This window comes from Streptomyces sp. NPDC025833 (assembly GCF_055558055.1).
In genome coordinates this window covers 283,928-340,980 of sequence record NZ_JBVHNF010000010.1, presented here as the reverse complement: position 1 = coordinate 340,980, position 57,053 = coordinate 283,928, and the positions used below count along the sequence as shown (strand labels likewise).

At 74.6% G+C, this 57,053-nt stretch carries 48 protein-coding genes (2 of these 48 running past the window's edge); 20 read left to right on the top strand and 28 right to left on the bottom strand.

The features are described from left to right. Nucleotides 1-274: the beginning of a malto-oligosyltrehalose trehalohydrolase gene (gene treZ / locus ACZ4K2_RS20190; protein WP_467474683.1), read on the bottom strand. Its footprint begins 1,472 nt before the window's first position; the window shows 274 of its 1,746 coding nt (coding positions 1-274); the start codon lies at nt 272-274; its stop codon lies beyond the left edge, outside the window. A 177-nt stretch (nt 275-451) separates the two neighbouring features. Here treZ and ACZ4K2_RS20185 point away from each other — a divergent pair, with 177 nt between their 5' ends. Beyond that, nucleotides 452-1,003, top strand: a complete 552-nt coding sequence (locus ACZ4K2_RS20185) for an FHA domain-containing protein (RefSeq protein WP_467474685.1) — start codon at nt 452-454, stop codon at nt 1,001-1,003. 118 nt (nt 1,004-1,121) lie between these two features. After that, nucleotides 1,122-1,535: an SSI family serine proteinase inhibitor gene (locus ACZ4K2_RS20180; RefSeq protein ID WP_467474687.1), complete on the top strand. Its 414-nt coding sequence runs from the start codon at nt 1,122-1,124 to the stop codon at nt 1,533-1,535. A 62-nt stretch (nt 1,536-1,597) separates the two neighbouring features. Here the strand turns inward: ACZ4K2_RS20180 and ACZ4K2_RS20175 are convergent, their stop codons facing one another. Both ACZ4K2_RS20175 and treY read right to left on the bottom strand, forming a co-directional pair. Beyond that, a complete protein-coding gene (locus ACZ4K2_RS20175; protein ID WP_467474689.1) occupies nt 1,598-2,848 on the bottom strand; it encodes a M14 family zinc carboxypeptidase in 1,251 nt (416 codons plus the stop codon). Nucleotides 2,849-2,988: 140 nt separating this feature from the next. After that, on the bottom strand, nt 2,989-5,331 hold the full coding sequence (gene treY, locus ACZ4K2_RS20170; protein WP_467475199.1) for a malto-oligosyltrehalose synthase: 2,343 nt from the start codon (nt 5,329-5,331) through the stop codon (nt 2,989-2,991). Between the two features lie 107 nt (nt 5,332-5,438). Here treY and ACZ4K2_RS20165 point away from each other — a divergent pair, with 107 nt between their 5' ends. Continuing rightward, on the top strand, nt 5,439-6,737 hold the full coding sequence (locus ACZ4K2_RS20165) for an MFS transporter (RefSeq protein WP_467474691.1): 1,299 nt from the start codon (nt 5,439-5,441) through the stop codon (nt 6,735-6,737). Between the two features lie 55 nt (nt 6,738-6,792). Here the strand turns inward: ACZ4K2_RS20165 and glgX are convergent, their stop codons facing one another. Then, nucleotides 6,793-8,910 (bottom strand): glycogen debranching protein GlgX, encoded by a 2,118-nt coding sequence (gene glgX / locus ACZ4K2_RS20160; protein WP_467474693.1) that lies wholly within the window; start codon nt 8,908-8,910, stop codon nt 6,793-6,795. Nucleotides 8,911-9,124: 214 nt separating this feature from the next. Here glgX and ACZ4K2_RS20155 point away from each other — a divergent pair, with 214 nt between their 5' ends. The 4 genes from ACZ4K2_RS20155 (at nt 9,125) to ACZ4K2_RS20140 (ending at nt 13,528) form a co-directional block, all read left to right on the top strand. Continuing rightward, nucleotides 9,125-9,934, top strand: a complete 810-nt coding sequence (locus tag ACZ4K2_RS20155; protein WP_467474695.1) for a Tat pathway signal sequence domain protein — start codon at nt 9,125-9,127, stop codon at nt 9,932-9,934. 52 nt (nt 9,935-9,986) lie between these two features. Next, nucleotides 9,987-11,336 (top strand): copper amine oxidase, encoded by a 1,350-nt coding sequence (locus ACZ4K2_RS20150; protein WP_467474697.1) that lies wholly within the window; start codon nt 9,987-9,989, stop codon nt 11,334-11,336. Between the two features lie 116 nt (nt 11,337-11,452). Beyond that, a complete protein-coding gene (locus ACZ4K2_RS20145; RefSeq protein ID WP_467474699.1) occupies nt 11,453-12,700 on the top strand; it encodes an SAV2148 family HEPN domain-containing protein in 1,248 nt (415 codons plus the stop codon). A gap of 102 nt (nt 12,701-12,802) precedes the next feature. Beyond that, a complete protein-coding gene (locus tag ACZ4K2_RS20140) occupies nt 12,803-13,528 on the top strand; it encodes an exonuclease domain-containing protein (protein ID WP_467474701.1) in 726 nt (241 codons plus the stop codon). A gap of 83 nt (nt 13,529-13,611) precedes the next feature. On the opposite strand, the gene ACZ4K2_RS20135 is transcribed toward ACZ4K2_RS20140, so the two are convergent. Further along, entirely contained in the window at nt 13,612-14,475 is an 864-nt protein-coding gene (locus ACZ4K2_RS20135) for a phosphotransferase enzyme family protein (protein WP_467474703.1), read from the bottom strand. 190 nt (nt 14,476-14,665) lie between these two features. On the opposite strand from ACZ4K2_RS20135, the gene ACZ4K2_RS20130 reads away from it, so the two are divergent. The 4 genes from ACZ4K2_RS20130 (at nt 14,666) to mgt (ending at nt 18,982) form a co-directional block, all read left to right on the top strand. Further along, nucleotides 14,666-15,589, top strand: a complete 924-nt coding sequence (locus ACZ4K2_RS20130) for a carbohydrate ABC transporter permease (RefSeq protein WP_467475201.1) — start codon at nt 14,666-14,668, stop codon at nt 15,587-15,589. After that, nucleotides 15,586-16,419 (top strand): carbohydrate ABC transporter permease, encoded by an 834-nt coding sequence (locus ACZ4K2_RS20125; protein WP_467474705.1) that lies wholly within the window; start codon nt 15,586-15,588, stop codon nt 16,417-16,419. Before ACZ4K2_RS20130 ends, ACZ4K2_RS20125 begins: the two co-directional genes overlap by 4 nt. Continuing rightward, nucleotides 16,419-17,693: an ABC transporter substrate-binding protein gene (locus ACZ4K2_RS20120; protein ID WP_467474706.1), complete on the top strand. Its 1,275-nt coding sequence runs from the start codon at nt 16,419-16,421 to the stop codon at nt 17,691-17,693. The genes ACZ4K2_RS20125 and ACZ4K2_RS20120 overlap by 1 nt, the downstream gene beginning before the upstream one ends. Nucleotides 17,694-17,767: 74 nt before the next feature. Beyond that, a complete protein-coding gene (mgt, locus tag ACZ4K2_RS20115) occupies nt 17,768-18,982 on the top strand; it encodes a macrolide-inactivating glycosyltransferase (protein WP_467474708.1) in 1,215 nt (404 codons plus the stop codon). Nucleotides 18,983-19,093: 111 nt separating this feature from the next. On the opposite strand, the gene ACZ4K2_RS20110 is transcribed toward mgt, so the two are convergent. From ACZ4K2_RS20110 to ACZ4K2_RS20035, 16 genes are all read right to left on the bottom strand, one after another. Next, nucleotides 19,094-21,346, bottom strand: a complete 2,253-nt coding sequence (locus ACZ4K2_RS20110; protein ID WP_467474709.1) for an MMPL family transporter — start codon at nt 21,344-21,346, stop codon at nt 19,094-19,096. Nucleotides 21,347-22,875: 1,529 nt separating this feature from the next. Continuing rightward, the gene (locus tag ACZ4K2_RS20105; protein ID WP_467474711.1) at nt 22,876-23,613 is read right to left on the bottom strand and encodes a sirohydrochlorin chelatase; all 738 of its coding nucleotides are present in this window, start codon (nt 23,611-23,613) and stop codon (nt 22,876-22,878) included. 1 nt (nt 23,614) lies between these two features. Continuing rightward, a complete protein-coding gene (locus ACZ4K2_RS20100; protein ID WP_467474713.1) occupies nt 23,615-24,499 on the bottom strand; it encodes an ABC transporter permease in 885 nt (294 codons plus the stop codon). After that, complete coding sequence (locus ACZ4K2_RS20095) at nt 24,486-25,265, bottom strand: ABC transporter ATP-binding protein (RefSeq protein WP_467474715.1); 780 nt, start codon at nt 25,263-25,265, stop codon at nt 24,486-24,488. The genes ACZ4K2_RS20100 and ACZ4K2_RS20095 overlap by 14 nt, the downstream gene beginning before the upstream one ends. A gap of 35 nt (nt 25,266-25,300) precedes the next feature. Then, a complete protein-coding gene (locus ACZ4K2_RS20090) occupies nt 25,301-26,407 on the bottom strand; it encodes an aliphatic sulfonate ABC transporter substrate-binding protein (RefSeq protein ID WP_467474717.1) in 1,107 nt (368 codons plus the stop codon). A gap of 223 nt (nt 26,408-26,630) precedes the next feature. Continuing rightward, on the bottom strand, nt 26,631-27,965 hold the full coding sequence (locus ACZ4K2_RS20085) for a sulfate adenylyltransferase subunit 1 (RefSeq protein WP_467474718.1): 1,335 nt from the start codon (nt 27,963-27,965) through the stop codon (nt 26,631-26,633). 2 nt (nt 27,966-27,967) lie between these two features. Continuing rightward, nucleotides 27,968-28,903, bottom strand: a complete 936-nt coding sequence (cysD, locus tag ACZ4K2_RS20080; RefSeq protein WP_467474720.1) for a sulfate adenylyltransferase subunit CysD — start codon at nt 28,901-28,903, stop codon at nt 27,968-27,970. Further along, on the bottom strand, nt 28,900-29,436 hold the full coding sequence (gene cysC, locus ACZ4K2_RS20075; protein WP_467474722.1) for an adenylyl-sulfate kinase: 537 nt from the start codon (nt 29,434-29,436) through the stop codon (nt 28,900-28,902). Before cysC ends, cysD begins: the two co-directional genes overlap by 4 nt. A gap of 26 nt (nt 29,437-29,462) precedes the next feature. Then, a complete protein-coding gene (locus ACZ4K2_RS20070) occupies nt 29,463-30,173 on the bottom strand; it encodes a phosphoadenylyl-sulfate reductase (RefSeq protein WP_467474724.1) in 711 nt (236 codons plus the stop codon). Beyond that, entirely contained in the window at nt 30,170-30,352 is a 183-nt protein-coding gene (locus ACZ4K2_RS20065; protein ID WP_467474726.1) for a hypothetical protein, read from the bottom strand. Before ACZ4K2_RS20065 ends, ACZ4K2_RS20070 begins: the two co-directional genes overlap by 4 nt. Further along, nucleotides 30,349-32,046: a nitrite/sulfite reductase gene (locus tag ACZ4K2_RS20060; RefSeq protein ID WP_467474728.1), complete on the bottom strand. Its 1,698-nt coding sequence runs from the start codon at nt 32,044-32,046 to the stop codon at nt 30,349-30,351. The genes ACZ4K2_RS20065 and ACZ4K2_RS20060 overlap by 4 nt, the downstream gene beginning before the upstream one ends. 128 nt (nt 32,047-32,174) lie before the next feature. Then, a complete protein-coding gene (locus tag ACZ4K2_RS20055; RefSeq protein ID WP_345942706.1) occupies nt 32,175-32,258 on the bottom strand; it encodes a putative leader peptide in 84 nt (27 codons plus the stop codon). Between the two features lie 127 nt (nt 32,259-32,385). Next, nucleotides 32,386-32,958 (bottom strand): GNAT family N-acetyltransferase, encoded by a 573-nt coding sequence (locus ACZ4K2_RS20050; protein WP_467474729.1) that lies wholly within the window; start codon nt 32,956-32,958, stop codon nt 32,386-32,388. A gap of 68 nt (nt 32,959-33,026) precedes the next feature. Then, nucleotides 33,027-34,361 (bottom strand): hypothetical protein, encoded by a 1,335-nt coding sequence (locus ACZ4K2_RS20045; protein ID WP_467474731.1) that lies wholly within the window; start codon nt 34,359-34,361, stop codon nt 33,027-33,029. Between the two features lie 190 nt (nt 34,362-34,551). Beyond that, the gene (locus tag ACZ4K2_RS20040) at nt 34,552-35,856 is read right to left on the bottom strand and encodes a GAF domain-containing protein (protein WP_467474733.1); all 1,305 of its coding nucleotides are present in this window, start codon (nt 35,854-35,856) and stop codon (nt 34,552-34,554) included. Between the two features lie 389 nt (nt 35,857-36,245). Next, nucleotides 36,246-37,883, bottom strand: coding sequence for an acyl-CoA dehydrogenase family protein (locus tag ACZ4K2_RS20035; RefSeq protein WP_467474735.1), 1,638 nt, complete (start codon nt 37,881-37,883; stop codon nt 36,246-36,248). A 131-nt stretch (nt 37,884-38,014) separates the two neighbouring features. Here ACZ4K2_RS20035 and ACZ4K2_RS20030 point away from each other — a divergent pair, with 131 nt between their 5' ends. Together ACZ4K2_RS20030 and ACZ4K2_RS20025 are read left to right on the top strand one after the other, a co-directional pair. Then, on the top strand, nt 38,015-39,229 hold the full coding sequence (locus ACZ4K2_RS20030) for a YihY/virulence factor BrkB family protein (RefSeq protein WP_467474737.1): 1,215 nt from the start codon (nt 38,015-38,017) through the stop codon (nt 39,227-39,229). A 112-nt stretch (nt 39,230-39,341) separates the two neighbouring features. Continuing rightward, nucleotides 39,342-40,034, top strand: a complete 693-nt coding sequence (locus ACZ4K2_RS20025; RefSeq protein WP_467474738.1) for a helix-turn-helix transcriptional regulator — start codon at nt 39,342-39,344, stop codon at nt 40,032-40,034. On the opposite strand, the gene ACZ4K2_RS20020 is transcribed toward ACZ4K2_RS20025, so the two are convergent. Next, nucleotides 40,014-40,418, bottom strand: coding sequence for a VOC family protein (locus ACZ4K2_RS20020; RefSeq protein WP_467474740.1), 405 nt, complete (start codon nt 40,416-40,418; stop codon nt 40,014-40,016). The genes ACZ4K2_RS20025 and ACZ4K2_RS20020 overlap by 21 nt on opposite strands. Before the next feature lie 294 nt (nt 40,419-40,712). On the opposite strand from ACZ4K2_RS20020, the gene ACZ4K2_RS20015 reads away from it, so the two are divergent. The 3 genes from ACZ4K2_RS20015 to ACZ4K2_RS20005 all read left to right on the top strand — a co-directional run bounded on the left by ACZ4K2_RS20015 (nt 40,713) and on the right by ACZ4K2_RS20005 (nt 43,776). Continuing rightward, nucleotides 40,713-41,576 carry an isocitrate lyase/PEP mutase family protein gene (locus tag ACZ4K2_RS20015; RefSeq protein WP_467474742.1) on the top strand — a complete coding sequence of 288 codons (864 nt, stop codon included), beginning with the start codon at nt 40,713-40,715 and terminating at the stop codon, nt 41,574-41,576. Further along, nucleotides 41,573-41,851, top strand: a complete 279-nt coding sequence (locus ACZ4K2_RS20010; protein WP_467474744.1) for a hypothetical protein — start codon at nt 41,573-41,575, stop codon at nt 41,849-41,851. Before ACZ4K2_RS20015 ends, ACZ4K2_RS20010 begins: the two co-directional genes overlap by 4 nt. 383 nt (nt 41,852-42,234) lie before the next feature. Continuing rightward, nucleotides 42,235-43,776 carry a carboxylesterase/lipase family protein gene (locus ACZ4K2_RS20005; RefSeq protein WP_467475202.1) on the top strand — a complete coding sequence of 514 codons (1,542 nt, stop codon included), beginning with the start codon at nt 42,235-42,237 and terminating at the stop codon, nt 43,774-43,776. 27 nt (nt 43,777-43,803) lie between these two features. Here the strand turns inward: ACZ4K2_RS20005 and mmuM are convergent, their stop codons facing one another. The 4 genes from mmuM to ACZ4K2_RS19985 form a co-directional block, all read right to left on the bottom strand. After that, nucleotides 43,804-44,724, bottom strand: coding sequence for a homocysteine S-methyltransferase (gene mmuM / locus ACZ4K2_RS20000; RefSeq protein ID WP_467474746.1), 921 nt, complete (start codon nt 44,722-44,724; stop codon nt 43,804-43,806). A gap of 192 nt (nt 44,725-44,916) precedes the next feature. Continuing rightward, a complete protein-coding gene (locus ACZ4K2_RS19995; RefSeq protein WP_467474748.1) occupies nt 44,917-45,510 on the bottom strand; it encodes a TetR/AcrR family transcriptional regulator in 594 nt (197 codons plus the stop codon). A 32-nt stretch (nt 45,511-45,542) separates the two neighbouring features. Continuing rightward, nucleotides 45,543-48,464 (bottom strand): glycoside hydrolase family 2 TIM barrel-domain containing protein, encoded by a 2,922-nt coding sequence (locus ACZ4K2_RS19990; protein ID WP_467474750.1) that lies wholly within the window; start codon nt 48,462-48,464, stop codon nt 45,543-45,545. Nucleotides 48,465-48,734: 270 nt separating this feature from the next. Next, nucleotides 48,735-49,988: an FAD-binding protein gene (locus ACZ4K2_RS19985; protein ID WP_467474752.1), complete on the bottom strand. Its 1,254-nt coding sequence runs from the start codon at nt 49,986-49,988 to the stop codon at nt 48,735-48,737. 105 nt (nt 49,989-50,093) lie between these two features. Here ACZ4K2_RS19985 and ACZ4K2_RS19980 point away from each other — a divergent pair, with 105 nt between their 5' ends. The 3 genes from ACZ4K2_RS19980 (at nt 50,094) to ACZ4K2_RS19970 (ending at nt 54,408) form a co-directional block, all read left to right on the top strand. Continuing rightward, nucleotides 50,094-51,101 (top strand): hydroxyacid dehydrogenase, encoded by a 1,008-nt coding sequence (locus ACZ4K2_RS19980; protein ID WP_467474754.1) that lies wholly within the window; start codon nt 50,094-50,096, stop codon nt 51,099-51,101. Nucleotides 51,102-51,259: 158 nt separating this feature from the next. Beyond that, on the top strand, nt 51,260-52,612 hold the full coding sequence (locus tag ACZ4K2_RS19975) for a radical SAM protein (protein WP_467474756.1): 1,353 nt from the start codon (nt 51,260-51,262) through the stop codon (nt 52,610-52,612). A 164-nt stretch (nt 52,613-52,776) separates the two neighbouring features. Continuing rightward, complete coding sequence (locus tag ACZ4K2_RS19970; RefSeq protein ID WP_467474758.1) at nt 52,777-54,408, top strand: cellulose binding domain-containing protein; 1,632 nt, start codon at nt 52,777-52,779, stop codon at nt 54,406-54,408. Between the two features lie 7 nt (nt 54,409-54,415). On the opposite strand, the gene ACZ4K2_RS19965 is transcribed toward ACZ4K2_RS19970, so the two are convergent. Continuing rightward, nucleotides 54,416-55,732, bottom strand: coding sequence for a cytochrome P450 (locus ACZ4K2_RS19965; RefSeq protein ID WP_467474760.1), 1,317 nt, complete (start codon nt 55,730-55,732; stop codon nt 54,416-54,418). An 85-nt stretch (nt 55,733-55,817) separates the two neighbouring features. Next, nucleotides 55,818-55,901: a cittilin family RiPP precursor gene (locus ACZ4K2_RS19960; protein WP_467475204.1), complete on the bottom strand. Its 84-nt coding sequence runs from the start codon at nt 55,899-55,901 to the stop codon at nt 55,818-55,820. A 407-nt stretch (nt 55,902-56,308) separates the two neighbouring features. Between ACZ4K2_RS19960 and rsgA the strand changes: the two genes are divergently transcribed. Next, nucleotides 56,309-57,053 carry the 5' portion of a ribosome small subunit-dependent GTPase A gene (rsgA, locus tag ACZ4K2_RS19955; protein ID WP_467474762.1) on the top strand. It continues 368 nt past the right edge of the window, so only the first 745 of its 1,113 coding nucleotides appear in the window; it begins with the start codon at nt 56,309-56,311; its stop codon lies off the right edge, out of view.

Genomic DNA, 57,053 nt, shown 5'->3' with positions numbered 1-57,053 from the left:
GCAGTCCCCGCCCCGCCCACCGCGAACCCCACTCGTGGACCGCGTGGTCCACGACCGCGCTCAGCCCGTCCGGGCCGTCCGGCTGGCGGCGCGAGCGCGGGTCGGGCAGCACGGGACCGTCGTCCAGCGCGAACCCGTACCGCGTGCCGTCCCGCGCCTCCGCCTCGCCCGCCCACCACCCCTCGCGCGCGGGGTCGCGCGCCAACGCGCTCGTGCCGCCCCCGCAATGGAGCGTCACTCGGTCTGCCTGCGGTGCCCACACCTCGAACTGCACGGACGCGTCCCCTTCGTCTGCTCACCGTGATGTCCCGCACGACCATCGTGCCGTCCCGGATGATCGATCCGCCTCCGAATCGGCCCTTTGCCCGCGGGTGTCGCGGAAGTACCCGTACAACGCCACCGGTTACGTGTTTTCTGGACACCCGCGGTTCACTGCCCGACAATCACTCGCGTGACGTCGTCCTTCGAGTTCTCCACCTGTCCCGCGCGCCTGTCCGACGCGGAGCGCGACAAGGCGCTACAGGTGCTGCGCGACGGCGTCGCCCTGGGCCGGCTCTCGCACGACACGTTCGTGCGCCGGATGGAACTGGCGCTCGCCGCGCGCCGCTCCGACGAACTCGCCGTCCTCGTCGCCGACCTGCCCCGGGAGAACCGCTTCTCCCGCGCGGTGCTCGGCGGCGTCGGGGCCGTCTCCGGGTTCACCGTACGGCTGCGCAGCGCGTGGCAGGCCGAGCGGCTGCCCAAGCTGCTGCTGCCGCACCCGGCCCACACGCACCCGCTGCGCATAGGGCGCGACCCGGCGAACGGCCTGCGCCTGAACCACGAGACGGTCTCCCGCGTGCACGCCGAACTCAGCAGGCAGGGCGGCCTGTGGGTCCTGCGGGACCTCGGCTCCACCAACGGCACCACGGTCAACGGCCGCCGGGTGACCGGCGCGGTCGTGGTGCGCGAGGGCGACCAGGTCGCCTTCGGCCGGACCGTCTTCCGGCTCGCGGCGGGGTAGCGCCCCGGCGCGGAACGGGCCGCGCCGCGCTCGGACACGGGCCCGCACGCGCGCGCGTGCCCTCCCGATCGGGTGAGCCGCACTGCGGAGGACGGGCCCGCGTGCCGATGCAACCGGCATGACCCACATCACCAGAACGGCAGCGGCGGCCGCCGCCCTGCTGGCCGCCGCCGGTCTCCTCACCGCGGGACCGGCCCGGGCGGCCTCCCACGACACCCGGTCGGACGGCCGGCTCCTCCTGACGGTCACCCGGGGCGCATCCGGCTCCGGCGGCACCCGCGGCACGCTGCTGCTGTGCGACCCGCCCCGGGGACACGCGCACGCGGCCGAGGCCTGCGGCGAACTGGCCCGCGCGGACGGCGACATCGACCGCATCCCGGCCGCCGACGTCTTCTGCCCATTGATCTTCGCCCCGGTGACCGCCCGCGCGCGCGGGCGGTGGAACGGCCGGCCGGTCGACTTCCAGGAGACGTACACCAGCGTCTGCGTCCTGCGGGCGCGGACGGGACACGTCTTCGCCCTGGACGACTGACCGGCGACCGCGGGCGGGGGCGCGGGCGCCGGCACCGGCCCGCGCCACCCGGCCCGCCCCGGTCAGGCCGCCCGCTCCCGCGCCTGCCGCGCCGCCACCAGCACCGTCCGGGACTGGTGCTCCACCTGGTGCTCCAGCGGCACCCAGCGGGCCCGGAACCGTAGTGCGAAGGCGTCGCACCAGGCGACCACGAGCTGTTCCAGACGCGGCGCCGCCCGGTCGTCCGCCTCCCGCAGCACCCGCAGGAGCATCGCCGCGGCCCGCAGCGGCAGCCGCCGGCCGAAGGCGTCCACACTGCCGACGTACGCCATCGTGGTGCCCGCCGGATCGGTGTGGACCCAGTCCTCGGCCAGCCCCGGCACCAGCTCCAGCGCCCACCGCGCCGCCCGCAGCAGCGGCCCCTCCGCGCCGTCCAGCCGGGGCAGCGCCTCGGCGAGGATCCGCTCCACCTCCCACCCGTCCCGCAGCAGCCGGGTGGCCAGGCGCCGCATGGCCGCGGCGGGGGCGGGGTGCGGCGCCGGGTCGTCCACCAGGTCGCTGGCCCACATCGGCACCTCCACCACGGCGGTCAGGCCGCCGTACCGGTGCGCGTGGTACCAGGTGCTGTGCCGGGCGTCGTCCGGCATGCTCGGGTAGGCCGCCCCCGTCCCCGGACCGGGCATCACGTGCACCCCGGGGCCGGAGGCCGGCCAGCCGGCGGCGTCCGAGGCGCCCGTCTCCACCGGGATGCGCAGCCTGGCCGCGGACTTGGCGAACGGCTCGGCGAGCCCCGGTACGTCCCTGGTCAGCTGCACCCAGCTACCGCCCAGGTCGGTGCCGTGCAACGTCACCTGGAGGTACGGGCGGACCTCGTCTATCACCCCGGTCAGGGCCCGGGTCTCCGGCGGCAGCCGGTCCGGCGGCAGCACCGAGGGGGACCACTCCGGCTGCTCCGCACCGGTCGGCCGGTAGAAACCGAGGTGGTAGTCGAGCAGGCTGCGCGGCGCCGGGGTCACGTGCAGACTCGCGCCGTCCGGGTCGGCGCACAGCAGGAAGTGCCAGGAGGTGCCCGCCCGCAGCTCCCGGTCGGCGAGCACCCGCTCGGCGAGCGCCCGCAGCGTGGAACCGCCCGCGGGCTCGTTGGCGTGGGCGCCGGCGACCACCAGCACCGCACGCCGGGCGTGCCCCACCGACAGCAGGTGCAGGGGGCGTCCCGCGCGCGAGACGCCCACCTGGCGCAGCGCGCACAGCCCGGGTTCCCCGGCGGCCAGCGTCCGCGCGGCGGCGACCAGTTCGGGAACGCTGGGATAGCGCAGCTCCGGCACCGGACCCACCCCCGACCCGTCCGCCCGGTTTCGCCCTCCCAGTGCCGCACGGGCCGGGGGAACTGTCAAGCAGTCGGCGGGGGAGCCGCCGGGGGCGCCCAGGCGCCCGTGCCCGCCCGCGTCCGGCCCCCCGCGCCCCCGCCGGCGCCTCAGTCCCGCGCGACCCGTTCCAGCAGCGCCACCGGCAGTCCGCCGAGCAGGTCCGCCACGGGCGCGTGGCCGGTGTACTCGCGGTCCGGCGCCAGCACGTCCACCCACCGGCCGGGCGGCAGCGGCAGCCGTGTCTCCCGCCAGCCGCCCGCCTCCGCCAGCCGCAGCGACAGCCGGGTCACCGCCGTGACCACCTCGCCCGAGCGCGTGAACGCCAGGCAGTGCTCGGCGGCCGGGCCCTCGGCGGCCAGCGGCTCGTACGACGCGTCCGCGCCGAAGGCCTCCGGGCGCCGGGCCCGCAGCCGCAGCGCCGCCGCCGTCACGGCGCCCTTCTCGCCGGGCGCCTCGGGCGGCAGCGCCACCGGGTGCCGGTTGTCCGGGTCAACCAGCGCCCGGTACTCGCCCTCCGTGCCCTGGTACACGTCCGGCACCCCGGGCATCGTCAGGTGGACCAGCGCGGTACCGAGGACGTTGGCCCGGACGTGCGGCTCCAGCGCCTTGCGCAGCGCCGCCACGCGCTCGCCCGGCGGCCCGCACGGCCCGGCGGTGACGAAGGCCGCCACCGCCTCCTCGTACGGCGCCTCCTGCTCCGTCCAGCTCGTGTACATGCCCGCCTCGCGGACGTGCTTCAGCAGCGACCGCAGGACGCGCTCCTCCTCGGCCGGGCCGAGCCCGAACACCGTCTGCCAGGCCGCCCAGGCGAGCTGCCCGTCCGGTGCGCCGTCGCCGTCCGTGGTCACCTCGGCGAGCAGCCGGGTCCAGCGGTCCGGGCACTCGGTGAGCACGGCCAGCGCGGCCCGCACGTCCGCGCTGCGCTTGGTGTCGTGCGTGGTGACGACCGTCCCGGTGAGCGGCCAGTCGCGCTGCACGCGCGCGCAGTACGTGTGGAAGTCCTCCGGGAACACCCCGGGGCTGCCCGGGTCGCCCCCCACCTCGGTCGCCGACAGCAGCGGCACGTAGCGGTAGAACGCCGTGTCCTCCACCGACTTGGCGCGCAGCGCCGACGCGGTCTGCGCGAACCGGGCGCGGAACTCCACCCGGTCGGCGTGGTCCGGCGCCGTCACCTCGCCGGGCGGCTCGACCAGCAGCCGGCGCACGATCCCGACCGCCTCGGCCTCCTCGGGCACCACGAAGGCGAGCCGGGCCTCCTCGGCGGCCTCCTCGGTGATCACGGCGGCGGCGTCGCCGGACGCGTACGGCCGGTAGACCCGCATCCGCACCAGCAGCTCCTCCACGGCCGTGCGCAGCGCCCAGGGCGCCCGGTCGCGCAGCGAGAGGTCGGGCGAGGCGGCGCACAGCCGGGCCGCCACCCGGGTGAGCCGGTCGGTCTCGGTGGCCAGCTCGTGGGTGAGCACCTTGTACGCCGCCCGCCGGACCGTGGCCTCCCAGTTGCCGCCCCGGTCGGTCTGCGGCGCCGCGAACGCGCGGTACCGGCCGAGCAGTTCGTACGCCCCGGTGCGGTCCGTGAACAGGCCGTCGACGTGCCGCAGGGCGTCGTAGCCCGTGGTGCCCGCGACCGGCCAGGACGCCGGCAGGTGCTCGCCGTCGGCGAGGATCTTCTCCACGACCGTCCAGCGCCCGCCGGTCGCCTCGTCCAGCCGCGCGAGGTAGCCGTCGGGGTCGGCGAGCCCGTCGGGATGGTCGACGCGCAGCCCGTCGATCACCCCGTCCGCGAGCAGCCGCAGGATCGTGCCGTGGGTGGCGTGGAACACCTCGGGGTCCTCCACCCGCAGCCCGATCAGCTCGGAGATGGAGAAGAACCGACGGTAGTTCAGCTCGGTACGGGCCAGCCGCCACCACACCGGGCGGTACCACTGGGCGTCCAGCAGCGCCGGCAGCGGCAGGTGCCCGGTGCCGGCGCGCAGCGGGAAGGCGTGGCCGTGGTAGCGCAGCACGTCCCCGTCGGGCACGAGGTGCGCCGTCTCCGCGCCCACCGGTCCACCGAGCACCGGCAGCAGCACCCGGCCGTCCTGCGCCTCCCAGTCGATGTCGAACCAGCGCGCGTACGGCGACCGGGGCCCGTCGCGCAGCACCTCCCACAGCGCGGGGTTGTGCGCGGGCGCCATCGCCATGTGGTTCGGCACGATGTCCACCACCAGGCCCAGTCCGTGTTCCCGCGCGGTGCGCGCCAGCGCGCGCAGCCCCTCCTCACCTCCCAGCTCCGCGCGCACCCGCGAGTGGTCCACCACGTCGTAGCCGTGCGTGGACCCCGGGACGGCCTCCAGGACCGGGGACAGGTGCAGGTGCGAGACGCCGAGCGACGCCAGGTACGGTACGGCCGCTTCGGCGGCGGCGAACGGGAACGCCGGCTGGAGCTGCAGCCGGTAGGTGGCCGTGGGCACCCCGGGTCCGGATCGCGCAGAAGTCATGGGAACCTACGTACCCCGCTCGCCGTCTTTCGTGTCATCCTCGCCTGCCCGGATCACGCACCCGTGTCTAGGTTCGAACGATGGGGACGACGAGAGCGGCGCCGGAGCGGCCCGGGCGGGGCGGCACGGCGCGGACGTACCGCAGGGTGATCGGCCTGACCGGACCGCTGCTGCCGTGCGTGTCGTTCCTGGGGCGGCTGCCCACCGCGACCATCCAGTTCGGCAGCGTCCTGCTCGTCGCCCGCACCAGCGGTTCCCTCGGCACGGCCGGGGTGACCGGCGGCGCGCTCGCGCTCGGCCAGGTGGTCTGCGGGCCGCTGGTGGGGCGGCTCGCGGACCGGCACGGCCAGCGGACCGTGGTGCTCGCGTTCTCGCTCGTCAACGCCCTCGCCGTGGCCGCGCTGGTGGCGGGGGCGCTCGCCGGGCTGCCCGCGGCCGCCCTGGCGCTCCTGGGGGCCGCCGCGGGCGCCACCGTGCCGCTCGTCGGCCCGCTGGCGCGCACCCGGCTGGTCGCCCTGGCCCGCCGCGCGGGCGCCCCGGAGGCGACGGTCGGCGCCGCGCTCTCCTTCGAGAGCACCCTGGACGAACTGTCGTTCGTCATCGGCCCGGCGCTCGTCGGCCTGGCCGCGGTCCTCGCCCATCCGGCCTACGCGCTGGGCGGCGCGGCGGTGCTGGTGGCGTGCTGCGGCAGCGCCTTCGCCCTGCATCCGACCGCCCGCCTGGCCGCACCCGCGCGCGGGGGGCCCGGCCCCGGACGGGTGCGCGCCGCGCGGGCCCCGCTGCCCCGGTGCGTGCCCGCCCTGCTGACCGCGCTGGCGCTCCAGGGCGCGATGTTCGGCGCCTGCCAGGCGGGCATCACGGCGCTGACCGGCCGGCTCGGGCAGGAGGAGCAGGCCGGTCTCGTGTACGCCGCCATGGGGGTGATGAGCGCCGCGGCCGGGTTCGCCATGGCCGCCGTACCGGACCGGGTCGGCCCCCGCGCGCGCTGGCGGCTGGCGACCGGCGCCGCCCTCGTGCTCTCCCTGCCGCTGGCGGGCACCACCGGCCTGCCCGTCCTGTACGCCGTCGTCACCGTCCTGGGCACCGCCTACGCCCCGCACCTGATCACGGTGTTCGGCCTGCTGGAGCGCGCGGTCGCGCCGTCCCGGCTGGCCGAGACCATGGGCCTGGCCACCAGCGCCCTGGTCGGCGGCCAGGCGGTGGCCGTCGCCGTCTCGGGACGCCTGGCCGAGTCGCACGGCCCGGCGGCCGCCTTCACGGCGGCGAGCGGCGCGGCCGCCCTCGCCTTCTGCCTCGCGCTGACCACCCGCCCGACCGCACACCGGGACCGCTCCGGGACCGCCACCGGCCCGCGCGTGCCGGACCGGGGGACTTCCTAGTCCGGCCCCGCGCACGCCGCCCGGCGGCTCCCGCGGGGAGCCGCCGGGCGGCGGGTCACGCCGGGCGCTGGAGCACGGTCAGGCTGCGGTCGGGCAGGGTGAGCCGGTCGCCCGCGTCGGCCTTCGGGCCCGACCCCGGCGGCACCCCCTCCGGGCGGGCCGTGTCGACCACCACCTGCCACTGCCGGCCGTGGCCGACCGGCACCACGAAGTCCAGCGGTTCGGGCGAGGCGTTGAACATCAGCAGAAAGGAGTCGTCCGAGATGCGCTCCCCGCGCGGGCCGGGCTCGGAGATGGCGTTGCCGTTCAGGAACACCGTCAGGCCGGACACCTGCGCGGAGTCCCAGTCCTCCTGGGTCATCTCGCTGCCCTCCGGGGTGAACCAGGCGATGTCGGACAGCTCGTCGCGGGCGCCCTCCACCATGCGGCCGTGGAAGAAGCGGCGCCGCCGGAAGACGGGGTGGTCGCGGCGCAGCCCCACCATCGCCCGGGTGAACTCCAGCAGGCCGGTGCCGTCCCCCTCCTCGCCGGGCCACCGGATCCACGACAGCTCGTTGTCCTGGCAGTAGGCGTTGTTGTTGCCGCGCTGGGTGCGGGCGAACTCGTCGCCGTGGCTGATCATCGGCACGCCCTGGGACAGCATCAGCGTGGCGATGAAGTTGCGCATCTGGCGGGCGCGCAGCCGCAGCACCTCCGGGTCGTCGCTCTCGCCCTCCGCGCCGCAGTTCCACGACCGGTTGTGGCTCTCGCCGTCCCGGTTCTCCTCGCCGTTGGCCTCGTTGTGCTTGTCGTTGTACGCGACGAGGTCGTGCAGGGTGAAACCGTCGTGGCAGGTCACGAAGTTGATGGAGGCCAGCGGCCGGCGGCCGTCGTCCTGGTAGAGGTCGGAGGAGCCGGTCAGCCGGGAGCCGAACTCGGCCAGCGCGCGCGGCTCACCGCGCCACAGGTCCCGGACCGTGTCCCGGTACTTGCCGTTCCACTCCGTCCACAGCGGCGGGAAGTTCCCCACCTGGTAGCCGCCCTCGCCGACGTCCCACGGCTCGGCGATCAGCTTCACCTGGGAGACCACCGGGTCCTGCTGCACCAGGTCGAAGAACGACGACAGCCGGTCCACCTCGTGGAACTGCCGGGCCAGGGTGGCCGCGAGGTCGAAGCGGAAGCCGTCGACGTGCATCTCGGTGACCCAGTACCGCAGCGAGTCCATGATCAGCTGGAGCACGTGCGGGGACCGCATCAGCAGCGAGTTCCCGGTGCCCGTGGTGTCCATGTAGTAGTGGGGGTCGTCGGTGAGCCGGTAGTACGAGGGGTTGTCGATGCCCTTGAAGGACAGCGTCGGGCCCAGGTGGTTGCCCTCCGCCGTGTGGTTGTAGACGACGTCCAGGATGACCTCGATACCGGCCTCGTGCAGCGCCCGGACCGCCGACTTGAACTCCAGCACCTGCTGGCCGCGGTCGCCCCAGGAGGCGTACGCGTTGTGCGGGGCGAAGAAGCCGATGGTGTTGTAGCCCCAGTAGTTGGACAGGCCCAGGTCGGCCAGCCGGTGGTCGTTCACGAACTGGTGCACGGGCATCAGCTCCAGCGCCGTCACCCCGAGTTCGGTCAGGTGCTCGATGACCGCCGGGTGGGCGAGCCCCGCGTAGGTGCCGCGCAGCTCCTCGGGCAGCCCCGGGTGCCGCATGGTCAGGCCCTTGACGTGGGCCTCGTAGATCACCGTGCGGTGGTAGTCGGTCCGCGGCGGACGGTCGTCGCCCCAGTCGAAGTAGGGGTTGATCACCACCGAGGTCATGGTGTGCGGCGCCGAGTCCAGGTCGTTGCGCCGCTCGGGCGCCCCGAAGTGATAGCCGTACACCTCCTCGCCCCACCGGACCGACCCGCTGACCGCCTTCGCGTACGGGTCGAGCAGCAGCTTCGCCGAGTTGCAGCGCAGCCCGCGGCCGGGGTCGTACGGGCCGTGCACCCGGAACCCGTACCGCTGGCCCGGCATCACGCCGGGCAGGTACGCGTGCCGCACGAACGCGTCGCTCTCGCGCAGCTCCACCGCCGTCTCCGAGCCGTCGTCGTGCAGCAGACACAGCTCTACTCGGTCCGCGGCCTCCGTGAAGACCGCGAAGTTGGTTCCGGCGCCGTCGTAGGTGGCGCCGAGCGGATACGTCTCTCCAGGCCAGACCTGCATGCTTACGACTCTCCCAGGTGTGCCGTGCGACCGGGGCCGCGCCGGCCCCCGGGCCTTGTCCGAAAGTGACGCAACCTCCGGTGATTCACCTGCCTCTTACCCACCGACCAGCGCGCACGGCGGTTCTGGTACCCGCCCTGCGCCGAATCAGCGGGCGAGACGTACTCCCGGGGACCAGACGTACTCCCGGGGACCAGGGGAGCAGGGGGAAGATGTGCGCGAGACAGTCCACCGCCATCTGGGCAAGGTACTGACCGGCGCGGCCCTGGCGGCGGTGGGGAGCGCCGCCCTGGTCGCGGTCACGCTGCCGGGCACGGCGGGCGCGGGCGAGACCGGCGGCACCGGCGGCGGAGCACGAGCCGCGGGGCAGGCCGGACAGGAGGCGGACCCGCCGCCCGGCGTGGTGGAGCGGGCGCCCGCCGAGCCGCGGCGGGGCACCGGCCGCGACCCGCTCACCGGCGGCGAGCTGGCACGGATCGAGAGGATCGCCGTGGCCGGACGGCTGGCCGCCACCGCCCGGGACGTCGGCGGGGGCCGCGGACCGCAGCGGCTGAGCGTCGACCTCGCCGAGCCCGAGGCCGCCGAGGCCGACGACCCGGCCGCACCCCGCCGGGCCGACGTGACCCTCTACGACTACACGGACGACACGCTCGTCACCCGGACCGTCGACCTGGAGACCGGGAAGGTGGAGCGGACCGCCAGCCGGCGCGGCGTGCAGCCGCCGCCGAGCCGCGCGGAGAACACCGAGGCGGCCCGGATCCTGATCGCAGGCCCGCTCGGCGCGGGCCTGAAGGCGGACTACAAGGACGCCACCGGCCGGGAACTGACCTCGCCCGGCCAACTGGACCTGACCGGCGGGATCTACCGGGCCGCGCCGGGCGCGCAGCCCGCGGTGCTCGACGGCTGCGGCACCCACCGGTGCGTGCGCCTGTTCTCCAAGGTCCGCAACGGGCCGTGGATCGACACCAGGGACCTGGTGATCGACCTGAGCGCCCGCAGGACAGCCGCGCTCGACCGCGGCTGACCGCCGCCGCCCGCCACCACATCCGCACCCTTTGGCGAGGAGTCACCTCTTCATGCCCGAAAAGCACCGTTCCGGCGGCGCCCGGCCGCGCGCCGTCCGCCGTGCCGCCCGCAGGACCGCGGCCGTCGCCCTGTCCCTGGCCGCGCTGGCCGCCGGCGTCACCACCGCGGCCGGCCCGGCCGCGGCGGAGCCCGGTGCCGCGCCCGCCGCGGCCCCCGCGTGCGGCACCGCCTACCGGATCGAGCAGAAGCTGTCCACCGGCACCACCTGGCGGATGTGCTGGCGCTACGACAGCAAGGCCGGCCTGGTCCTGGAGGACGTCACCTACCAGCCCAAGGGCGAGGCCGAGCCGATCAAGGTCCTCAACAGCGCGAGGCTCGCCCAGATCCACGTCCCGTACGACGACGGCAAGCACGAGTACTACGACCTGACGGGCCAGAACTACGCCCAGGCACTGCAGGAACTGACCCCGGGAGAGTGCCCCGGCGGCACCGTCAAGTCCGTCCGGGTGCCCGACGGCGACCCGGCGCACCCGAACGTCAAGGGCCTGTGCACGACCACCCGTTCGCGCGGCCACGCCTACCGGATGCACGACTACTTCCGGACGGTGGAGAAGACCTACCAGGAACAGGGCAGGGACCTGCTGGTCTACACGGTCAACCAGGTCGGCTGGTACGAGTACGTCACCGAGTGGCGCTTCCAGGACGACGGCACCGTCCACATGAACGTCGGCGCCACCGGCAGCCTCTCCTTCGACGACTACAACGCGCAGGACGGGCGTGGCTGGCCCATCGGCAAGGGCGCCGGGGACTACGCCACCAGCCACAGCCACAACGTCTTCTGGCGGCTCGACTTCGGCCTCGACGGCTCGTCCAAGGGGCGCGTCGAGCAGTACGACTCCAAGGTCAGCGCCCCCTCCGGACGGCAGGAGGGCCCGACCGCCAGGACCACCCGCACCAGGATGCCCAAGGAGTTCGCCGGCGACTACCGCACCTACCGCTGGTGGCGGATGGTCAGCGCGGCCGGCAAGAACAAGGACGGGCACGCCCGTTCGTACGAGCTGGTCCCCGGGCCCACCACCAAGTACCCGGGCCGCGCCTTCACCCGGCACGACCTGTACGTGACCCAGTACGACAAGTGCGAGCTGTTCGCCAGCTACAACCCGGCGTGCGCCGCCGGCCACCCGGACTCCGTCGACAAGTGGGTCAACGGCCAGACCCTCACCCATCCCGTGGTCTGGGCGAACGTGGGCTTCCACCACATCGCCCGGGACGAGGACCAGCAGCCCATGCCCGTGCACTGGCAGGGCTTCACCATCGCCCCGCGGGACGTCACGGCTATGAATCCGCTCACTCCCAAGGACCTGGCATGGGAGAACGGGCACTGGGAATGGCGGAGTTGAGCTGACCGGACGGGAAACCGACCTGTCCATCCGGCTGCACCGCCGACCGCTCGCGGAGTACCCTTCCTTGATCGTTGAGACGGGAAAAGGCCCGGGGGGCGGAAGGCGGTGCACGGGTGGGCTCGGGAGGGCTGGAGCTGCCTCCTGGTGACGAGGGTCACGAGGGTCACGAGGGGAACTCCACGGACGTCCCGCCCGGCGCGGTGTCCCTGGCCCGGCCGATGGACGCGGGTTCCATCGGGCCGGAGCTGGAGTGGGACGCCGACGCCTGGCGCGAGGTGCGCACCCGCGCCCAGCGGGCCGGCCGGGCCTACATCTGGCTGAACCTCGTCGAACAGCGGCTGCGCGCGGTCGTGGCCGCCGTGCTCCGGCCGGTCTACGAACCCGTCCACGGCGACGAGTGGGTGGTCGCCGCGGCCGGCCCGGCCGGGCAGGAATGGGTGCAGCGCGCGGTCGCCGTCCGCGAGGTCAGCCGCCGCAAGGGCTACCTGCTCGACCCGGCCGACGACAACGTGCTCAGCTTCCTCACCCTGCCCCAGCTGCGCGAGCTGGTGGTGCAGCACTGGCCGTGCTTCGAGCCGTACTTCGACGAGCGCCGGGACCTCGAACTCGCCCTGGACGAGCTGGAGGTGACCCGCAACGTCGTCTCCCGCAACCGGGCGCTGAACGGGGCGGTGCTCAGCCAGGCCGAGCGGGCCTCCGCCCGGCTGCTGGAGATGCTCGGCGCGGGCGGCGACGTGCCCTCGGCGCGCCGGCTGCCCGTCGACGCGGTCGAGAACCTGGTCGGCGACCGGTACGCCGACGTCGTCGCGGTCCACTCCGACCGGGTGCGGCTGATGCGCCAGTTCCCGGCCGAGGACATCTTCGGCGGCGCGCGCCGGCTCGACGCCATCGGCATCGGCCTCAACCTGCTGGTGCAGAACTTCTCCGGGCGCCGCCTGGTGCGGCTCGCCGAGTCCGGCTGCCGGGTGCGGCTGCTCTTCCTCAACCCGGCCTCCAGTTCGGTCAAGCGGCGCGAGCGCGAACTCGGGATGAAGCGGGGCGAACTGGGCCGCTCGGTCGAGATGAACATCCTGCACATGCGCCGGGTGCGGTCCCGGCTGCGCGACCCGGGCGCCTTCGAGATCCAGGTGTACGACGAGACGCCCCGCTTCACCGCCTACCTGGTGGACGGCGACGGCGCCGACGGCATCGCCGTGGTGCAGTCCTACCTGCGCGGGGCGCGGGGCATGGAGTCGCCGGTGCTGGTGCTGCGCAACGGCAGCAAGCTGGTCAAGCAGGACGACGACGGTGAAGTCGGACTCTTCCCGACATACCGTGAGGAGTTCGAGCTGGCCTGGGCCGATTCGCGGCCCGTGTCCTGACCTGTCCGCAACGGAAAGCGGAACGCGGGAGTCGGCTTGTCAGTGCCGCGTGCGATGGTGGAGGCCACCGGGGGAAAGCACCACCAAGAAGGGGGGCCGCCCATGGCCTGGCACCGGGAACTGCTGATCGGCTTCGACCTGGAGACGACGGGAACCGATCCGCACGAGGCGCGCATCGTCACGGGCGCCGTGATCGAGGTCAGGGCCGGCGAGCCGCTGGGGCGCCGGGAGTGGCTGGCCGATCCGGGCGTGGAGATCCCGGCCGACGCGGTCGCGGTGCACGGCATCAGCACCGAGCGCGCGGCCGCCGAGGGCCGCCCGGCCGACCGGGTGGCCGACGCCATCGCGGACGTCCTGGTGTCCTACTGGACGGCGGGCGTCCCGGTCGTCGCCTACAACGCGGCCTTCGACCTCACCCTGCTCGCCGCCGAACTGCGCCGCCACGGACTGCCGTCGCTCACCGACCGCCTCGGCGGTGCCCAGCCGGCGCCGGTCGTCGACCCGTACACCGTCGACCGGTGGGCCGACCGCTACCGCCGGGGCAAGCGGAACCTGGAGGCGGTCTGCGCCGAGTACGGCATCGTCCTCGACGCGGCCCACGACGCCACCGCCGACGCCCTCGCCGCGGCGCGGCTCGCGTCCGCGATAGCCGAACGCCACCCGAAGATCGCGTCCCTGGGCCCGGCGGAGCTGCACCGGCGCCAGATCGGCTGGTACGCCGAATGGGCGGCGGACTTCCAGGCGTTCCTGCGGCGCAAGGGCGACGAGACGGCCGTGGTGGACGGCCGGTGGCCCCTGCGCGAGCCGGCCGAGAGCCGGCTCGCCTAGGGCCCTGCCCGGCCGCGCCCCGCAGGTGCGGCTACAGCCGCGGTCGGCCGCGCCCCGGGCGCGCCGGGAGGCGCCGCGCACGCTCAGAACGGGTACCACCGCACGGTTTCGTCGCCGTCCCGCAGCGACGCCACCCGCCGCCGGAACTCCGCCAGCGCCTTCGGGTTGCCCGGGGCGTGCTGGGCGACCCAGGCGCAGCTGGCCGTCTCGCGCGCCCCGCGCAGCACGGCACAGCCCTCCCACTCCCGCACGTCCCACCCGTACGCCTCGGTGAAGGCGTCGTACGCCCGCGCCGGCAACCCGTACCGGTCGCGGGAGAGGGCCAGGACCACCAGGTCGTGCTCGCGCAGGTCGGCGGAGAAGGTCTCCAGGTCGACCAGGACCGGCCCGTCCGGCCCGATGTGCACATTGCGGGGCAGCGCGTCGCCGTGGATCGGGCCCGGCGTCAGGCGCGGCGTCAGCGCCGCCGCCCGGGCGGAGAAACCGTCCCGGCGGTCGCGGAGGTAGGCGGCGTCCGCCGGGTCGATCGCGTCGCCCGCGAGCCGCAGCCAGCGTTCCACACCGCCCAGCAGCTCGCGCGGCGGCAGGGCGAAGGGCGGGGAGGGCAGCGCGTGCACGATCCGCAGCAGCGGCGCCAGGTCCCGCGGTTCGGCCGGCCGGACCGGCTCGGGCAGCCGGTGCCACACGGTCACCGGGTGCCCCTCGACGAGCCGCGCCCGGGGCTCGGCCGCCCGCACCGCCGGCACGTCCGCCCCGGCCAGCCAGCCGGCGACGGCCAGTTCGCGCTCGGCCCGCGCCAGCAGCTCGGCGTCCCGGCCCACCTTCACCACCAGGTCGTCCGCGGCGAACACCGCGTTCTCGCCGAGGGCCAGGAGCCGCGCCCGGCCGGCCGGGCCCGGCAGCACCTGCGCCGCGGCCAGTACGTCCCGCGCGCGTGCCTCGTCCATCGTCGTGCCTCCGTGCCGTCTTCCCGTGCCGTTCGGCGGCCCCGGCGCCGGTGCGGGGCGCGGGCCGTGTCCGGCCAGTCTCGCACCCGCGCGCCCGGCCGCCGTGCGCGGTCCCTTGACGGGGTACCGGGCCTTTACGACCATGAACACGCCAACCGGAGCAGGCGGAGGGGCTGATTCCGTGACAGCAGTGGCCGGAGCGCGGACGCCGTCGGCCCGAGCGCGGCCGCCGGCCGGCCCCCGGACCGCCGATCGCGGCGCCTGGTTCCTCGTCCTGCCCGCCCTCCTCCCGATCCTCCTGCTCAGCGTCGGCCCCCTGCTCTACGGCGTCCTGCTGGCCTTCACCGACGCCCAGTCCGGCCGGACGGCCGCCACCCGGTGGACCGGCGCCCTCAACTTCCAGGACCTCCTGCACGACACCCTGTTCTGGGAGTCGTTCCGGATCGGGCTGGTCTGGGCGGCCGGTGTGACCGTCCCCCAGTTCCTGCTGGCGCTCGGCCTGGCCCTGCTGCTCGACGGGGACCTGCGGCTGCGCGGATGGGCCCGCGCGCTGGCGATCGTGCCCTGGGCGATGCCCGAGGTCGTCGTCGGCATCATGTGGCGGCTCGTCTACAACCCGGACGCGGGCGTCCTCAACGAGACGCTGCGCGACCTCGGCCTCGGCGACGGCCGGGACTGGCTGGGCGGGCTGGCCACCGCACTGCCCGCGGTGATCGTCGTCGGCGTCTGGGCGGGCCTGCCGCAGACCACGGTCGCCCTGCTCGCCGGACTCCAGAACGTGCCGCGCGAACTCCACGAGGCGGCGGCCGTCGACGGGGCGGGGGCCTGGCGGCGGTTCCGCGCGGTGACCTGGCCGGCGCTCAGACCGGTGGCCCTCGCCGTCACCGCGCTCAACCTCATCTGGAACCTCAACTCCTTCGCCCTCGTCTACGTCCTCACGAACGGCGGACCCGGCGGGAAGACCCGGCTGCCGACGCTCTTCGCCTACGAGGAGGCGTTCCGCTACGGCCAGTTCGGCTACGCGGCCGCGATGGGCTGCGTGCTCGTCGCGGCGGTCTCCGTCCTGCTCGCCGTGTTCCTGGCCGGCCGGCTGCGCGGCGGTGACGCGTCATGAGGACCCGCCCCGCGGCCCGGGCCGCCCGGTACGCCGCGCTCCTCGCCTACCTGGTGTTCCTGGGCTTCCCGTTGCTGTGGCTGCTGTCCACCGCGCTCAAGTCGCCGCGCGAGCTGGCCAGCGCGCACCCGACGTGGATCCCGCGCCACCCCACCCTGGACGGCGTCCGGCAGGCGTTCGACGAGCAGCCGCTCGCACAGGCCGCGCTCAACTCCCTGCTGGTGGCGCTCGCCACCGCCGTCGTCGCCGTCCTGCTCGCCACCCCGATGGCGTACGTCATGGCCCGGCGCCGTACCCGCCCGGCCCGGGCGGTCACGGGCTGGGTGGTGGTCAGCCAGGCGTTCCCCTTCGTGCTCGTGATCATCCCGCTGTTCCTGGTGCTGAAGCACCTGCGGCTGATCGACTCCCTGGCCGGTCTGGTGCTGGTGTACGTCGTGTGGGCGCTGCCGTTCGCGCTGTGGATGCTCACCGGCCACGTCCGGGCGGTGCCCGCGGAACTGGAGGAGGCGGCGGCCGTGGACGGGGCCGGGCGGCTGCGGACCCTGGTGTCCGTGACGGCGCCCCTGCTCGCGCCCGGCATCGCGGCGACGGCCCTGTTCGCGTTCGTCACCGCGTGGAACGAGTTCTTCTTCGCGCTGGTGCTGCTCAAGAGCCCGGACCGGCAGACCCTGCCGGTCGTCCTCACCCACTTCATCGGCGCGGAGGGCGTGGCCGACCTCGGCCCGCTGGCCGCGGCCTCGTTCCTCGCCACCCTGCCCTCCGTGGCCGTCTTCGCGCTCGTCCAGCGGCGGCTCACGGGCGGCCTGTTCGCCGGGGCGGTGAAGAGCTGATGCGGACCCTCGCCACGGCGCTCGCCGCCCTGCTGCTCCTCGCGGGCTGCGCGGCCCCGGAGCACTCCGGCGGCGGCCCGGTCACCCTGCGCTTCCAGTCCCTGGCCTGGCAGCAGGAGTCCGTGGCCGCCACCAAGGAGCTGGTGCGGGAGTGGAACGCCACCCACCGGGACGTCAAGGTCGAGTACGTCCAGGGCAGCTGGGACAGCGTGCACGACCAGCTCCTCACCTCCTTCGAGGGCGGTGAGGCGCCGGACGTCGTCCACGACGCCTCCGACGACCTCGCCGACTTCGCCCACGGCGGCTACCTCGCCGATCTCACCGGCCTGCTGCCCGCCCGGCTGAGGTCCGACATCCCGCGCGCCGCCTGGCGGACGGCCACCTTCGGGCGCGGCGTCTACGGGGTGCCGTTCCTCCAGGAGCCGCGGGTGCTGATCGCGAACACGGACCGGCTGCGCGCGGCGCGGGTACGGGTGCCGACACCCGGCCGCCCGTGGAGCTGGGCGGAGTTCCGGCAGGCCGCCCGGCGCCTCGGCGGGCCCGGGCGGTACGGCGTCGCCTGGCCGCTGAAGGAGCCGGTCTCCGCCACGCTCAACCTGTCCCTGTCGGCCGGCGGGCAGCTCTTCCACCGGGGGCCGGACGGCAGGGTCACCGTGCGGTTCACCGAGGACGACGCGGTCGTGCCCCGCACCATCCACGACCAGGTCGCCGTCGACCGCAGCGCCCCCGCCTCGACGCTCGGCAGCGGCGGCTCGGACACCCTGCCCGGCTTCTTCGCCGGCCGGTACGCGATGGTCCCGCTGGGCTTCTCCTACCGCCAGCAGATCGTGCAGCAGGCCCCCGAGGGCTTCCGCTGGCAGGTGCTGCCGCCCCCCGCGGGCGCCCGAGGAACCCTCCAGGGCGTCAGCCCGCAGACGCTGTCCGTGTCCGCCGACAGCCCGCACAGGAAGGAGGCCGTCGCCTTCATCGACTTCCTGCTGCGGCCGCGCAACATGGTCCGCCTCGCCCTCGGCGACTGGATGCTGCCCACCGGCACCGAGGCCCTGCGCGACCCCGCGCTGCACACCGCCGAGAGCGGCTGGGCCACCGGCACCGCCCTCGCCCCCCGGCTCCGCCCCGCGCCCGCCCAGTCGGTGCGCGGCTACCCGGAGTGGAAGGACAAGGTGGCCACCCCGGCGTACCAGCAGTACTACAGCGGCGCGATCGGCCTCGCCGAGCTGCGCACCCGCCTGGAACGGGACGGCAACCTGGTGCTGGCCCGCTACCAGCGCTGAGCGGTCCGGCAGGCGGGCGGACGGAGCCGGAAACCCATTAGACGATACGGTCCGTCTCGCCTAGCCTCGGCGGCATGACACCTGTGACCGCCCCCGCCCACATCGCCATGTTCTCCATCGCCGCCCACGGGCACGTGAACCCCAGCCTGGAGGTGATCCGCGAACTCGTGGCGCGCGGCCACCGGGTCACGTACGCCGTCCCGCCCGCCCTCGCGGACAAAGTGGCCGCCACCGGCGCCCGGCCCGTGCCCTACACCTCCCTCCTGCCGGGGCCCGACGCCGACCCGGAGGCCTGGGGCACCACCCTGCTGGACAACGTGGAGCCGTTCCTCACGGACGCGATCCAGGCGCTGCCCCGGCTCGCCGCGGCCTACGCCGACGACACGCCCGACCTCGTCCTGCACGACATCGCCTCCTACCCGGCCCGCGTCCTGGCCCACCGCTGGGGCGTCCCGGCGATCTCCCTCTCCCCGTGCCTCGTCGCCTGGCGGGGCTACGAGGAAGAGGTCGCCGAGCCGATGTGGCGGGAGCCGAAGCAGACCGAACGCGGCCGGGCCTACTACGCCCGCTTCGCGGCCTGGCTCGCCGAGAACGGCATCGCCGAGCACCCGGACTCCTTCACCGGCCGCCCGGCCCGCTCCCTGGTGCTCATGCCCAGGGCCCTCCAGCCGAACGCCGACCGGGTCGACGAGGGCGTGTACACCTTCGTCGGCGCCTGCCAGGGCGACCGGTCCGGCGAGGGGGACTGGCAGCGCCCCGCCGGTGCCGAGAAGGTCGTGCTGGTCTCGCTCGGCTCGGCCTTCACCAAGCAGCCCGCCTTCTACCGGGAGTGCGTGCGCGCCTTCGCCGGCCTGCCCGGCTGGCACGTCGTCCTCCAGGCCGGACGGCACGTGACCCGCGCCGAACTGGGCGAGGTGCCGGACAACGTCGAGGTGCACGGCTGGGTGCCGCAACCGGCGATCCTGCGCCGGGCCGACCTGTTCGTCACGCACGCCGGCGCCGGCGGCAGCCAGGAGGGCCTGCTCACCGCGACGCCGATGATCGCCGTACCGCAGGCCGCCGACCAGTTCGGCAACGCCGACATGCTCCAGGCGCTCGGCGTCGCCCGGCGGCTGTCCACCGAGGAGGCCACCGCCGACCGGCTGCGCGAGGCGGCCCTCGCCCTGGTGCACGACGCCGAGGTGGCGCGCCGGCTCGAGGAGATCCAGGCGGAGGCGGCCCGGGAGGGCGGCACCGCGCGGGCCGCCGACCTCATCGAGGCCGGACTGCCCGACCGCGCGGGGGAGTAGCGGCCCGAGGCGCAGCCGTCTCGGGCGGACGGCACACCGCGGGGGCGGCGGGGACCGGCCGTCCGGTCCCCGCCGCCCCCGCGGCCACTCGCCCCGGCGGACCGGGCGGGCTCAGACCGGCAGCCGCTCGGCCGTCTCGCGCACCGGACGCCCGGCCACGGCCTCGGGGACCTCGTCGTGCGTCAGGTCCGGCAGCCGGTGCAGCCACTTCGGCAGGTACCAGTTGCGCTCGCCGAGCAGTGCCATGACCGCCGGCAGCAGCACCCCGCGGATGATCGTGGCGTCGATCAGGACCGCCGCGGCCAGGCCCACGCCCATCTGCTTCATGGACTGCATGGACAGCGTCCCGAAGATCGCGAACACGGCGACCATGATGACCGCGGCGCTGGTGACGACCCCGGCGGTGGTGACCACGCCGTGCCGGATCGCGTCCTGCGTCGAGCGGCCCCGCATCCGGGCCTCGCGGATCCGCGACACCACGAACACGTGGTAGTCCATCGACAGCCCGAACAGGATCACGAAGAGGAACAGCGGCAGCCAGGTGACGATCGCGCCGACCCCCTCCGCGCCCACCAGCGAGGCGCCCCAGCCGTGCTGGAAGACGGCGACGAGGACGCCGTAGGCGGCGGCGACGGACAGCAGGTTGAGGACGATCGACGTCACCGCGACCGTCAGCGAGCGGAACGACAGCAGCATCAGCAGGAAGGCGAAGGCGACCACGAACGCGAAGACCGGCAGGACCGAGCCCATGAGCTGGTCGTTGAAGTCGTGGTTGCCCGCGACCTGCCCGGTGACCGGCGCCTGCACGCCCTCGACCTCGCCCAGCGTGGCGGGCCGTACCTCGTCGCGCAGCTTCTCCAGGCTCCTCGTCGCCTCGTCCAGGTCGGAGCCGCCGACCAGCGGCACGGAGACCAGGGCCACGTTCTCGGCGTCGTACAGCTTGATGTCGACCGGCCCGCGCGAGGCGCCCGAGGCGATCGCCTCCTTGCGGAAGCCGGCCAGCGCCCGGCGGACCTCGGGGGCGTTGATGTCCTCGGCCTTGACGACGACCCGGGCCGGCTCGCTGCCGCCCGGGAAGGCGTCGTTGAGGTGGTTGTACGTCTGCACCATCGGCAGCGAGTCGCCGAACTCCTGGTCCAGGGTGAGCTGCTGGGTCTTCATGCCCAGCGCGGGCGCCGCGACCGCCAACAGCGCGCCGGCCGCCACCACGACGGACAGCAGCGGCTTGGCCAGCACGCCCCGCAGCACGGCCGTCCAGAACCGGCTGCCCGAGTCGCCGCCCGACCCCCGGCGCCGGCGGCCCAGGAACGGGAGGCGGCCCTTCTCGACGCGCTCGCCGAGCAGCGAGAGCAGCGCGGGCAGGACGGTCACCGAGCCCACCATGGCGACCGCCACCACCATCAGCGAGGCCAGGCCCATCGCCTCGAACTCGGCGAGGCCGGTGAACAGCATGCCCGCCATCGCCACGCAGACCGTGACACCCGAGACGACGATCGCCCGGCCGCTGGTCGCGGCGGCGATCCGCAGGGCGGTGCCCGCGTCTCGGCCGGCCGCCCGCTCCTCGCGCTCCCGGCGCAGGTAGAACAGGCAGTAGTCGACGCCGACGGCCATACCGACCAGCAGCATCACGGAGTTGGCGGTGTCACTCATCGGCTGGAGGTGGCTGACCAGGCCCATCAGGCCCATCGTCGCCATGATCGCGGTGATCGCGAGGGCCACCGGCAGCAGCGCGGCCACCAGCGCGCCGAACGCGACCAGCAGGATGCCGAGCGCCACCGGCACCGCCGAGTACTCGGCCTGCTTGAAGTCGTCCCCGAAGGCGTCCTTGTACTGCTTCTGCATGCTGGCGCCGCCGATCTCCTCGATCCGCAGGCCCGCGTGCTGCTTCTGCACCCCGGCGACCGCCTTCAGCACCGGCTCGATCCGGTCGGCGGCCGTCTCCGCGTCACCGCGCAGCTCGAACTGGACCAGCGCGCTGCGGCCGTCGCGGGAGATGGCGTGCGTGTCGTACGGCGAGGTCACGCCGGTGACCTCGCCGGTGCGGCCGACGGCCTCGACCACGTCGGCCACGGCCGCGCGGAACTCCCCGCCGGTGGCCTCGACCGCGCCGCCCGCGGACTGGATCAGCACGGTCTCCGCGGCCGGCTCCTTGATACCGGCGTCGTCGATGATCTGCGCGGCGGTGTGCGTCTCCCCCTTGAGCTGGTCGCTCTGGGCCACGTCGACCCGGCCCGCCGCCGAGCCCAGCCCCATGGCCAGGACGACGAACAGCACCCATATGCCGACGGCCGCCCAGCGGTGCCGGGCGCTCCAGCCGCCGGCCCGTGCGGCCAGCCCCCGCACCCGCACCTCTGTGTTCCCCATGACGGGTCTGCCCCCTCGTATGCGGTGACGGCCCCCTGCCGCCCTGTCCCGCGCTCGCTCGGCTTCGACGGTAGGCGCCGCACCCCGCCCCTCTCGTCGTACTCCCCGGTGAACCGCGCGCACCCCGGATCACCGCTGGGGAGGACGGCGGGCCCTTACATCTACCGCCGGTTCTCGGGGGCACGCCTCAGGGATCACCGGCGGGACGGGGGAGCCGGACGCGCTCCCGCGGTGTCCGTTCCGACCGGCAGGGAGCCGCTTCGTCATTACGCAGCCTTGTTGAACAAGTCACAGCCGTGCGCAGAGGTTGCCCCGGGCACCGCTCATCGGCCAGAGTTTCGCGGAGCCCGCCCCGGAGCGGGCCGCGGCCGTCGTGCCCGCCCCCACGGGGCACGACGGCCGCACCCCCGGACGCCGTCCGGTCAGGGCCCCGGCCGGCCCGTACGACGGCGCGGCCCGCCGCGGTCACACCGCCGGACCCGAACCGGCCGGGACCCTCGACGGCTTCCGGCCCGGCCTCCCGCCCTCCGGGCCCGCGCCCTGGTGCACGCCCTCCGGCACCCCCTCCCCGTGTGGACCGAGCGGTGGCCCGATGGCCGATATCCGTCGCTGTCGCGGGTGCCGTGTGACGCGCGGCCCGCCTCCGGCGCAGAAGGGAGAGCCGTCGCGGTCCGACGTCACAGGGGAACGCCGGACCGCGGCGGCCGATACCACTCGACCAGCCCCCGCCGGGCCGGCTCACCGAGCCCCGCGACGCGCCCCCGGGGTGGGGGCCGCGGACGGCCGGAGACGACGGATGAGGGGGACGGGCGGATCGGCACCCGACGGGCCGGGCAGGCGCCCGCCGGCCGCCATGGCGCCGGGCGCCACGACCCTGACGGTGCCCCGCACCCGCACCCGCGGCCCGCGAGCCGCCGGCGGCACGGGTCCCCGCCCGCGTCCCGCCGTCATGGCACCGGCGGTCGACGGACCCCGGTCACTCGGACAGCTGACGGCGATTTTCGGCCCTGCTGCGTTCCACCGGAACGCCCTGTCTTTGTGCACGGTCCGACGCGGCTTGCACGACGAACCCGCACGGCGCGCCGAGACCATGGGCCCGGCCGCCCGACGGCCGGCCCGGACGCGGGCACCGGCCCGGCAGCGAGGACGGCGAGGGGCACGTACCCCTTCGGCGCCGCCGCGCCGGGGACGAGCGCCATCGCGGCGTCCGCGGGCACCGGCGGCCTCGGCCACACCCGCCGGCTCACCCTCGCTCCCGGCCCCACCGGGAAACCGCCGCGCCGCGTTGCCGACCCGGAACGACGGGCCCCGGCGGCCGCCGCACGGCACCGCCCGGACCACCGGACCCGTCCCGCGCGGTCCGGCGGGGATCCGGCCGTGTCGTCCGGGCTCGGGCCGCTCGGTCTCCGGCGCCGTACCCGGTGCGCCGACCGGCCGGGCACCGGCCGGACCGCCGGATCCGTCCCCCGAGCTCCGACGGGCCCGGTCGTAGCGTCGGCGCGGGTCCCGGCGGGTCCGGCCGCCGTGGGTCAGGCGCCCAGTGCGGTCAGTGCCGGCCGGCGGGCCCGGTCGTAGCGCCGCAGCAGTACCCGTGCGACCTCCGGGGCCGCGCCCAGCACGTCGGCCAGTACGTCCGCCCCGGCCGCGCCGCGCGCGATGCGGTCCGGCAGGAAGCCGGGGGCGAGCACGTACGGCGCCACGGCGACCCGGGCACAGCCGAGCCGCCGCAGTTCGCGCACCGCGTCCTCGGTACGCGGCAGAGACGCGGAGGCGAACGCGGGCCGCACGGCGCACCAACCGGTGTGCCACCACTCCCGCGCGATGTCCGCGATCACCGCGATCGCCTCCGGGTCGGAGGACCCCGCCGAGGCCAGCACGACCCCGGTCGAGGACTTGTCGGCGGGCGACAGCCCCGCCTCGTACAGGCGCCGTTCCAGCGCGGTCAGCAGCAGCGGCGACGGGCCGAGCACCTCCGCCTGCCGGATCCGCAGCCGCGCCGGGGCGTCCCGCAGCACGGCCGGGATGTCGGCCTTGGCGTGGAACGCCCGGGTCAGCAACAGCGGCAGGGCGACGACGTCCCGTACCCCCTCCGCCGCCAGCGACTCCAGCACCCCGTGCACGGACGGGACGTTGAAGTCGAGGAAGCCGGTCTCCACGCGCAGGCCGGGTCGCAGCGACCGCACCCGCTCCACCAGGGCGTGCACGGAGCGGGCGTGCCGCGGATCGCGGCTGCCGTGGGCGATGACGAGGAGTACCGGCCCGCGCATGTCAGCCCTTCACCAGCAGTCCGCGGCTGCGCAGCACCCACCGCTCCAGCGGGCTGAAGATCAGCAGGTCGATGGCGATGCCGACGAACAGGATGAGCAGGATCGCCTCGAACACCATCGCCATGTCGCTCGCGGTGCGGCCGTTCTCCAGCAACTGGCCGAGGCCCACGCCCAGGTCGGGGAACTGGGCGATGATCTCCGCGGCCATCAGCGAGCGCCAGGAGAAGGCCCAGCCCTGCTTCATGCCGGCCACGTAGCCGGGCAGCGCGGCCGGCAGGGTCACGTGCCAGGTGCCCTTCAGACCCGTCGCGCCCATCGTGCGGCCCGCGCGCAGGAACAGCGGCGGCACCTGGTCCACGCCGGACACCAGGCCGTTGGCGATCGAGGGCACCGCGCCGAGCAGGATCACCGCGTACATCATCGAGTTGTTCAGGCCGAACCACACCACCGCGGGCGGCACCCACGCCACCGACGGCAGCGACTGCAGGCCGGACAGGATCGGCCCGATGGCCGCCCGCACGAACTTCACCCGCCCCACCAGCAGCCCCAGCGGGGTGCCGATCAGCAGCGCGAGGCCGAAGCCGAGCAGACCGCGCGAGACGCTGGTCCAGATGTAGCCGAGCAGCTTGCCCTGGAGCCAGGCGTCGCGGAAGGTGTCCCAGACCGCGGCCGGCGTGGGCAGCCTGGTCGGGTCGTCGACGATCTTCAGGCTGATCAGGCCCTGCCAGACCACCAGCACCACGACGACGGCGATGACCGGTGGCACGATCTTGTCGACGAGGGTCCTGCGGAACGGGGCACGGCCCGACTGCGCGGTCTCCAGGGCGTCGAGGCCCGCCTCCACGCTCCCCGTGCCGGGGGCGGTGGTCGTCTCAGTGCTGGCCATGGCGGCGGATCTCCCCACGCAGTACTTCGGTGATCTCGAGGGACAGCTCCGCCACGGGCGCGTCCTCGATGCGGCGCGGCTGCGGGATGCCGACCTCCCACTCGCGGGCCACCCGGCCCGGCCGGGAGGACAGCAGGACGACCCGCTGGGCCAGCCGCACGGCCTCGCGCACGTTGTGCGTCACGAACAGGACGGACAGCCCGGTCTCGGCCCAGATGCGGGTCAGCTCGTCGTGCAGCACATCCCGCGTGATCGCGTCCAGGGCCGCGAACGGCTCGTCCATCAGCAGCAGGCCGCTCTCCTGCGCCAGCGCGCGGGCGAGCGCCACCCGCTGGCGCATACCGCCCGACAGCTCGTGGACGCGCTTGCCGTGCGCGCCCTTCAGCCGTACGAGCGCGAGCAGCTCCTCGGCCCTCTCGCGCCGCTCGGGCTTGGGCACCCCGCGCAGCTTGAGGGCGAGTTCGATGTTCTTGCCCGCGGTCAGCCACGGGAAGAGGGCGTGCTCCTGGAACATCAGGGCGGGGCGGCCGCCGGTGTGGATGGACCCGGCGGTGGGCCGGTCCAGGCCCGCCACCAGGTTCAGCAGCGTCGACTTGCCGCAGCCCGAGGCCCCCAGGAGGGTGACGAACTCGCCGGGCGCGACATCGAGGGTGATGTCGTCCAGGACGAGCTGCTGCCCGCCCGGTCCCGCGAAGGACTTCGAGACGTGCTCGAGGCGTGCGGCGTACTCGACCGACGGGGCGGCCTCGGTCAGGGGCGTGGCCATGGTCGTCACCTCCTGGGTTCTCGTCGGGATGTGCGTCAGCTGGTGCCGAGGCCGGCCGCGTCGACCGGGCTCGCGCCTTCGGCCTTGAGGACCTTGTTGAGGATCGTCAGGTCGTAGATCCCCTTGAGGTTCGGCTTGTCCAGCAGTCCGGCCTTGACCGCGTGCGCGGCCTCGGCGTCGAGGGTGGCGGCCAGCGGGTCATCGGTGAACTGGATGGACTTCCAGGCCGGGTCGAGGACCTTCGCCGGCAGCGCCTTGCCGGAGTCGCTCTCCAGCTGTTCGTTCGCCGCCGCCTTCGCCTCGTCCGGGTTGGCGTTGATCCACTTGTTGGTCTCGACGGCGGCCCTCAGGACCGCCTCGACGGCCTTCGGGTGGTCCTTGAGGAACGCCTGCCGCACGATGATGTTCGTGATCACGAACTTCTTGTCCGGCCACAGCGTGGCCTCGTCCAGCAGCACCTTGCCGCCCTCGGCGACCAGCTTGGACGCGGTCGGCTCCGGCACCCAGGCGCCGTCGATCGAACCGGCCTTGAAGGCGTCCGGCGTCACCTTGTTGTCGCTGCGGACGACCGTGACGTCACCCTTGCCGCTCTGCGCGTCGACCTTCCAGCCCTGCTCCGCGACCCAGTTGAGGAACGCCACGTCCTGCGTGTTGCCGAGCTGCGGGGTGGCGATCCTCTTGCCCTCGACGTCCTTCAGGGAGGAGATCTTCTTCGGGTTCACGACCAGCTTCACGCCGCCGGACGCCGAACCGCCGATGATCTTCAGGCTCTTGCCGTCGGACTTGGTGTAGCCGTTGATCGCCGGGGACGGGCCGATCCAGCCGATGTCTATGGAACCGGAGTTGAGCGCCTCGATCTCGGACGGGCCCGCGTTGAACTTGGCGGGCTTGACGACGGTGGCGCCCAGCTCCTTCTGGAAGAAGCCCTTGCGCATGCCCACCAGGGCGGTGCCGTGGGTCAGGTTCCCGAAGTAGCCGATTCTGACGGAGTCGAGTCCGTCGGTCTTCTCGGCCCCGGCGGCGACCTTCGCGGTGTCGTCGTCCTTGGAGTCGGAACCGTAACCGCAGGCGGTGAGGGCCAGCAGGGGAAGCGCGGCGATCACGGCCAGGCCGCGGGGGAACGGGGAGCGGGAGGCAGGCACGGGAGGATTTCCTCTCGTCGGCCCGGCGGTCACGGTGTCTCAGGCCGTGGCCGGGAGGTCGGCAGGTCTGCGTTTACGGCGGTGGGGGGTGAGGGCGCGCAGGCAGTGCGCGTACGTCAGCGCACACATCGCGCCACCCCGCCCTGCCCGCTGCCGAGCGCACCGCTGCCGACGCGGCCGCCCTCCTTCGCGAACTCTGCGTAGTAGTCGGTGGAGTTCATGTTCAGAAGTCCCATCCGTCGTCCTCGGCGGCGTCCTGAACCGGCTCGGGAGCGGCGAACGACTGACCGACCATGCCCGCGGTGAGCGTGGTGCCGTCGGCGGGGTCGATCAGGATGAAGGATCCGGTGCGGCGCGAGTCCGCGTAGGAGTCGACGGGCAGCGGCTCGGCGGTGCGGACCGTCACCCGGCCGATGTCGTTGGCGACGAGCTGCCCCGGGTGCGGGTGCAGGGAGAGGTCGTCGAGCGTGAGCCGGGACGGGATGTCCTTCACGATCGCCTTCACGGTGCGCGTGCCGTGCTTGAGCAGCACCCGGTGCCCGACGGTGAGCGGGGCGTCGGCGACGTGGCAGACGGTCGCCTCGACGTCCTGGGTGGTGGCCGGGGCGTCCTGCGACGGCACGATCAGGTCACCGCGCGAGACGTCGATGTCGTCCTCCAGCAGGAGCGTCACCGACTGCGCCGTCCAGGCCGCGTCGACCGGCTCGCCGAGCAGGTCGATGCCGGAGATCTTCGTGGACCGCCCGGAGGGCAGGACCGTGACCTCCTCGCCGACCCGGAAGGTGCCGGCGGCTATCTGGCCCGCGTAGCCCCGGTAGTCGGGGTGCTCGGCGGTCTGCGGCCGGATCACGTACTGCACGGGCAGCCGGGCGTGGCAGTGCGCCAGGTCGTGGCTGACCGGCACGGTCTCCAGGTGCTCCAGCACGGTCGGACCGCCGTACCAGTCCATGTTCGCGGACGGCTCCACCACGTTGTCACCGACCAGCGCCGAGATCGGCACGGCGGTGACCTCGGGGACGCCCAGCTCGGTCGCGTACGCCGTGAACTCCTCGGCGATGGCGGCGAAGACGCGCTCCTCGTACCCGACGAGGTCCATCTTGTTGACGGCGAGGACCACGTGCGGGACCCGCAGCAGGGCGGCGATGGCCGCGTGCCGGCGGGTCTGCTCGACCACCCCGTTGCGGGCGTCGACCAGGACCACGGTCAGCTCGGCGGTGGAGGCCCCGGTGACCATGTTGCGGGTGTACTGCACGTGGCCCGGGGTGTCGGCCAGGATGAACCGGCGCCGCGGGGTGGCGAAGTAGCGGTACGCCACGTCGATGGTGATGCCCTGTTCCCGCTCGGCGCGCAGGCCGTCGGTGAGCAGGGCGAGGTCCGGGGCGTCCTGGCCGCGGTTCGCGGAGGCGCGCTCCACGGCCTCCAGCTGGTCGGCGAGGACCGACTTGGAGTCGTGCAGCAGCCGTCCGACGAGCGTGGACTTGCCGTCGTCGACGGAGCCGGCGGTGGCGAACCGCAGCAGCGTGGTGGCCGAGAGCGCCTCGGTCGTGGTCGTGCTCATGCTTAGAAGTACCCCTCGCGCTTGCGGTCTTCCATCGCGGCCTCGGAGAGCTTGTCGTCGGCGCGGGTGGCGCCGCGTTCGGTCAGCCGGGACGCGGCGATCTCGGCGATGACCTTCTCGATCGTGTCGGCGCCGGAGTCGACGGCACCGGTGCAGGACATGTCACCGACGGTGCGGTAGCGCACCCGGCGCGCCTCGACGGTCTCGCCGTCCTTCGGACCGCCCCACTCCCCGGCGGTCAGCCACATGCCGCCGCGCCGGAACACCTCGCGCTCGTGCGCGTAGTAGATCTCGGGCAGCTCGATGGACTCGCGGGCGATGTACTGCCAGACGTCCAGCTCGGTCCAGTTGGAGAGCGGGAAGACCCGTACGTGCTCGCCGGGGGCGTGCCGGCCGTTGTAGAGGTTCCACAGCTCGGGACGCTGCCGGCGCGGGTCCCACTGGGAGAACTCGTCGCGCAGGGAGAAGACGCGCTCCTTGGCGCGGGCCTTCTCCTCGTCGCGGCGGCCGCCGCCGAAGACCGCGTCGAACTTCTCGGACTGGATCTTCTCGGTCAGCGGGAGGGTCTGCAACGGGTTGCGGGTGCCGTCCGGGCGTTCCCTGAGCACACCGCGGTCGATGTAGTCCTGGACGGACGCCACATGGAGGCGCAGCCCATGGGCGGCGACCACACGGTCGCGGTACTCGAGGACCTCGGGGAAGTTGTGTCCCGTGTCCACGTGCAGCAGGGAGAAGGGCACGGCGGCCGGCGCGAACGCCTTCAGCGCGAGGTGCAGCATGACGATGGAGTCCTTGCCGCCGGAGAACAGGATCACCGGCTTCTCGAACTCGCCCGCCACCTCGCGGAAGATGTGCACCGCCTCGGACTCCAGCGCGTCCAGGTGCGACAGGGCGTACGGGCTCTCCGTACCGCCCTCCACCTCGGCGACCGTGGTCATGCCAGTCCCCTCTCGCTCAGCAGCGCGTACACCGACGCCGCGGACTCCTGGACCGTCTCGGCCTGCGACTCGATCCGCAGGTCGGGCGTCTCCGGTTCCTCGTACGGGTCGTCCACCCCGGTCAGCCCGGTCAGCTCGCCCGCGGCCTGTCTGGCGTACAGCCCCTTCACGTCGCGCACGCTGCACACCTCGACCGGGGTCGCCACGTGCACCTCCAGGTACGGCGTCCCGTTCTCCTCGTGCCGCTTGCGCACCGCGTCCCGGCTGTCCGCGTACGGCGCGATCACCGGCACCAGCGCCTTGACGCCGTTGCGGGCCAGCAGTTCCGCGACGAAGCCGATGCGCTGCACGTTGGTGTGCCGGTCCTCGCGGGAGAAGCCGAGGCCCGCCGAGATGAACTCGCGGATCTCGTCGCCGTCGAGCACCTCGACGCGGTGGCCCCCGGCACGCAGCCGGTCCGCCAGCTCGTACGCGATGGTGGTCTTGCCGGCGCTCGGCAGACCCGTGAGCCAGACGGTGGCTCCGGTCGTCACGTGACTCTCCTGAATCTGGTCGTTCGTCATCCGTGCAGTCCGCACTCGGTCTTGGCGCGGCCCGCCCAGCGGCCGGCCCGCGCGTCCTCGCCCTCCAGGACCCTGCGGGTGCACGGGGCGCAGCCGACGGAGGCGTAGCCGTCCATCAGCAGCGGGTTGGCGAGCACGCCGTGTTCGGCGATGTACGCGTCCACGTCGTCCTGGGTCCAGCGGGCGATCGGCGACACCTTGACCTTGCGCCGCTTCTCGTCCCAGCCGACCACCGGGGTGTTCGCCCGGGTCGGGGACTCGTCGCGGCGCAGGCCGGTGGCCCACGCCCGGTAGCCCTTCAGCCCCTCCTCCAGCGGCCGCACCTTGCGCAGCCTGCAGCACAGGTCGGGATCGCGGTCGTGCAGCTTCGGGCCGTACTCCGCGTCCTGCTCGGCGACCGTCTGCCGCGGCGTGAGGGTGATGACGTTGACGTCCATCACCGCCTCCACGGCGTCCCGGGTGCCGATGGTCTCCGGGAAGTGGTAGCCGGTGTCCAGGAAGACGACGTCCACCCCCTTCAGCACGCGCGAGGCGAGGTGCGCGACCACGGCGTCCTCCATGGAGGAGGTGACGCAGAAGCCGCTGCCGAAGGTGTCCACCGCCCACTGGAGGATCTCCAGCGCGGAGGCGTCCTCCAGATCGCGGCCCGCCTGCTCGGCCAGCTTCCTCGACTCGTCGTCCGTACGCTGTTCCTGAGCCGTCGTCATGCTCGGTCATCCCCTCCGTCGTCGGCTCGCCGCAGTCCCCGGGACAGCAGCCCGAGGAACTTCAGCTGGAATGCGCGGTTGCACGCCCCGCATTCCCAGGCGCCGTGGCCCTGCTCGTTCGGACGCAGGTCCTCGTCTCCGCAGTACGGGCAGTGGAAGGGCGCGGCCCGTTCGGTCACGACAGGGCCTCCTCGGAGGCGCGGGCGGCCCAGGTGGCGAACCGCTCGCCGTCCGCGCGCTCGGCCTGGAAGCGCGTGAGCACCCGCTCGATGTAGTCGGGCAGTTCGTCCGACGTCACCTTCAGGCCGCGCACCTTGCGGCCGAAGCCCGGCTCCAGTCCGAGGGCGCCGCCCAGGTGCACCTGGTAGCCCTCGACCTGCTCGCCGCGGTCGTCCAGGACGAGCTGGCCCTTGAGGCCGATGTCCGCGACCTGGATGCGGGCGCAGGCGTTCGGGCAGCCGTTGAGGTTGATGGTGATCGGCTCTTCGAAGTCCGGCAGGCGGCGCTCCAGTTCGTCGATGAGCTGCGCGCCGCGCTGCTTGGTCTCGACGATGGCGAGCTTGCAGAACTCGATGCCGGTGCAGGCCATGGTGCCGCGCCGGAAGGAGGACGGCCGGGCGGTGAGGTCCAGCGCCTCCAGGCCCTCGACCAGCGACTCGACCCGGTCCTGCTCGACGTCCAGGACGATCATCTTCTGCTCGACCGTGGTGCGCACCCGGCCGGAGCCGTGCGCCTCGGCGAGGTCGGCGACCTTCGTCAGGGTGGCGCCGTCGACCCGGCCGACGCGCGGCGCGAAACCGACGTAGTAGCGGCCGTCCCGCTGCCGGTGCACGCCGATGTGGTCACGCCACCGCTGCACCGGCTGCTCGGGGGCGGGACCGTCCACCAGTTCGCGCTCGAGGTACTCGGTCTCCAGCACCTGCCGGAACTTCTCCGGGCCCCAGTCGGCGACCAGGAACTTCAGCCGGGCCCGGTTGCGCAGCCGGCGGTAGCCGTAGTCGCGGAAGATCGAGATGACGCCCTCGAAGACGTCCGGGACCTCGTCGATCGGCACCCAGGCGCCGAGCCGGACGCCCAGCTTGGGGTTGGTGGACAGGCCGCCGCCGACCCAGACGTCGAAGCCGGGACCGTGTTCCGGGTGCCGTACGCCGACGAACGCCACGTCGTTGATCTCGTGCACGACGTCCAGCACCGGCGAGCCCGAGATGGCCGTCTTGAACTTCCGGGGGAGGTTCGAGTACGCCTTGTTGTTCAGGACGCGGCGCTTCATCTCCTCCAGGGCCGGAGTGGCGTCGATGATCTCGTCCTCGGCGATGCCCGCCACCGGGGAGCCGATCATCACACGCGGGGTGTCACCGCACGCGGTGACCGTGGACAGGCCCACGCCCTCCAGGCGGTCCCAGATCTCGGGCACGTCCTCGATGCGGATCCAGTGGTACTGGATGTTCTGCCGGTCGGTGATGTCCGCCGTGCCCCGTGCGAACTCCTGCGAGACCTCGCCGATCACCCGGAGCTGCCGCGTGGTCAGCGCCCCGCCGTCGATGCGCACCCGCAGCATGAAGTGCTCGTCGTCCAGCTCCTCCGGCTCCAGGATCGCGGTCTTGCCGCCGTCGATCCCGGGCTTGCGCTGGGTGTACAGCCCCCACCAGCGCATCCGGCCGCGCAGGTCGCTCGGGTCGATCGAGTCGAAGCCCCGCCGGGAGTAGACCGTCTCAATGCGTGTCCGCACATTGAGACCGTCGTCGTCCTTCTTCACCTGCTCGTTCCCGTTGAGCGGGGTGAAGTGGCCGGCGGCCCACTGGCCCTCGCCACGGTGACGGCTCACCTTGCGGCGCGGCGCTGAGGCGGCAGGGTTCTGCGGGGTGGCGGCCATGGTTGATACGTCCTTCGGGACAGACGGGGACAGGGCTCTGACCTGCATGTACGTGCGCATGCGGACATGAGCGCGCGGCGCTGCGCACACGGGGGCAGGTGCAGGGGAGAACGGCGGTGCTGCGGGCGTCAGCTCGCCGGACAGATGGCGCTGGACATGCGGCCGAGGTCGACGTGCCGCCGACTCACCAAGGCAACTCCAGTTCCGGACATGACGGAAGCGTGTCACGGCGCTCTGGACACAGTCCAGCTTTATCCGTCATGTGGACACCCTTGTCCCACACTGTGGACAAGGGTGTCGTCGCTCACATGTGCGCCGAGAGGGCTTGTCCCGGGCGGATCAGGCGGGGTAGGCCCCGGGCCACGGTCCCGGAGTGGCCACCTCGGGCTCCAGCTCCACCTTGGTGTCGAAGAGCTTGAAGCCCCGCCGCTGGTAGTTGGCCATGGCGTGCTCGCCGTCCTTGCTGCACGTGTGCAGCCACACCCGCTTGGTCGGCGTCCGTTCCGGCAGCCGCTCGCCCAGGTCCCAGGCGCGGGCCGTGCCGTACGACAGCAGGTGGCCGCCGATGCGCCGGCCGCGGAAGGCGGGGATCAGCCCGAAGTAGACGATCTCCACCACTCCCTCGTCATGCCCCTCCATTTCGACGTACCCGGCCGGGGTGCCCCGGTCGTACGCCACCCAGGTCTCCACGCCGGGCCGCTCCAGGTACTCCCGCCACCGCGCGTGGCTCCAGCCCAGCCGGTCGGTCCAGCGGATGTCGCCGCCGACCGACGCGTACAGGTACCGGCTGAACTCGGGGGAGGGCACCTCGGCGCGGACGATCCGGACGTCCCCGCCGGGGGCGGCGGCGGGCAGGAGGTCGGACGGCGAGGTCTGCTCTAGGGACCAGGTGGTGACAGGAACGCTGCTCATGGCGGCCAGGGAATCATCCCGTCTCCGGGTCTGTCGATCGGCCGGGTCGCGCCGGCGCCCGGCGGGGATCAGTCCAGGGCGCGGTCGAGGCCGGCCAGGGGCAGCGTGAACAGCATGCGGTCCGAGAGCGACCAGACCTCGCCCGTCTCCTGCCCGTAGGAGAGGGAGCCCGCCCCCTCGGCCCAGCAGCGGTCCGAGGCGTCGGCGCCGCAGCGGGCCGTCCGGGCGCCCGCGGTGTCCTGCCGCGACAGCCCGCCGTGACCGTCCCGCTCATCGGGCAGCCGTCCCACATACCAGGACGTTCGGTCCGCCCCGGCCTGCCGGTGGGACAGCACCCCGCGGATCCCGGACGCCCGGGTGCGGTAGGCCTCCACCGCGTCCACCCGTCCCGCGGCGTCGGTGGCCAGCGGTCCCGGCCGTGCCGGGTCGGTGCCGAAGGAGTAGCGCCACAGCCGGGCGCTGCGGTCGTCGCCCGGGGCCGTCCACTCCGCGGCGACCAGGCTGTCGGGTGCCGTGCCGCGGTCGACGGCGAGCGCGCCGGGGCACGGCGGCCCGGCGGGGGCGCAGCGGCCGGCGGCGAACCGGTAGGAGCCGACCGCGGGCAGCACGTAGCCGTGGCCGTCGGCGGACCAGCCGCCGGGCACCCGGCCTACCGCGGGCCCGTCGACCGTGGCGCGCTGGATGCGGTCGAGGTCGTAGACGTAGAGCGCGTCGGCGCTGCCGGCCGCCGTGGTGACCAAAAGCTTGTTCCGGTACCAGGCCATGCCGGAGACGTCGGAGGCCAGCCCCCGGTAGTCCCGGCCGCCGTCCACCGGCACCACCAGCAGCACCCAGCGGTAGGAGAGGTGCGCCGGATCGTCCGCGTCGACGAAGGCGATCCGGGCCAGGCCCCGTTCGCCGGGGCGGCCGGTGTCGCTGCTGTGGGTCCAGCCGGCCAGGACGACCCGGTGGCCGTCCGCGGTCCCGCCGCGGCCGGCCCCCTGCGGGGTGGTCACCGAGGCCGGCCGCCAGTCGTCGGCGGCGGTGTCGGCCGGGTCCCAGCAGTAGGCGCGAGTGGTGGCCGGGCCGGCGGGCAGGGACGCCCGGTCGTCGGCGGAGCAGTCGGCGGACGCGCCCAGCCGCCGGTCGGCGGTGCGGAGCACGGCGTCCACGCCGACCGGGCGGCCCATCGCGGCGCTGAGCCGGTCCAGGGTGCGGGCCGGGACCAACTGCTCCCGGAGGCGCAGCGGGCCGGTGTCCGCCGGGGAGGTGAGCGGCCTGAGCGCGCCGGGGCCCTCGGTGATCTCGGCCTGGGAGGTGGTGATCAGGGTGGCGGCTGCGGTGAGCGCCAGCGCGGTGCCGGTCAGGACGGCGCGCAGTGCCGCGCCCCGTCTGCGCCGGCGGTGTCTGCCGCGATGCTTCATCTCTCCTCCAGAGGGCGGGCCAACTGCGCCTCACGGTCCGTACATTGACGCGAGGAACAGGTGGGGCGGCCCGTACCCGTACGGGATGCTACGGCAGGAACCGGCCGGACAGGGCCGGTACCGCCTGATCCGCCCCGGACGAGCGGTGGGAGCCGCACGACAGGGGCGGGGCGCGGCCGTTCCTCCCCGTTCAGGTCGCTCCGGGCCGGCCCGCCGGGACGGCGTTCCGCTTGCGTGTCACGGCCGGTGCCGTCGACTGGGGGAGCAGGTCGCGGGGTTCGTCGGGAAGGAGCACCTCGACTTCCGCATCGGCGCGGAAGCGGTACGGCCGGTGCTGGATCAACTCGCCGAGGTACCGCCTGATCCTGGACATCTCCGCCCGTACCGTGACGGTTCTGGAGGAGTCTCCGAACAGGTCCCCGGCCAGTCCCGCCGCCCCGCGCCCCGCGGGGTGCTCGGCGAGCAGGAACAGCAACTCGGCGTGCCGCGGACTCAGTTTCCGCGACCAGGAGCCCGCCGGGGCGGCGACCGACACGGTGCAGCGGTCCGGCCGGACCAGGTCCAGCACGATCCGGCGCGCACCCGGGGCGAGCGGTTCGTCCTCCGCGCGCAGCAGCCAGCCCCCGGCCAGCGGCTCCACCGCGCACGAGCCGAGCGGCGGCAGCCACCGGAGGCCCGGCGCGAGCGACTTGGGCAGCGTCACGTGCCGCACGTACGGCATCCCGGTCACCGCGGCCGTCCAGCCGTCGCGGTCCACCACCACGGCCCGGCCGGCCAGCCGGGCCAGCACCGGCGTCGCGACCGCGCGCAGCCGCTCCAACGAGGCCCCGTGCACCTCCCGCAGCCGCGCCTCGGCCAGTTTGGCCACCGAGTCCACCCAGGTGAGGGTGGCCGGATGCATGGTCTCCAGCGGCCCGCTGACGTCCACCACGCCGAGCAGCCGGCCGTCGCGCGGATCGCTGATCGGGGCGCCCGTGCACGTCCACGAGGTCTGCGAGCGGGCGAAGTGCTCCGCGGCGAAGACCTGCACGGGACGCCGTACCACCGCCGGCGTGCCCACCCCGTTGGTGCCGACGACGTCTTCCCGCCAGTCCGCGCCGAGTTCGAAGCCGAGCCGGTCGGCCTTGCGGAGCACCGGCGGCGCGCCCTCCCGCCAGAGCACGCGGCCGTCGGCGTCGGCGACGACCATGATGTGCTGGGCGACGTCCGCGACCGAAACGAGCCCTTCCCGCAGCACCGGCAGCACGTGCCGCAGCGGCGACTCCTCCCGCCGGCGGCGGACCTCGTCGGAGGGCAGCAGCCCGGACCTGCGGTCCCGTTCGGGGTCGACGCCGCTGCGTCTCATCCGCCCCCACGACTGCTCGATCACCGGCCGGGGCGCGATCCGCGCACGTCGCCCGGCGAGGGTCGCCTCACGCACCTCGTCCAGCACCCGCGCCGCCCGCGCCGCGTCCACGGCGGCCAGGCGCGCCACGTTCATCGGCGGGTTCCCCATCGCGGTCCTCCCCGAAACAGACGTCGAACACCCTTGTCAAGCCGCCCGGGCGGCGGTTTCCGGTCCGACTGCGCCTCTCACACTGCCGCTCCGGTCGTGGCGGAGGCACAGACTCCGCACAGCTCGCCCCGTAAGTTGCAACCCCCTGCAACCCTGGTCAACCGACGGAGGGTGGCCGAGACTTGACGACGACGCGTGACGCGTCCGTGGGCTCGACGGGCCCAGCCTCCGGGGGTGGTGCCGTGTCGGCGCAGCACCACCCCCGGCCGCCGGCCTCCGCGCCGCGGGCGGCGGGGCGCGGTCCGGCACTCCGGGCCGCAGCGGCCGGCCGCGGGCGCGCGACGGGTCCACGCACCACCCCCTCCTCCCGGCGGCACCGCCCGGGCGTCTCAGGCGGCCGGGCGGGCCCGGTCCACCACCGCTTCGAGATCCAGGCCCGTCGGCAGGGTGCCGAAGGACGCGCCGTGATCACCACCCAGCCGGGAGGCGCAGAACGCGTCGGCGACCTCCGGCGGCGCGTGCCGCACCAGCAGGGAGCCCTGGAGCACCAGCGCGAGCCGCTCCGCCAGCCGCCGTGCCCGTCCCTCGGCCCCGTCCAGGTCGGCGAGTTCGGCGAACAGGTCCTTCACCGCCCGGTCCAGCCGGTGGTCGGCGCCGTGCGCCCGGCCGATCTCGGTCAGGCAGGCGTCCAGCGCCCGCGGCTCCCGCCGCAGCGTGCCGAGCACGTCCAGCGCCTGGACGTTGCCCGCGCCCGCCCGGAGCGAGTCCAGCGGCGACTGCCGCACCAGCCGGGGCAGCCCGGACTCCTCCACGTACCCGTTGCCGCCCAGGCACTCGGCGGCCTCCACGGTCACCGGCGCACACCGCTTGGTGATCCAGTACTTGGCGGCCGGCACCGCCAGCCGCAGCAGGGCGCGGGCCTCCTCGCCACCGTCGTCGCAGGCCGCGGCCAGCCGCAGCGCGAGCGCGGTCGCCGCCTCCGCCTCCAGCGCGAGATCGGCGAGGACGTTGCGCATCAGCGGCTCGTCCACCAGCTTCCCGCCGGACACCGCCCGGTGCGCGCAGTGGTGCACCGCCTGGGCCACCGCCTGCCGCATCAGCCCCGCCGAGCCGAGCGCGCAGTCCAGCCGGATGGCCGAGAGCGCCCCGGCGAGCGTGCGCGGCCCCCGGCCCTCCTCGCCGACCCGGCGCGCCCAGGTGCCGTCGAACTCGACCTCGGCGGTGGCGTTCGCGCGGTCGCCCAGCTTGTCCTTGAGCCGCTGGAGCAGGAAGACGTTGCGGCCGCCGTCGGGCAGCACGCGCGGGACCAGGAAGCAGGTGAGTCCGCCCGGGGCCTCGGCGAGCACCAGGAACGCGTCCGACATGGGCGCCGAGCAGAACCACTTGTGCCCGGTCAGCAGGTACGTCCCCGCCTCGGCGAGCGGCTCCGCCCGCGTGGTCGTGGCCCGGAGGTCGCTGCCGCCCTGCTTCTCGGCCAGGCTCAGGCCGAACAGGGCGCCGGGCTTCCGCCCGGCGGGCCGCAGCTCCCGGTCGTAGATCGTGGAGGCGATCCGGGGCTCCCACTCGGCGGCCAGCCCCGGGTCGGCGCGGAGCGCGGGCACCGCCGCGTGCGTCGTCGACAGCGGACCGCAGGTGCCCGCCTCGACCTGCGTCCAGACGACGATCCCGGCCGCCCGGCGGACATGGCCGGACGGCCGGGTCCACGCGCCGGTCAGTCCCGCGGAGACGCCCTTGCCGAGCAACCGGTGCCAGGCCGGATGGAACTCGACCTCGTCGATCCGGTGGCCGTAGCGGTCGTGGCTGCGCAGCCGCGGCGGGTTCTCCTCCGCCTGCGCCGCCCACTCGTGCAGTTGCGCCGAACCGGCCGCCCGGCCGAGCCCGGACAACTCCTCGCGCGCCTCGTCCAGGACGTCGGGGGCGGCGTACCGGGCGACGGCCTCCGCCAGGGCGCGGTCGGCGGTGAAGACGTCGTGGCCGGCCAGCGGCGGCGGCTGGTTCGTCACGGTGTGGGTGGGGGTGCCTGCCATGAGGGGAACCTACCCGGGGAGGCGGCGGTGATGGCCTCCAGAGTGGCACACCCCGGCCGCGCGGGCGCCGGATCCGGTCCGCCGGGCCCCGGAAGGTGAGTACGGTCCCGTGCTGCGGATACCTTTGGCTCGTGCAGCCAGCAAGTGAACCCCCGAAGCGGCCGGCCGGCCGGCTCCACCGGGCCAGGGCCCTCTACCGGAACGTCTCCATGCGCAGGACCGCCTGGCTGCTGCTCAAGGACACCGTCAACTCCTGCATGGAGTACCGCATCCTGGGCCTGGCGGCCGAGGCGGCGTTCTTCACGCTGCTGTCGGTGCCGCCGCTGCTGCTGAGCCTGATCGGGCTGCTCGGCTACGTCGACGACTGGACCGGGGCCGACACGATCTCCAGCCTGGAGACCAACCTGCTGGAGGCCTCCCACACGGTCCTGTCCGACAAGGGCGTCAAGGAGATCGCCGAGCCGATCCTGAACGACGTGATGCGGGGCGGCCGGCCCGACGTCATCTCGATAGGCTTCCTGTTCGCGCTGTGGTCGGGCTCGCGCGCGGTGAACGTCTTCATCGACACCATCACCGTGATGTACGGCCTCGACGGCGTCCGGGGCATCGTCAAGACCCGGATCATGGCGTTCCTGCTCTTCATCGTGGCGCTGCTGATCGGCTCGGTGGCGCTGCCGCTGATGGTGGCCGGGCCGGACGCGGTGATGGGGCTCGTGCCCTGGTCGGCGACGGTCGTGCAGGTCCTGTACTGGCCGGTCGTGATCGTCCTGTCCATCGTCTTCCTGACGACGCTCTACCACGTGTCGGTGCCGGTCCGCTCCCCGTGGATCGAGGACGTGCCCGGTGCGCTGGTCGCCCTGGCCATGTGGGTCCTGGGCAGCTTCCTGCTGCGCATCTACCTCACGTACACCATCGAGGGCGCCACGATCTACGGCTCGCTCGCCGCCGCCGTCGCCGTCCTGCTGTGGATCGGTGTGTCCGCCTTCGCCGTGCTCGTCGGCGCGGCGGTGAACGCCGCCATCGACCGGGTCTGGCCGGCCGCGGCCACGGCCGCCGCGCGCGAGGCCAACGAACGGGTGCGGGAGGCGCACGTCGCCGAGTACGTCGCCCGTGCCGCCGCGGCCCGGGAGGCCGACCCCGACGACCCCGACATGCCCTCCGAGTTCCCCGAGCGCTGGTCGCGCTTCCTGCCCCCGGAGGACGTGACGGCCCGCCTGCGCGGCCACGCGAGGAACCCCCACCACGTGCACAAGGCCAACGGGGACGGCGGCGGGACCGATCCCCAGGGCGGCCCCGGGGACGGCGGTCACGGGAACGAAGACGGCCCGGGGCACCCCTGGCCGTGACGACCGGAGGGGGCGGCCCGTTCTCGCCGCCCCCGCGTCCGGTCCCACGGCACCGGTCCTCCCGCCCTCCCGTCCCGACGTCCGGCGCCGCACGGCACGTACGCTGACCGCCGTGTACGCGGAGCGGAGGGCACGGCTGGCCGGCGCGGTCGTGTGGACGAGGTCCCCGGCGGCCGGCACCGATGCCCGGCCGGTGCTGCCCGACGGCTGCATGGACCTGATGTGGGGCGAGGGGCGGCTGCTGGTCGCGGGCCCCGACATCCGCGCGCATGTCCCCGGCGGACCGGCGCGCCCCTGGGCGGGTGTCCGCTTCTTCCCCGGCACCGCGCCCGCCCTGCTCGGCGTACCCGCGCACGAACTGCGCGACCTGCGGGTGGAGCTGGCCGACCTCTGGCCCGCCGCCCGGGTCCGGCGGCTGAGCGAGCGGATCGCGGCGGCGGCCGACCCGGCGCGGGCGCTGGAGGCCGTCGCCCTGGACCGGGCCGCGGAGGCCGGGGCCCCCGACCCGGCGCTGCGCCGGCTGGTGGCGTGCCTGGACGAGGGCCGCCCGGTGTCGGCCGCGGCCGCCGAACTGGGGTACCGGGAGCGTACGTTGCACCGGCGCTGCCTGGCCGCGTTCGGCTACGGGCCGAAGACCCTGGCCCGCATCCTGCGGTTGCAGCGGGCCCTGGCGCTGGCCCGCTCCGGGACGCCGTACGCCGACGCGGCGCTCCGCGCGGGCTACGCGGACCAGCCCCACCTGGCGCGGGAGGTGCGGGAGCTGGCCGGGATGCCGCTCGGGGAGCTACTCGCCGGGGACGGGTAGCGGGGCGAACAGGTCGACCCCGTTGCCGTCCGGGTCGTGCACGGTGGCGTACCGCTGGCCCCAGACGGCGTCCCATGGCTTGAGTTCGCCGTGGTGGCCGGCGTCCACCAGTTCCGCGTAGCGGGCGTCCACCTCGGCGGGCGAGGCGCACCGGAAGGCGAGCGTGACCCGGCCGGTGCCGGCGGGCGGCCGCCAGCCGGGGTGGAAGGAGCGGACGGTCTCCTCGGTGTCCAGGGCGAGTGCCAGACCACCGGGCAACTCGGCCTCGACGTGCGGCTGGTCCTCGGCGCCCGGCGGGAAGACCAGCCCGAGGCGGCGGTAGAAGGCGAGGGAGGCGGCCAGGTCGGAGGTGACCAGGCCGATCACGGCGATGTGTGCGCTCATACGGCCACCGTAGGCGGCGGCCGGCCGGCCGGTCTTGAAGGAATCGGACACCGGCGGCGGGCCCCGGCCCGGAACCCGCGGGCGCCTTCCCGGGTCACCCGGACGGCGGGTTCGGACGGACGGCGGGCCGCGCCGAGTGACGTTTCTGCGGTGAACCGGTTCCCCCATCAGGGTGAGTAAAGCTCGCGTAGGGCAATGGTCACGTGACCTCCTAGAGATGCTCTTGTCTTGGTAAAGAGCACCGGGACGCGAGGGACCCCCGTCCCGCGTCCACCCCACAGAAGGAGCCGGACCATGTCTCACGGTAAGAAGCTGCGCGAGCGCATCGCCGGGCCCGGGACCACACCGCTGATCGGCGTGTACGACATGTACTCCGCGTCGATCGCGGCCAAGCACTACGACGGGATGTTCGTCTCGGGCTTCGGCTTCGCGGCCTCGTACTACGGGCTGCCGGACATCGGGTTCATCGCCTGGCCCGACATGGTGGCCTTCGTCCAGCGGCTGCGGGGCGCGTTCCCGCACCACCACCTGCTGGTCGACATCGACGACGGGTACGTCGACCCCGAGGTCGCCTGCCACGTCGTCGAGGGGCTGGAGCGCATCGGCGCCTCCGGGGTGATCCTGGAGGACCAGAAGCGCCCCCGCCGCTGCGGTCACGCCGACGGCAAGCAGGTGCTGCCGCTGGAGGAGTACCTGGAGAAGCTGCACCAGGTCCTGGAGACCCGCAGGGACCTGGTGGTCGTCGCCCGCACCGACGCCACCGACGAGCGGGACATCCTGCACCGCGCCGAGCGGCTCGCCGCCACCGACGCGGACGTGGTGCTCGTCGACGGGGTGCGCAGCGTCGAGTGGATCAAGCGGATCAGGGAGGTCGTCGGCGGCAAGCCGCTGCTGTTCAACCAGATCGCCGGCGGCAAGTCGCCCCGGCTGTCCCTCGGTGAACTGTCCGACCTCGGGGTGGACGTCGCCATCTACAGCACCCCCTGCCTGTTCGCCGCGCACGAGGCGATGGACTCCGCGCTCGCCGGCCTGAAGGAGGCCGACGGCCGGCTGCCGGAGGTGGACCCCGCGAGCGGGGTCGGCGTGCAGGCGTCCACCACCCTGCTGGAGCGCAACATCGCCCGTGACCGGCTCGCCCCCGAGGGCGTGGGCGTGTGACCGGTCCCGTGCCCCGGCTCGGCGTCGCCACGGTGATCGCCGCGGCCCTCCTGGGTGCCGGAGCCGGTCCCGCGGCCGCCTCCGGGGGGCTGGTCACCGTGATCGACAACTCCCGGACGGGCACCGACAACTCGGAGACCGACTCGGTCCTGGAGATCGACCGCACAGCCAACGCGCAGGCCGGCAGCGGTACCGCGGGCAGCGATCACGACGGCAGCGCCGTGGACGTGGTCGAGGCCCTCGTCGGCGGGGCCGACCGGGACGACGAGGACTGAGGGACGGCGGAACGGGGACCACGGAAGAGACCACGGAACGGGGACCACGGAAGAGACCACGGAACGGAGCGGTGGCCGGGCACCCCGTGCGGGAGGCACCCGGCCACCGCCGTCCCCGTTCCCTGGACCGGCCCCGTTTCCCGGACCGGCCTCGTCCCCCGGACCGGCCTGCCCTCGGACCGGCCCCGGACGTGTCCACCCCGCAGCCGCTCCCGCCCGGCGGGCCGGGAGCCGCCCGATCCCGCCGAGTACGCCGAGCGGCCCGGCGTGCCCCTCCGCGCCGGAATACCCCGCCGCCGTGTGGTGCTGTGGTGTCGACGGTGCACGGCGCCGACGCACGGGTGACCGGCGCGGTGCGGGAGCGCGGCGAAGGGCTGGCGGCGATGACGGCGGACCGGACGGGCCCTGTGGTGAGAACGCCCCACGGGGCGGTGCGTGGTAGGTACGAGCGAGGTGTCGCGGTCTTCCGGGGCGTCCCGTACGCGGCTCCGCCGTTCGGCTCCCTGCGGTTCCGGCCGCCCCGGCCGCCCGAGCCCTGGGACGGGGTGCGCGACGCCGGCGCCTTCGGGCCCACCGCGCCGAAACCGCCGTACTCCGAGGCGTTCGCCCAGTACCTGTCCGACCCGGTCGTGCCCGGCGACGACTGCCTCAACCTCAACGTGTGGACGCCCGAGCCGGGGCCCGGCGCCGGGCTGCCCGTGCTGGTCTGGCTGCACGGCGGCGCCCTGACCAGGGGCTCCTCGGCGGTGCCCGTGTACGACGGCAGCGCCTTCGCCCGGGACGGGGTCGTCTGCGTCTCGGTCAACTACCGGCTGGGCGTCGAGGGCTACGGGCTCTTCCCGGACGCGCCCCCGAACCCGGGCCTGCGGGACCAGCTCGCCGCCCTGCGCTGGGTGCACGACTCGATCGCGGCCTTCGGCGGCGACCCCGGCCGGATCACCCTGTGCGGCCAGTCGGCCGGCGCCATCAGCGTCGGTGCCCTGCTCGCCGCCCCCGCGGCACAGGGCCTGATCCGGCGGGCGGTGCTGCAGAGCGGGGCCCCCGAGGCCGCGGAGCGCGAGAAGGTGCGGCGGATGGTGCGCCGGATGGCCGCCCGGCTCCGGGTGCCCGCCACCGCCGAGGCGTTCGCCGGTGTCGACCGCGCCCTGCTGCTGCGCACCCAGGCCGAGGTCGGCCGGCTCAGCAGCCCGGTGCTGGGCGGTCCCGCGTTCGGCATCGTGGTGGACGGCGACCTCGTGCCCCGCGATCCGCTGGCGGCGCTGACCGACGGGGACGCCGGCCGGGACACCGACCTGCTCATGGGCTGGACCCGGGACGAGTACCGGCTGTGGCTGGTGCCCGGCGGCCTGCTGGACCGCGTCGACCGGCTCGGCGCCGTCGCCCTGGCCGGGGCCATGGCCCGCTGCCACGCCGGCCACGACGTCCCGCGCGGCTACCGGGCCCTGCGCCCCGATGCCGGGACGGCCGAGACGGTCGGCCAGATGGTCACCGACCACCTGCTGCGGGTGCCCCTGCACCGGCTCGCCGACGCCCGCCCCGGCACCTCCCACCTCTACGAGTTCGCGTGGCCGTCCCGGCGCCCCGGCCTCGGCGCCTGCCACGCGCTGGAACTGGGGTTCGTCTTCGGCACCGGGGACCTGCCCGAGTCGCGGAAACTGGCCGGTGAGGGCGCGCCCCGGGAACTGCGCGACGCGATGCACGGCGCCTGGGTGCGGTTCGTGACGTCCGGCGACCCCGGCTGGGCGGCCTGGGACGCCCGCCACCCCGTCCGGATCTTCGGCGAGGGCGCCCCGTACACCGCGTGCGGACCCCGGGACGCGGACATCGGCCTGTGGTCGGCCGCGCCCGCCCTGCCCGCACCTCCGGGGGCCGCCGCCGTACCGCGGGCCACCGGCGCCGAACTGGGCGCCGCGCTGCGCCGCTGAACCGGACGGACGGGCGGGGCCCGGGTGTCAGCCGATCGCGCCCGCTATCGCGGCTGTCCCCTCCGGGCCCACCCGGCAGCAGCCGCCGATCAGCCGCGCCCCCGCGTCCCGCCACGCGGCGACCCGCGCGGCACCGAACGTCGTGCGTCCCCGCCAGGCCCGCGCCTCCGCGTCCCAGACCTCACCGCTGTTGGGGTAGACCACGACGGGCTTGCCGGTGACCCGCGCCGCGATCTCCACGGCCGGTCCGACGTCCCCGGGGGCGCAGCAGTTCACCCCGACCGCGATCACCTCGTCCGCGTCTGCGGCCGGCGCGAACGCCTCCTCAAGGGGCTGCCCCGCCCGCGTCCGGGTCCCCTCGACCGTGTACGACAGCCAGGCCGGCACGCCGAGCCCGCGCACCGCGCGCAGCAGCGCGGCGGCCTCGTCGGCGTCGGGGACGGTCTCCAGCGCCAGCACGTCCGGGCCGGCGGCGGCCAGCGCCTCGATCCGGGGCCGGTGGAACCGCTCCAGCTCGGCCGTGGTCAGCCCGTACCGGCCCCGGTACTCGGAGCCGTCCGCGAGCATCGCCCCGTACGGCCCGGCCGACGCCGCCACCCACAGCGGGCGGCCGGCGCCCCTCTCCACCGCCCGGCGGGCCGCCGCGCGGGCCAGCTCCACGCTGAGGGCGAGCAGCCGCGTGGCCTCCGCGCGGCCGATGCCGCGCTTCGCGAAGCCCTCGAAGGTGGCCTGGTAGCTGGCCGTGATCGCCACGCTCGCACCCGCCTCGAAGTAGGCCAGGTGCGCCTCGGTGACCGCCTCGGGCCGCTCGACGAGCAGCCGGGCCGACCACAGGTCGTCGCTCAGGTCGTGCCCGGCCGCCGCGAGCTGGTTGGACATGCCGCCGTCGAGCACGACCGTCCCGGCGGCGAGGGCGTCGGCGAGGCTGGGGGAGCTGGCGCTGGTCATGCCCCGAAGCTAGCCGAACCGCGACACCGCCCACCACGCCCGCCCACCGGTCGGACCGGCCGGACCGGCCGGCCCGGCCGGCCCGGTCAAGGGGCTTCGCGCCCGCCGGTCACGGCAGTGGCCGTCCTTCCCGGCGCCGCCCGCGGCGCGGACGGGGACGGGGAGCAGGGCGTCGGCGCCGGCCCCGGCGGCTCAGCCTTCGCCGGCGGGCTCCCCCTCCTGCCGCGGCCAGTGGGTGAGGGTGACGTGGAGGGCCTCCACGGCCTTGTCCCAGGAGGCGCCCACGTCGCGGTCCGCGCCGAAGCCGCCCGCGCTCTCCAGCACGCAGTACCCGTGGAACGTGCTGCGCAGCAGCCGTACCGCGTCCGTCAGGTCCGGTTCCGCCAGGCCGTACGCCCGCAGCATGCCGTAGGTGATCTCCGCGGTGCGGCGCAGCTCCGGGGAGTCCGCGATCAGGGACTGGTCGACGCGGATCTGGGTGGCCGCGTACCGACCCGGGTGCTCCAGGGCGTACTGCCGGTAGGCGCCGGCGAACGCCGTCAGCGCCTCCGCGCCCGCCCGGCCGGCCACGGCGGCCGCGATCCGGTCGATCAGCTCGGCCCCCGCGTGCAGGGCCAGCCGGGTGCGCAGGTCCTGGAGGCCGCGCAGGTGCGAGTAGAGGCTCGCGTCCCTGACCCCGAAGCGGCGCGCCAGCGCGGAGACGCTGACGTTGTCGAAGCCGACCTCGTCCGCCAGTTCGGCGGCGCCGGCCACCAGCCGCTCCGCGCTGAGCCCTGCCCGGGGCATGCGCCCACCTCCTCGGATGCCTGGGCAGAACCCTAGAGCAGCCGGTGCGGGCCCGGACCGGCGGCGGGCACGGAGAAGACGAAGGCGAACTCCGCCGGCTCGGCCCGCAGGTGGTGGCGGGGCAGCGGGCCGGGGCCGCAGGACTGGGAGCCGATGCCGTGCTGGCCGTGGTCGAGGTTGACCCAGACCGTGTCACCGGGCACCAGGTCCGTGCGGTGGTCCGCCGCGTCCAGCTGCTCGGTGGTCCAGCGGCGCGCGGTGAGGTGGAAGACGGGATCGCCCTCGACGCGCAGCCCGCCCAGCTCCGCCCAGCGGACGTCGATGCGGGCGCCGTTCTCCTGCGGACGGACGTACGGCGTCTGCAGTTCCGCGACGGTCGACCGCCACCGGCCCACGGACGCCGCCGCCCTGGTGTCCGGGTACGCCTCCCCCGGACCGCCGCCGTACCACTCCACCCGGTCGGCCGCCGCCAGTCCGAAGCGGATGCCGAGCCGGGGGAGGGGCACGGTCCAGTCGCCCTCCGGCGCGGTGCGCACGGTCAGCAGCAGCCGGTCGCCGTCCGACGTCCAGTGGTACACCGCGGTCAGCCCGGTCTCCCGGCCGGCCGGCGCCACCCTCGTGCGGACCGTCAGCGAGTCCCCGGAGCACTCCACCGCGTCCAGGCGGTGCCGCATCCGGTGCAGGCCCAGCGCGCGCCAGAGCGGCCCGACGCGGGGGTCGCTCTGCCAGGCGGCCCCGTCGTCGTTGTCGGTGGTGGCCCGCCAGACGTCCAGGCGCAGGGCGCGGACGGCGACGCCCCCGATGCCGCGCAGGGCGCCGGTGCGGGTGTCGAAGACGCCGGGGCCGAGCCCGGTCACGCCGTCGCCGGGCACCGGCCGGGCGGTCGCCGCGACTTCGGGCGCCCGGCGCGCGGCCGCCCGGACCTGCCCCCAGGCGACCACGTGGCCCGCGGGTGCCCACGGGGTGCCGGCCGCCGGCACCGCGCGGACCGTCCAGTACGCCTCACCGGGCGGCGCGCCGGGCGGCGGGCCGGGCAGGGCCACCTCGGCGGACGCGCCGGGTGCCAGCGCGGGCACCGGCAGCGGACCGGAGCCCACCGTCTCGCCCTCCACCTCGTACGACCACGAGAAGGCCAGCGCCGACAGGTCGGCGAAGTCGTACTTGTTGGTGACGCGGACCGTGCCGTCCGTCCCGGTGCCCGCGATGCCGACCGGCTCGATCACCTTCTTGTACTCGATCAGGCCGGGGGAGGGCCGGCGGTCCGGGAAGAGCAGGCCGTCGCAGACGAAGTTGCCGTCGTGCAGCTCCTCGCCGAAGTCGCCGCCGTAGGCGTACCCCAGCTCGGGATGGGCGATGCCGTGGTCGATCCACTCCCAGACGAAGCCGCCCTGGAGCCGGTCGTGCGCCTCGAAGATCCGCTGATAGTCGGCGAGCCCGCCGGGGCCGTTGCCCATGGCGTGCCCGTACTCGCAGAGGATGAAGGGGAGTTCACGGCGCCTGCGCGGGCCGCCGTCGAGGCCGCGGCCGATCCGCTCGACCTCGTCGTGCCCGGCGTACATGCGCGAGTACACGTGGGTGTCACGGCAGTCGCGGTCGCCCTCGTAGTGCAGCGGCCGCGACGGGTCCCGGCGGTGGATCCACTCGGCCATCGCGGTCAGGCCCCGGCCGGTGCCGGCCTCGTTGCCGAGGGACCAGAGCACGACCGACGGGTGGTTCTTGTCCCGTTCGACCGTGCGGGCCGCCCGGTCGAGCAGCGCCGGGGTCCAGCGGTCGTCGTCGACGGGGTTGTCCCGCCAGTCCTGCCCGGTGAAGCCGTGCGTCTCCAGGTCGCACTCGTCGATCACCCACAGGCCCAGTTCGTCGCAGAGGTCGAGGAAGAACGGGTGCGGCGGGTAGTGGGCGGTGCGGACGGCGTTGACGTTGTGCCGCTTCATCAGCAGCACGTCCTCGCGCATGGTCGCCGCGTCGAGCGCCCGGCCCCGCTCGGGGTGCCACTCGTGCCGGTTGACACCGCGGAAGAGCACCGGGCGGCCGTTCACCCGGATCAGCCCGTCCGCCAGCTCCACCGTGCGGAAACCGATGCGCAGCGGCACCCGTTCGCCCTCGGTGGCCAGCACGCCGTCGTACAGCCTCGGCGTCTCCGCCGTCCACGGCTCGGCCGGCACCGTCACCGGCTCCCCGGCCGCGACGTCGACGCCCAGCTCCGGGACGGTCACCCGGCCGGCCACGTCGGAGTCGACGCGCAGGGTGCCCGTACCGGCGGTGTGGTCGTACGAGGCGTGCACGAAGAAGTCGAGGACGGCGCCCGGCGGGCGGTGCAGCAGGGTGACGCTCCGGAAGATGCCCGGCAGCCACCACTGGTCCTGGTCCTCCAGGTACGAGCCCGCCGACCACTGGTGGACCCGGACGCCCAGGACGTTGCCGCCCGCCCGCAGCAGGTGCCCGACCGCGAACTCGTGCGGCAGCCGGGACCCCTTGAACTCGCCGAGAGCCGTGCCGTTCAGCCAGATCCGGGCGCAGGACTCCACCCCGTCGAAGCGGAGCACGGCGCCGCCGTCCGCCGGCCAGTCCGCGGGCAGGTCGAAGACGCGCAGGTGGTCGCCGGTCGGGTTCTCGGTCGGCACCCGGGGCGGGTCCACCGGGAACGGGTAGAGGTGGTTGGTGTAGACGGGGGAGCCGTGGCCCTGGAGCACCCAGTGGCCCGGGACGGTGAGCTCCGCCCAGTCGCCGGCGTCGTACCCCGGCGCCGCGAAGGAGTCGTCCTCGGCGTCGGCCGTGTCCGACAGCCGGAAGCGCCAGGTGCCGTCGAGCGGGAGGGTCCTGGCGTCTGAGGCCGCGTACCGGGCGCGGGGCGGCAGCGTCCCGGAGCCGGGGGAGACGTCCTCGACGTAACGGCACGGAGGGGTGTGCGGCCCGGCGTCGGCCGAGGGCCCGGGGGAGGTGCGGAACGACATGAGTCTCCTAGCTCAGCCTGTGGGAGGCACCGGGCCGGCGGGGACCGGGAAGGGGAGGAGGAGGTCGGGGGCGGTCGGCGGCCGGTGGAGGGGGCGTGCCGGGCGACGGCCCGGCGGACCGCCGCGGGCAGCGGCGCGCCCGGGCGGGCGGCCACCCGGCGGCCGGGGGAGGCCGGCCGGCTCGGCGTGGACCTCAGGCTAGGGGCCCTCGGCGAGTGCCGACAAGGGCGGCAGGCGCGGGTGGCGCACGCGCGCCGTCCCCGCCCGTCGTCAGCCGCCGAGCAGGTCCCGCACGAAGGCGTTGGTGAACGTGCCCCGGGGGTCCAGCTCCCGGGCCAGGGCCCGGAAGTCCGCGAGCCGCGGATACCGGCCGCGCAGCCCGGCCGCCGGGATCGTGTACGCCTTCCCCCAGTGCGGGCGCGGGCCGAACGGCTCCAGCGCCTCCTCCAGGCGCCGCACCACCGGCAGCACCGCCGCCTCGTCCCGCACCCAGGTGAAGTGCAGCGCCACCGTGTCCCGCCCGTGGGCCGGCTCCAGCCACTGCGTCTCCGCGGCGATCGTGCGCACCTCGCAGACGCGCAGCACCCCGGCGACCGTCCCGCGGATCGCGTCGACCGCGGCCAGCGCGTCCGCCGCCGCCCGCCGCGGCAGCAGGTACTCCGACTGGATCTCCTCCCCGCTGCTCGGTGTGAACTCCGCCCGGAAGTGCGGCAGCCGCTCGTGCCACGGCCCCGGCTCGCCGAGCTGCGGGGTGCAGTTGGCCGCCGGCATCCCCGGCACCGGGTGCAGCGCCCCGGTGGCGGCCGGGGCCCACGGGAAGTCCGCGGCCGGCCGGTCGGTACGGCGCTTGACCCAGACCTGCCCGAAGCCGGGCGCACGCCAGTCGGTGAACAGGCTCACGCTGTACCCCGCCGCCGCGACGGCCTCGAAGTCGAGCCCGGCCAGCGGGAGTCCGGTGTACACGCACTGCTCGACCAGGTAGGCGGGTTCCAGGTCCAGGGTGAGCGAGGTGACCACGCCGAGCGCCCCGAGCGAGGTCACCGCCCCGCCGAACCGCGGATCGCCGCGGCCCACCGGCACCGTCGAGCCGTCGGCGGTCAGCAGCTCCACCTCCCGCACCGCCGCCGCGAGCGGGCCGTTCGCCACCCCCGACCCGTGGGTGCCGGTCGCCACCGAGCCCGCCACCGAGATGTGCGGCAGCGAGGCCAGGTTGGGCAGGGCCAGCCCCCGGGCGTGCACCGCCCGGGCGAGTTCCGCGTACCGGACGCCGCCGGAGACCCGGACCGTACGGGCCGCGGTGTCCACGTCGATCCGCGGCGGCAGGCCGGCGATCGACAGCAGGGTGCCCCCGGGGCCGGGGTCGGTGATCCGGTTGAAGGAGTGCCCGCTGCCCAGGACCCGCACCCGCGCGCTGCCCGCCACCACGGCCCTGAGCGCGTCCGACGTCCGCGGGCGGTGGAACTCCCCGACCGTGTAGGTGACGCTGCGCGCCCAGTTGCCGATCACCCGCGCCGCGTCCGCCACCCGTGCCTCCCGGGGAGTGCCTGTCCGTTGACCCTCTCATCCGCACCGGCCTACGGTGAGGACCGGTCCGCAGTCCGCGCGTCCCCGAGCCGGAAGGCCACGCCCTTGACCGAGCGACCCCGGGCACTGTTCGCCATGGCACCGCGGAACCTGCCGCTCGTCTTCCCGCCGGAACTGCTGGCCCGCCTGCGCGCCCGCGTGGACGTCGATCCCGCCCTGGTGGCCGACGACTTCGCCGCGCCCCGGGTCCGGGCGGCCCTCGCCCGCACCGAGATCCTCGTCACCGGCTGGGGCTGCCCCCGCCTGGACCCGGCGGTCCTGGACGCGGCCCCGGAACTCCGCGCCGTCCTGCACGCGGCCGGCTCGGTCAAGGGGTTCACCACGCCCGAGGTGTGGCGGCGGGGCATCGCCGTCTCCTCGGCCGCCGAGGCCAACGCCCTGCCGGTCGCCGAGTACGCGCTCGCCGTGATCCTGCTGGCCGGCAAGGACGCCTTCGCGCTGCGCGACCGGCTGCGCGAACGGCGCGCGTTCCCCTACGACGGCGTCCTCCCCGGCATCGGCAACCACGGCCGCCGCGTCGGCGTCGTCGGCGCCTCCCGCACCGGCCGCCGCCTGATCGGGCTGCTGCGCCACCACGACCTCGCCGTCACGCTCGCCGACCCGTACGTGGACGCGCCGGAGGCCGCCCGGCTCGGCGTGCCCCTGCTGCCGCTCGACGAGCTGCTGCGCACCTGCGACGTCGTCAGCCTGCACGCACCGCACACCGCCGGCACCCACCGTCTCGTCGGGGCCCGGGAACTCGCCCTGATGCCCACCGGAGCGGTCCTCGTCAACACCGCGCGCGGCGCCCTGGTCGACCACGACGCGCTGGTCGCGGAGGTGCGCGCCGGGCGGCTGAGCGCCGTGCTGGACGTGACCGACCCCGAACCGCTGCCCGCCGGCTCCCCGCTGTACGACCTGCCCAACGCCTTCGTCACCCCGCACCTGGCCGGCTCGCAGGGCAACGAGGTGGCCCGCCTCGGCCGCGTGGTGGTGGAGGAGGCCGAGCGGCTCGCGTCCGGAGCCGCCCTGCGCCACGCCGTCGATCCCGCGGAGCTGGAGCGGATGGCCTAGGCACGCCCCGGCGAGACGCCCGTCGCAGCGTCGCGCGCCGCCGCCCGGCGCGGCCGTGGCGGCCCGTACCGCGCGGCGTGCGGGGACCCGGCACGGGCGTGCCGGGGGCGGGGGCATACGGTGAGGGGTGAACGCCTGAGCCGGGAGGAGACAGACGGATGGGCAGTCGTACCGCGCTGGTCGAGGATCTGATGGAGCGGTTCCCGGAGGTGCCGCGGGAGGCCGTCTTCAAGGAGGACCTGCTCCGGGGCGGTGTCGCCTTCGACGAGTCCGCCCTGAGCGACAACGAGGACGGGGACGTCAAACCGAAGTCCTACTTCATCTTCTCCTTCGACCACGGCACCCTGCCCGAACTGGGCGAAGCCGCGCTGCGCCGGCCCCCGGAGGAGATCATCCTCACCGGTGGGCCGTACGACCTGAGGCGCACGGTCGTCTCCGTCCGGGTGAACCCCGCCTCGCCCTACCGGGTCGCCGCCGACGAGGAGGGGCTCCTCGGGCTGTACCTCGACGGCAAGCGCATCGCCGACGTCGGGGTGCCGCCGATGCCCGAGTACTACCGGCACACCCTCTCCAACGGGAAGTCCGTGATGGAGGTCGCGCCGACCATCCAGTGGGGCTACCTGATCTACCTGACCGTCTTCCGGGTCTGCCAGTACTTCGGCGCCAAGGAGGAGTGCCAGTACTGCGACATCAACCACAACTGGCGCCAGCACAAGGCGGCCGGGCGGCCCTACACCGGGGTGAAGGACGTCGACGAGGTCCTCGAGGCCCTGGAGATCATCGACCGGTACGACACCCAGAAGGCGTCCACCGCCTACACCCTCACCGGCGGCGCCATCACCTCGAAGGTCGCGGGCCGCGACGAGGCGGACTTCTACGGCCACTACGCCAAGGCCATCGAGGAGCGCTTCCCGGGCCGCTGGATCGGCAAGGTCGTGGCCCAGGCGCTGCCCAAGGACGACGTGCAGCGGTTCAAGGACTACGGCGTGCAGATCTACCACCCCAACTTCGAGGTGTGGGACCGCCGGCTGTTCGAGCTGTACTGCCCCGGCAAGGAGCGCTACGTCGGCCGGGACGAGTGGCACAGGCGGATCCTGGACTCCGCCGAGATCTTCGGCGCGCGCAACGTCATCCCGAACTTCGTGGCCGGTGTGGAGATGGCCGAGCCGTTCGGCTTCACCACCGTCGACGAGGCCATCGCCTCCACCACCGAGGGCCTGCGCTTCTTCATGTCGCACGGCATCACGCCGCGCTTCACCACCTGGTGCCCGGAGCCCACCACCCCGCTCGGCAAGGCCAACCCGCAGGGCGCCCCGCTGGAGTACCACATCCGGCTGCTCCAGGCCTACCGGCAGACGATGGACGACTTCGGCCTGTCCTCCCCGCCCGGCTACGGCCCGCCCGGACCCGGCAACGCCGTCTTCTCCGTCAGCTCCTTCATGGACAGCCTGCCCGCGGACGCGCCGACGGCCGAGCCGGAGGGTCCGGCGGAGGTGCCGGCCGGGGCGTGAGCCGCCCCCGGCCGGGGGCGGGCGGCCACCGTCGGTAACCGGATGTGGACAGCCAGCTTGTCAGTTGTGTCGACGACGTGAAAGGCTCTGTGCACTGCCGCGGGGTATTCGCAACTTCCCTCTTCCTTTGGTGAGTTGGCCTCGCTCGTGGATGCAGGAGTCCCATGCCCGACCTGCCGATCCCCCAGGACGACACCGAGGCCGCGCTGTTCTCCGAGTGCTGGGACGCGGTGCTCTCGTACGCTGAGCTGTGCACCTCCGGCTCCCTGACGGCCCACCAGCTCGCCACGGAGGCGTTCGAGGCCGGCGTGCGGGAGATCCGCGCCGCCGCGGGCGCCCACGTCCGGGGGCCCGGCGGCCGTGCGGCCCGGCTGCCGACGATCCCGGCGCTGCTCACCGCCGTGCGCGACACCGCCGCCCGCTGGGAGGCCGACGGCCACGGGCACCGGCTCGACCCCGGGCTGCGGCTGTGGCTGCACTCCGGCGCCGCCGCCCGGTTCACCGGGCCGCCGCAGGGGCGCCCGGTCGCGCTGCGCGGCCTGCGGGACCTCCAGGAGACGGACGCGGCACTGCTGTGGCTGGCCGAGGTGGAGGCGCTGCCGCTGCCCACCGCCGCCCGCCGGCTCGGCCTGGACCCGGCGACCGCCGCCGAGGAGCTCGACCAGGTGCGCCTTCTGTTCCGGGACCGCTGTCACCGCGCCCACCTCGACTCCCCGCTGGACGCGCAGTGCCGCGGTCACGCCCGCCTGCTGGACGCGGTCACCCGCTCGCCCGTCGGAGAGGTCCCCGATGATCTCGCCCGGCACCTCGCCACCTGCGCGCGGTGCGCCGAGGCCGCCGCGTGCCTGCGGCCGCACGGCGGCGGCCTCGCCGCCGCCCTGGCGGGCGGCGCCGTCGGCTGGGGCGGCCCCGCCTACCTGGAGCGCCGCCGCCGCGCCGCCGAGGTCCGCCTCGGCGCGGGCCGTCCCGATTCCGGCCCCGCCGGCCCCGAGGAGGAGGGCGAGGGGCGCGGCCGCGCGCTGCGCGGCGGGCTGCTGGTCACCGCCGTCCTGCTGTCGGGGCTGGCCCTCGGGGTGTCGATGATGCCGTTCGGCGACGGCCGCGAGGAGACCGCCGCCCGCGGCGGCCGGCAGCCGGTCGCCGACCCCGAGGTCTCCCGCACCGCGGCCCGCCCCACCCCGTCAGGCGCGCCCGCCACGCCCGGCCCGCGCACCCCGTCGGCCGCCCCGTCCGCGACGGCCGCCCCGTCCGCATCGGCTGCCCCGTCCGCGACGATCGTCACCGGCGGCGGGCGCGTGCCCGGCCCGCGCGCCTCCGGGCCCGAACCCCAGGGCACCGCGACCGCCCCCGCCCCCGTGACCGCCACTCCTTCCGTGACCGCCACCGCCTCGGCGACCGCCTCCGCATCCGCGACCGCCACCCGCCGGGCCGGGCCCGCCGGCGTGCCCGCGGCGTCCGGCGCATCCGGCGAGGCGGGCTGCCGGGTCTCCTACCGCCTGGACAGCCAGTGGTCGGACGGCTTCCAGGCCGCCGTCACCGTCACCACCGAGCGGGCCCTCACCGGCTGGCAGGTGGCCTGGACCTTCCCCGACGGCCAGCGGGTCGGCCCGAGCTGGGACGCCACCGTCCGGCAGCGCGGCGCGCGCGCCACCGCCACCGCGGTCCACTACAACCGGGCCGTCGCCGCGCACGGAACCCTGTCCTTCGGCTTCCTCGGGAGCCTTCGGGACGGGAACCGCACGCCGTCCGGCTTCACCCTCGACGGGGAGCCGTGTGTCCTCGGACCGCGGAGCTGACACCTGTTCACCAGGTTTCGGTCGTGAAGCGCGCGTTCACCGGTTGCAGGGCGAGGGCCGGGCGGGGGCGGACGGAGTCCGGGGTGGTGAGGCGCAGGCGGAAGCGGGACCAGACGGCGGCCAGCAGCCCGACGGCCTCGACCGTCGAGAGACTGGCGCCGAAGCAGGTGCGCGGGCCGAGTCCGAAGGGGAAGTAGGAACCGCGCGGAACCTGTTTCTGCTCGTCCCCCAGCCAGCGCTCCGGCCGGAATTTCTCGGCGTCCTTCCAATACCGCGGATCGCGGTGATTCACCCACTGGCTCACCGAGACCGTGACGCCGGCCGGAATCACGTAATCCGAGATCTCGACATCGACGCGGGCGTCCCGGCTGGTTATCCAGACCGGTGAATACAACCGGAGGGCTTCCCTCAGTACGGCGTCGGTGTACGGCAATTCACCCAGCAGCGCCATTCCGGTGGCATTGCCGGCGAGGGCCTTCTCCGCTTCGCGGTGCACGATTTCCGCCGCCTCCGGGTGCCGGGCGAGCAGTACGCTGGCCCACACCACGGCGTCGTTCGTGGTTTCGTACCCGGCCATGAGCAGGGTGGCCAGTTCGTCCTTCGCCTCGGCCGGCGTCGGCACGGGTGTGCCGTTGAACAGCGCGTGCAGCACGGGTGCGGTGTCCGGGTCCGCGGTGCGGGCCGTGGCGGTGACGCGGGCCAGGGTCTGCTCGACCAGCCGGAGGTTGCGCCGGATCCGGAGCTTGCGCCGGGTGGGGAACCACTCGGGCAGGATCACCGGCGAGGCGGAGAGGTCCATGATCGGGGCCACCAGCCGGGCCACCTCGGTGATCTGCCGGTCGGTGTACTCCTCGCCGAACATCAGCGCCGTGACCATGCGCAGCGTGACCACCGACACGTCCTGCTGGAGGTCGCGCACCTGGCCCGGGGCCCACCGCGCCAGCATCCGCTCGGCCTGCCCGCGCACGGCGTCCGCGGCCGCCGCGGACATCTCCCGGCCGAAGGCGGGCTGGATGCGCCGGCGCTTGGCCTTCCAGGCGTCCCCGTCGGCGCTCATGGTGGACAGCGGCAGGCTCTGCCTGCGTCCCGCGAGCCGGGTCTCGGGGCCTTCCTTCACGAAGTCGGTGTCCCGGTCGACGAGCACGCGCACGACGTGCTCGGGGCCGGAGAGCAGCACGTTGCGGGGGCTGATGCGGACGACGTCCCCGTGCTCCCGGGCGCACGTGGTGAGGAAACCGAGCGGATCGGTACTGAATTGCTCCAGGTTTCCCAGCACGCGGCCGCCGGCCGGTCCCGGAATGTCAGCCAGCGTTTTCGTCGCCATCCTCGCCCCCGCCTTCAACCGTCCGGGAAGAGCCGGGGTGCACGGGCGGCGCCCATGCGCCCCGGCGTTGACTTTCCGTGCCGACTCAGTAGTACGAGTACGGGGCGGTCAGCCGGTCCTTTCGAGTGAGCCGCATGAACAGGGCTCCGGTGAGCGCGAGCTTACGCATATCCACCTCCAGTGAGTACCTGCCGGTAATGGGCTGAACGGCGGCGATGCTATGGACGGCCGCATTGGCGCGTCAAGGGTGCTGCGCCCGCTGTGCGATCTCCGCATGAAGGCCGAGAAATCGTGTCATGTGGCGAGTCGTGGTGGCGGGCGGGGCGGACGCGCGGGAATTAAACCCGTGGCGCGGGCGGGGCCGCCGCCCTAGGGTGTGGAGTGCTTCGTGCGGCGGCCGTCGTTGGCCGCCGTGGACCAGGCGAGAAATGGGAGGTGTGACCGATGGCTGTTGTCGAGATGGGCGCTGCCCGCATCCAGAGGTTCGTCCGATTCACCTCCGTGGCCTCCGGCTGACCCACCACCACACCGCGCACACCGTGCGCCGCCGGGGCCGCCCTTTCGAAGGGTTCTCCCTTGTCTTTCGCCTCTCTCCAGGCTGCATCCGCTTCGGCACACCCTCTCGCCCCCTACGGCTGGGACGAGAACTGGGAGGAAGAGTTCTCCCCGTACGCCGCGCAGGGGCTCGTACCGGGGCGGGTCGTCCGCGTCGACCGGGGCCTGTGCGACGTCGTCACCCCGGCCGGCACCGTCCGGGCCGACACCGAGTTCGTCGTACCCCGTGACCCGATGAAGGTCGTGTGCACCGGCGACTGGGTCGCCGTCGACCCCGAGGGCGCCCAGCCCCGTTACGTGCGCGCCCTGCTGCCCCGCCGCACCGCGTTCGTGCGCTCGACCTCGTCGAAGCGTTCCGAGGGCCAGGTGCTGGCCACGAACGTCGATCACGTGGTCGTCTGCGTGTCGCTCGCGGTCGACCTCGACCACGGGCGGGTCGAGCGCTTCCTCGCGCTCGCCTGGGAGTCCGGCGCACAGCCCGTCGTCGTCCTCACCAAGGCCGACCTCGTGCCGGACCCGGTCACCCTCGGCCACCTCGTCGAGGACGTGGAGACCAGCGCGCCCGGCGTGCCCGTGCTCACCGTCAGCGCCGCGCACGGCGAAGGGCTCGACGTGCTCGTCGCGCTCGTCGGCGCGGGCACGAGCGTGCTGCTCGGCCAGTCCGGCGCGGGCAAGTCGACCCTCGCCAACGCCCTCGTCGGCACGGACGCCATGGTCGTCCAGGCCGCCCGGGACGTCGACGGCAAGGGCCGGCACACCACGACCA

Bases quoted from the DNA above. Each gene is read 5' to 3' on its own strand.
- ACZ4K2_RS20180 (WP_467474687.1), top strand. From the start codon at position 1,122: ATGACCCACATCACCAGAACGGCAGCGGCGGCCGCCGCCCTGCTGGCC.
- ACZ4K2_RS20165 (WP_467474691.1), top strand. From the start codon at position 5,439: ATGGGGACGACGAGAGCGGCGCCGGAGCGGCCCGGGCGGGGCGGCACG.
- glgX (WP_467474693.1), bottom strand. From the start codon at position 8,910: ATGCAGGTCTGGCCTGGAGAGACGTATCCGCTCGGCGCCACCTACGAC.
- ACZ4K2_RS20150 (WP_467474697.1), top strand. From the start codon at position 9,987: ATGCCCGAAAAGCACCGTTCCGGCGGCGCCCGGCCGCGCGCCGTCCGC.
- ACZ4K2_RS20140 (WP_467474701.1), top strand. From the start codon at position 12,803: ATGGCCTGGCACCGGGAACTGCTGATCGGCTTCGACCTGGAGACGACG.
- ACZ4K2_RS20135 (WP_467474703.1), bottom strand. From the start codon at position 14,475: ATGGACGAGGCACGCGCGCGGGACGTACTGGCCGCGGCGCAGGTGCTG.
- ACZ4K2_RS20125 (WP_467474705.1), top strand. From the start codon at position 15,586: ATGAGGACCCGCCCCGCGGCCCGGGCCGCCCGGTACGCCGCGCTCCTC.
- ACZ4K2_RS20120 (WP_467474706.1), top strand. From the start codon at position 16,419: ATGCGGACCCTCGCCACGGCGCTCGCCGCCCTGCTGCTCCTCGCGGGC.
- mgt (WP_467474708.1), top strand. From the start codon at position 17,768: ATGACACCTGTGACCGCCCCCGCCCACATCGCCATGTTCTCCATCGCC.
- ACZ4K2_RS20110 (WP_467474709.1), bottom strand. From the start codon at position 21,346: ATGGGGAACACAGAGGTGCGGGTGCGGGGGCTGGCCGCACGGGCCGGC.
- ACZ4K2_RS20105 (WP_467474711.1), bottom strand. From the start codon at position 23,613: ATGCGCGGGCCGGTACTCCTCGTCATCGCCCACGGCAGCCGCGATCCG.
- ACZ4K2_RS20100 (WP_467474713.1), bottom strand. From the start codon at position 24,499: ATGGCCAGCACTGAGACGACCACCGCCCCCGGCACGGGGAGCGTGGAG.
- ACZ4K2_RS20095 (WP_467474715.1), bottom strand. From the start codon at position 25,265: ATGGCCACGCCCCTGACCGAGGCCGCCCCGTCGGTCGAGTACGCCGCA.
- ACZ4K2_RS20085 (WP_467474718.1), bottom strand. From the start codon at position 27,965: ATGAGCACGACCACGACCGAGGCGCTCTCGGCCACCACGCTGCTGCGG.
- cysD (WP_467474720.1), bottom strand. From the start codon at position 28,903: ATGACCACGGTCGCCGAGGTGGAGGGCGGTACGGAGAGCCCGTACGCC.
- ACZ4K2_RS20070 (WP_467474724.1), bottom strand. From the start codon at position 30,173: ATGACGACGGCTCAGGAACAGCGTACGGACGACGAGTCGAGGAAGCTG.
- ACZ4K2_RS20060 (WP_467474728.1), bottom strand. From the start codon at position 32,046: ATGGCCGCCACCCCGCAGAACCCTGCCGCCTCAGCGCCGCGCCGCAAG.
- ACZ4K2_RS20055 (WP_345942706.1), bottom strand. From the start codon at position 32,258: ATGTCCGGAACTGGAGTTGCCTTGGTGAGTCGGCGGCACGTCGACCTC.
- ACZ4K2_RS20050 (WP_467474729.1), bottom strand. From the start codon at position 32,958: ATGAGCAGCGTTCCTGTCACCACCTGGTCCCTAGAGCAGACCTCGCCG.
- ACZ4K2_RS20045 (WP_467474731.1), bottom strand. From the start codon at position 34,361: ATGAAGCATCGCGGCAGACACCGCCGGCGCAGACGGGGCGCGGCACTG.
- ACZ4K2_RS20040 (WP_467474733.1), bottom strand. From the start codon at position 35,856: ATGGGGAACCCGCCGATGAACGTGGCGCGCCTGGCCGCCGTGGACGCG.
- ACZ4K2_RS20035 (WP_467474735.1), bottom strand. From the start codon at position 37,883: ATGGCAGGCACCCCCACCCACACCGTGACGAACCAGCCGCCGCCGCTG.
- ACZ4K2_RS20020 (WP_467474740.1), bottom strand. From the start codon at position 40,418: ATGAGCGCACACATCGCCGTGATCGGCCTGGTCACCTCCGACCTGGCC.
- ACZ4K2_RS20015 (WP_467474742.1), top strand. From the start codon at position 40,713: ATGTCTCACGGTAAGAAGCTGCGCGAGCGCATCGCCGGGCCCGGGACC.
- ACZ4K2_RS20005 (WP_467475202.1), top strand. From the start codon at position 42,235: ATGACGGCGGACCGGACGGGCCCTGTGGTGAGAACGCCCCACGGGGCG.
- mmuM (WP_467474746.1), bottom strand. From the start codon at position 44,724: ATGACCAGCGCCAGCTCCCCCAGCCTCGCCGACGCCCTCGCCGCCGGG.
- ACZ4K2_RS19995 (WP_467474748.1), bottom strand. From the start codon at position 45,510: ATGCCCCGGGCAGGGCTCAGCGCGGAGCGGCTGGTGGCCGGCGCCGCC.
- ACZ4K2_RS19990 (WP_467474750.1), bottom strand. From the start codon at position 48,464: ATGTCGTTCCGCACCTCCCCCGGGCCCTCGGCCGACGCCGGGCCGCAC.
- ACZ4K2_RS19975 (WP_467474756.1), top strand. From the start codon at position 51,260: ATGGGCAGTCGTACCGCGCTGGTCGAGGATCTGATGGAGCGGTTCCCG.
- ACZ4K2_RS19970 (WP_467474758.1), top strand. From the start codon at position 52,777: ATGCCCGACCTGCCGATCCCCCAGGACGACACCGAGGCCGCGCTGTTC.
- ACZ4K2_RS19965 (WP_467474760.1), bottom strand. From the start codon at position 55,732: ATGGCGACGAAAACGCTGGCTGACATTCCGGGACCGGCCGGCGGCCGC.
- ACZ4K2_RS19960 (WP_467475204.1), bottom strand. From the start codon at position 55,901: ATGCGTAAGCTCGCGCTCACCGGAGCCCTGTTCATGCGGCTCACTCGA.